The 53,802-nt window shown below is 49.4% G+C and carries 63 protein-coding genes, 1 tRNA gene and 1 pseudogene (2 of these 65 only partly in view); 33 read left to right on the top strand and 32 right to left on the bottom strand.

Annotated elements, in window-relative coordinates:
• The 4 genes in view from AF_RS06520 to AF_RS06505 are tightly spaced (at most 9 nt apart) and all read right to left on the bottom strand, a layout consistent with a single transcriptional unit that may run on beyond the window.
• Positions 1-431, bottom strand: partial view of an ATP:cob(I)alamin adenosyltransferase gene (locus tag AF_RS06520; protein WP_010878786.1) — the 5' portion only. It extends 58 nt beyond the left edge of the window; only the first 431 of its 489 coding nucleotides appear in the window; its start codon is at positions 429-431; its stop codon lies off the left edge, out of view.
• The gene (gene meaB, locus AF_RS06515; RefSeq protein WP_010878785.1) at positions 415-1,455 is read right to left on the bottom strand and encodes a methylmalonyl Co-A mutase-associated GTPase MeaB; all 1,041 of its coding nucleotides are present in this window, start codon (positions 1,453-1,455) and stop codon (positions 415-417) included. The genes AF_RS06520 and meaB overlap by 17 nt, the downstream gene beginning before the upstream one ends.
• Complete coding sequence (locus AF_RS06510) at positions 1,452-1,868, bottom strand: cobalamin B12-binding domain-containing protein (protein ID WP_010878784.1); 417 nt, start codon at positions 1,866-1,868, stop codon at positions 1,452-1,454. The genes meaB and AF_RS06510 overlap by 4 nt, the downstream gene beginning before the upstream one ends.
• Before the next feature lie 9 nt (positions 1,869-1,877).
• Entirely contained in the window at positions 1,878-3,557 is a 1,680-nt protein-coding gene (locus tag AF_RS06505; RefSeq protein ID WP_010878783.1) for a methylmalonyl-CoA mutase family protein, read from the bottom strand.
• Between the two features lie 117 nt (positions 3,558-3,674).
• Here AF_RS06505 and AF_RS06500 point away from each other — a divergent pair, with 117 nt between their 5' ends.
• From AF_RS06500 to AF_RS06490, 4 genes are read left to right on the top strand one after another with little or no spacing between them, the layout of a single operon-like run.
• Positions 3,675-5,435: an acyl-CoA synthetase gene (locus tag AF_RS06500; RefSeq protein WP_010878782.1), complete on the top strand. Its 1,761-nt coding sequence runs from the start codon at positions 3,675-3,677 to the stop codon at positions 5,433-5,435.
• 6 nt (positions 5,436-5,441) lie between these two features.
• Complete coding sequence (locus AF_RS13490; protein WP_244372730.1) at positions 5,442-5,714, top strand: hypothetical protein; 273 nt, start codon at positions 5,442-5,444, stop codon at positions 5,712-5,714.
• The gene (locus tag AF_RS06495) at positions 5,693-6,262 is read left to right on the top strand and encodes an acetoin utilization protein (RefSeq protein WP_010878781.1); all 570 of its coding nucleotides are present in this window, start codon (positions 5,693-5,695) and stop codon (positions 6,260-6,262) included. The genes AF_RS13490 and AF_RS06495 overlap by 22 nt, the downstream gene beginning before the upstream one ends.
• Before the next feature lie 42 nt (positions 6,263-6,304).
• Positions 6,305-7,363: an AAA family ATPase gene (locus tag AF_RS06490; protein ID WP_010878780.1), complete on the top strand. Its 1,059-nt coding sequence runs from the start codon at positions 6,305-6,307 to the stop codon at positions 7,361-7,363.
• Here AF_RS06490 and trxA read toward each other — a convergent pair.
• The 3 genes from trxA to AF_RS06475 form a co-directional block, all read right to left on the bottom strand.
• A complete protein-coding gene (gene trxA, locus AF_RS06485; RefSeq protein ID WP_010878779.1) occupies positions 7,360-7,764 on the bottom strand; it encodes a thioredoxin in 405 nt (134 codons plus the stop codon). The genes AF_RS06490 and trxA overlap by 4 nt on opposite strands.
• Positions 7,765-7,825: 61 nt before the next feature.
• The gene (locus AF_RS06480; protein ID WP_010878778.1) at positions 7,826-8,128 is read right to left on the bottom strand and encodes a hypothetical protein; all 303 of its coding nucleotides are present in this window, start codon (positions 8,126-8,128) and stop codon (positions 7,826-7,828) included.
• Positions 8,129-8,130: 2 nt separating this feature from the next.
• Complete coding sequence (locus AF_RS06475; RefSeq protein ID WP_048064361.1) at positions 8,131-8,721, bottom strand: hypothetical protein; 591 nt, start codon at positions 8,719-8,721, stop codon at positions 8,131-8,133.
• A gap of 46 nt (positions 8,722-8,767) precedes the next feature.
• Here AF_RS06475 and AF_RS06470 point away from each other — a divergent pair, with 46 nt between their 5' ends.
• From AF_RS06470 to AF_RS06450, 5 genes are all read left to right on the top strand, one after another.
• Positions 8,768-9,274, top strand: coding sequence for a type 1 glutamine amidotransferase domain-containing protein (locus AF_RS06470; RefSeq protein ID WP_010878776.1), 507 nt, complete (start codon positions 8,768-8,770; stop codon positions 9,272-9,274).
• A 29-nt stretch (positions 9,275-9,303) separates the two neighbouring features.
• Positions 9,304-9,378: transfer RNA gene (locus tag AF_RS06465), tRNA-Arg, on the top strand.
• A 168-nt stretch (positions 9,379-9,546) separates the two neighbouring features.
• A complete protein-coding gene (argB, locus tag AF_RS06460; protein ID WP_010878775.1) occupies positions 9,547-10,419 on the top strand; it encodes an acetylglutamate kinase in 873 nt (290 codons plus the stop codon).
• On the top strand, positions 10,416-11,186 hold the full coding sequence (locus tag AF_RS06455) for a sugar phosphate isomerase/epimerase family protein (protein WP_231487448.1): 771 nt from the start codon (positions 10,416-10,418) through the stop codon (positions 11,184-11,186). Before argB ends, AF_RS06455 begins: the two co-directional genes overlap by 4 nt.
• Complete coding sequence (locus AF_RS06450) at positions 11,183-12,406, top strand: TIGR00300 family protein (RefSeq protein WP_010878773.1); 1,224 nt, start codon at positions 11,183-11,185, stop codon at positions 12,404-12,406. Before AF_RS06455 ends, AF_RS06450 begins: the two co-directional genes overlap by 4 nt.
• Here the strand turns inward: AF_RS06450 and AF_RS06445 are convergent.
• On the bottom strand, positions 12,396-13,037 hold the full coding sequence (locus tag AF_RS06445) for a type 1 glutamine amidotransferase (RefSeq protein ID WP_010878772.1): 642 nt from the start codon (positions 13,035-13,037) through the stop codon (positions 12,396-12,398). The two genes, AF_RS06450 and AF_RS06445, sit on opposite strands and share 11 nt — an antisense overlap.
• A 61-nt stretch (positions 13,038-13,098) precedes the next feature.
• Between AF_RS06445 and AF_RS06440 the strand changes: the two genes are divergently transcribed.
• Positions 13,099-13,383, top strand: coding sequence for a hypothetical protein (locus AF_RS06440; RefSeq protein ID WP_010878771.1), 285 nt, complete (start codon positions 13,099-13,101; stop codon positions 13,381-13,383).
• Here AF_RS06440 and larB read toward each other — a convergent pair.
• The 10 genes from larB to AF_RS06395 all read right to left on the bottom strand — a co-directional run bounded on the left by larB (position 13,348) and on the right by AF_RS06395 (position 22,756).
• Entirely contained in the window at positions 13,348-14,037 is a 690-nt protein-coding gene (larB, locus tag AF_RS06435; protein WP_010878770.1) for a nickel pincer cofactor biosynthesis protein LarB, read from the bottom strand. The two genes, AF_RS06440 and larB, sit on opposite strands and share 36 nt — an antisense overlap.
• The gene (gene carB, locus AF_RS06430; RefSeq protein WP_010878769.1) at positions 14,024-17,254 is read right to left on the bottom strand and encodes a carbamoyl-phosphate synthase large subunit; all 3,231 of its coding nucleotides are present in this window, start codon (positions 17,252-17,254) and stop codon (positions 14,024-14,026) included. The genes larB and carB overlap by 14 nt, the downstream gene beginning before the upstream one ends.
• Positions 17,255-17,260: 6 nt before the next feature.
• A complete protein-coding gene (gene carA, locus AF_RS06425) occupies positions 17,261-18,337 on the bottom strand; it encodes a glutamine-hydrolyzing carbamoyl-phosphate synthase small subunit (protein ID WP_010878768.1) in 1,077 nt (358 codons plus the stop codon).
• Positions 18,334-19,329 carry a phosphoribosylaminoimidazolesuccinocarboxamide synthase gene (gene purC / locus AF_RS06420; protein WP_010878767.1) on the bottom strand — a complete coding sequence of 332 codons (996 nt, stop codon included), beginning with the start codon at positions 19,327-19,329 and terminating at the stop codon, positions 18,334-18,336. Before purC ends, carA begins: the two co-directional genes overlap by 4 nt.
• A gap of 4 nt (positions 19,330-19,333) precedes the next feature.
• Positions 19,334-19,798 carry a 5-(carboxyamino)imidazole ribonucleotide mutase gene (gene purE / locus AF_RS06415; RefSeq protein ID WP_048064360.1) on the bottom strand — a complete coding sequence of 155 codons (465 nt, stop codon included), beginning with the start codon at positions 19,796-19,798 and terminating at the stop codon, positions 19,334-19,336.
• A 4-nt stretch (positions 19,799-19,802) separates the two neighbouring features.
• Positions 19,803-20,081 carry a helix-turn-helix domain-containing protein gene (locus AF_RS06410; RefSeq protein ID WP_010878765.1) on the bottom strand — a complete coding sequence of 93 codons (279 nt, stop codon included), beginning with the start codon at positions 20,079-20,081 and terminating at the stop codon, positions 19,803-19,805.
• 417 nt (positions 20,082-20,498) lie between these two features.
• Complete coding sequence (locus AF_RS13100; protein WP_156029524.1) at positions 20,499-20,651, bottom strand: hypothetical protein; 153 nt, start codon at positions 20,649-20,651, stop codon at positions 20,499-20,501.
• A 93-nt stretch (positions 20,652-20,744) separates the two neighbouring features.
• Entirely contained in the window at positions 20,745-21,407 is a 663-nt protein-coding gene (locus AF_RS06400) for a hypothetical protein (RefSeq protein ID WP_143274413.1), read from the bottom strand.
• Between the two features lie 236 nt (positions 21,408-21,643).
• A complete protein-coding gene (locus AF_RS13720; RefSeq protein ID WP_280097405.1) occupies positions 21,644-21,778 on the bottom strand; it encodes a hypothetical protein in 135 nt (44 codons plus the stop codon).
• Positions 21,779-22,246: 468 nt separating this feature from the next.
• The gene (locus AF_RS06395; RefSeq protein ID WP_010878761.1) at positions 22,247-22,756 is read right to left on the bottom strand and encodes a hypothetical protein; all 510 of its coding nucleotides are present in this window, start codon (positions 22,754-22,756) and stop codon (positions 22,247-22,249) included.
• A 102-nt stretch (positions 22,757-22,858) separates the two neighbouring features.
• Here AF_RS06395 and AF_RS06390 point away from each other — a divergent pair, with 102 nt between their 5' ends.
• A complete protein-coding gene (locus tag AF_RS06390) occupies positions 22,859-23,554 on the top strand; it encodes a metal-dependent hydrolase (RefSeq protein ID WP_010878760.1) in 696 nt (231 codons plus the stop codon).
• 10 nt (positions 23,555-23,564) lie between these two features.
• On the opposite strand, the gene AF_RS06385 is transcribed toward AF_RS06390, so the two are convergent.
• A complete protein-coding gene (locus tag AF_RS06385) occupies positions 23,565-24,320 on the bottom strand; it encodes a winged helix-turn-helix domain-containing protein (protein WP_143274412.1) in 756 nt (251 codons plus the stop codon).
• Positions 24,321-24,409: 89 nt separating this feature from the next.
• On the opposite strand from AF_RS06385, the gene AF_RS06380 reads away from it, so the two are divergent.
• From AF_RS06380 to argF, 9 genes and pseudogenes are all read left to right on the top strand, one after another.
• Positions 24,410-25,519: a 4Fe-4S binding protein gene (locus tag AF_RS06380; protein ID WP_010878758.1), complete on the top strand. Its 1,110-nt coding sequence runs from the start codon at positions 24,410-24,412 to the stop codon at positions 25,517-25,519.
• 9 nt (positions 25,520-25,528) lie between these two features.
• Complete coding sequence (locus tag AF_RS06375) at positions 25,529-27,427, top strand: FAD-dependent oxidoreductase (RefSeq protein ID WP_010878757.1); 1,899 nt, start codon at positions 25,529-25,531, stop codon at positions 27,425-27,427.
• Between the two features lie 331 nt (positions 27,428-27,758).
• Positions 27,759-28,262, top strand: a pseudogene (locus AF_RS06370) (medium-chain acyl-CoA ligase); the annotation flags it as partial.
• Positions 28,263-28,469: 207 nt separating this feature from the next.
• Positions 28,470-29,285, top strand: a complete 816-nt coding sequence (purQ, locus tag AF_RS06365; RefSeq protein ID WP_010878755.1) for a phosphoribosylformylglycinamidine synthase subunit PurQ — start codon at positions 28,470-28,472, stop codon at positions 29,283-29,285.
• A 36-nt stretch (positions 29,286-29,321) separates the two neighbouring features.
• The gene (locus AF_RS06360; RefSeq protein ID WP_010878754.1) at positions 29,322-30,101 is read left to right on the top strand and encodes a CBS domain-containing ParB/RepB/Spo0J family partition protein; all 780 of its coding nucleotides are present in this window, start codon (positions 29,322-29,324) and stop codon (positions 30,099-30,101) included.
• A gap of 4 nt (positions 30,102-30,105) precedes the next feature.
• Positions 30,106-30,420 (top strand): signal recognition particle SRP19, encoded by a 315-nt coding sequence (srp19, locus tag AF_RS06355; RefSeq protein ID WP_010878753.1) that lies wholly within the window; start codon positions 30,106-30,108, stop codon positions 30,418-30,420.
• A complete protein-coding gene (locus AF_RS06350; protein ID WP_010878752.1) occupies positions 30,417-31,379 on the top strand; it encodes a TIGR01177 family methyltransferase in 963 nt (320 codons plus the stop codon). Before srp19 ends, AF_RS06350 begins: the two co-directional genes overlap by 4 nt.
• Before the next feature lie 38 nt (positions 31,380-31,417).
• Positions 31,418-31,783, top strand: coding sequence for a response regulator (locus AF_RS06345; protein WP_143274411.1), 366 nt, complete (start codon positions 31,418-31,420; stop codon positions 31,781-31,783).
• A 27-nt stretch (positions 31,784-31,810) separates the two neighbouring features.
• The gene (argF, locus tag AF_RS06340; protein WP_010878750.1) at positions 31,811-32,734 is read left to right on the top strand and encodes an ornithine carbamoyltransferase; all 924 of its coding nucleotides are present in this window, start codon (positions 31,811-31,813) and stop codon (positions 32,732-32,734) included.
• Positions 32,735-32,811: 77 nt separating this feature from the next.
• Here argF and AF_RS06335 read toward each other — a convergent pair whose 3' ends face one another.
• Together AF_RS06335 and AF_RS06330 are read right to left on the bottom strand one after the other, a co-directional pair.
• Positions 32,812-33,351 carry a GNAT family N-acetyltransferase gene (locus AF_RS06335; RefSeq protein WP_010878749.1) on the bottom strand — a complete coding sequence of 180 codons (540 nt, stop codon included), beginning with the start codon at positions 33,349-33,351 and terminating at the stop codon, positions 32,812-32,814.
• Between the two features lie 82 nt (positions 33,352-33,433).
• A complete protein-coding gene (locus AF_RS06330; protein WP_010878748.1) occupies positions 33,434-33,628 on the bottom strand; it encodes a hypothetical protein in 195 nt (64 codons plus the stop codon).
• A 128-nt stretch (positions 33,629-33,756) separates the two neighbouring features.
• Here AF_RS06330 and AF_RS06325 point away from each other — a divergent pair, with 128 nt between their 5' ends.
• Genes AF_RS06325 through AF_RS06305 form a run of 5 tightly spaced genes read left to right on the top strand, consistent with a single transcriptional unit; the run spans position 33,757 to position 37,515 of the window.
• Positions 33,757-35,199 (top strand): pyruvate carboxylase subunit B, encoded by a 1,443-nt coding sequence (locus AF_RS06325; protein WP_010878747.1) that lies wholly within the window; start codon positions 33,757-33,759, stop codon positions 35,197-35,199.
• Positions 35,200-35,224: 25 nt separating this feature from the next.
• A complete protein-coding gene (locus AF_RS06320; RefSeq protein ID WP_010878746.1) occupies positions 35,225-35,944 on the top strand; it encodes a proteasome assembly chaperone family protein in 720 nt (239 codons plus the stop codon).
• A gap of 4 nt (positions 35,945-35,948) precedes the next feature.
• Entirely contained in the window at positions 35,949-36,338 is a 390-nt protein-coding gene (locus AF_RS06315; RefSeq protein WP_010878745.1) for a DUF473 domain-containing protein, read from the top strand.
• Between the two features lie 45 nt (positions 36,339-36,383).
• Entirely contained in the window at positions 36,384-36,791 is a 408-nt protein-coding gene (locus tag AF_RS06310; RefSeq protein ID WP_048064357.1) for a hypothetical protein, read from the top strand.
• A gap of 37 nt (positions 36,792-36,828) precedes the next feature.
• On the top strand, positions 36,829-37,515 hold the full coding sequence (locus AF_RS06305) for a DUF554 domain-containing protein (protein ID WP_010878743.1): 687 nt from the start codon (positions 36,829-36,831) through the stop codon (positions 37,513-37,515).
• On the opposite strand, the gene AF_RS06300 is transcribed toward AF_RS06305, so the two are convergent.
• Positions 37,481-38,755, bottom strand: coding sequence for a tRNA (N(6)-L-threonylcarbamoyladenosine(37)-C(2))-methylthiotransferase (locus AF_RS06300; protein WP_048064356.1), 1,275 nt, complete (start codon positions 38,753-38,755; stop codon positions 37,481-37,483). The two genes, AF_RS06305 and AF_RS06300, sit on opposite strands and share 35 nt — an antisense overlap.
• 50 nt (positions 38,756-38,805) lie before the next feature.
• On the opposite strand from AF_RS06300, the gene AF_RS06295 reads away from it, so the two are divergent.
• Positions 38,806-39,120 (top strand): ion channel, encoded by a 315-nt coding sequence (locus AF_RS06295; RefSeq protein WP_010878741.1) that lies wholly within the window; start codon positions 38,806-38,808, stop codon positions 39,118-39,120.
• Here the strand turns inward: AF_RS06295 and AF_RS06290 are convergent.
• From AF_RS06290 to hemL, 5 genes are read right to left on the bottom strand one after another with little or no spacing between them, the layout of a single operon-like run.
• A complete protein-coding gene (locus tag AF_RS06290) occupies positions 39,110-40,126 on the bottom strand; it encodes a cation:proton antiporter (RefSeq protein WP_010878740.1) in 1,017 nt (338 codons plus the stop codon). The genes AF_RS06295 and AF_RS06290 overlap by 11 nt on opposite strands.
• Before the next feature lies 1 nt (position 40,127).
• Positions 40,128-40,598, bottom strand: coding sequence for a cation:proton antiporter regulatory subunit (locus AF_RS06285; protein WP_048064355.1), 471 nt, complete (start codon positions 40,596-40,598; stop codon positions 40,128-40,130).
• Positions 40,599-40,628: 30 nt separating this feature from the next.
• Entirely contained in the window at positions 40,629-41,363 is a 735-nt protein-coding gene (cobA, locus tag AF_RS06280) for a uroporphyrinogen-III C-methyltransferase (protein WP_010878738.1), read from the bottom strand.
• Positions 41,353-42,222, bottom strand: a complete 870-nt coding sequence (gene hemC, locus AF_RS06275; protein ID WP_010878737.1) for a hydroxymethylbilane synthase — start codon at positions 42,220-42,222, stop codon at positions 41,353-41,355. The genes cobA and hemC overlap by 11 nt, the downstream gene beginning before the upstream one ends.
• The gene (gene hemL, locus AF_RS06270; protein WP_010878736.1) at positions 42,219-43,475 is read right to left on the bottom strand and encodes a glutamate-1-semialdehyde 2,1-aminomutase; all 1,257 of its coding nucleotides are present in this window, start codon (positions 43,473-43,475) and stop codon (positions 42,219-42,221) included. Before hemL ends, hemC begins: the two co-directional genes overlap by 4 nt.
• Before the next feature lie 96 nt (positions 43,476-43,571).
• Here hemL and AF_RS06265 point away from each other — a divergent pair, with 96 nt between their 5' ends.
• The gene (locus tag AF_RS06265) at positions 43,572-44,864 is read left to right on the top strand and encodes a TrpB-like pyridoxal phosphate-dependent enzyme (RefSeq protein WP_048064354.1); all 1,293 of its coding nucleotides are present in this window, start codon (positions 43,572-43,574) and stop codon (positions 44,862-44,864) included.
• A gap of 65 nt (positions 44,865-44,929) precedes the next feature.
• Entirely contained in the window at positions 44,930-45,154 is a 225-nt protein-coding gene (locus AF_RS06260) for a 4Fe-4S dicluster domain-containing protein (RefSeq protein ID WP_010878734.1), read from the top strand.
• 37 nt (positions 45,155-45,191) lie between these two features.
• Here the strand turns inward: AF_RS06260 and hdrA2 are convergent, their stop codons facing one another.
• The gene (hdrA2, locus tag AF_RS06255) at positions 45,192-47,501 is read right to left on the bottom strand and encodes a CoB-CoM heterodisulfide reductase HdrA2 (protein WP_010878733.1); all 2,310 of its coding nucleotides are present in this window, start codon (positions 47,499-47,501) and stop codon (positions 45,192-45,194) included.
• Positions 47,502-47,692: 191 nt separating this feature from the next.
• On the opposite strand from hdrA2, the gene AF_RS13095 reads away from it, so the two are divergent.
• Both AF_RS13095 and AF_RS06245 read left to right on the top strand, forming a co-directional pair.
• A complete protein-coding gene (locus AF_RS13095; protein ID WP_010878732.1) occupies positions 47,693-48,586 on the top strand; it encodes a hypothetical protein in 894 nt (297 codons plus the stop codon).
• Positions 48,558-49,325, top strand: coding sequence for a hypothetical protein (locus AF_RS06245; protein WP_048064353.1), 768 nt, complete (start codon positions 48,558-48,560; stop codon positions 49,323-49,325). The genes AF_RS13095 and AF_RS06245 overlap by 29 nt, the downstream gene beginning before the upstream one ends.
• 99 nt (positions 49,326-49,424) lie before the next feature.
• On the opposite strand, the gene AF_RS06240 is transcribed toward AF_RS06245, so the two are convergent.
• The 4 genes from AF_RS06240 to AF_RS06225 are packed head-to-tail and all read right to left on the bottom strand — an operon-like array spanning position 49,425 to position 51,447.
• Positions 49,425-49,706 (bottom strand): transcription factor S, encoded by a 282-nt coding sequence (locus AF_RS06240; protein WP_048064352.1) that lies wholly within the window; start codon positions 49,704-49,706, stop codon positions 49,425-49,427.
• A gap of 7 nt (positions 49,707-49,713) precedes the next feature.
• Positions 49,714-50,127: an NUDIX domain-containing protein gene (locus AF_RS06235; RefSeq protein ID WP_010878729.1), complete on the bottom strand. Its 414-nt coding sequence runs from the start codon at positions 50,125-50,127 to the stop codon at positions 49,714-49,716.
• Complete coding sequence (locus AF_RS06230; RefSeq protein WP_010878728.1) at positions 50,124-50,759, bottom strand: PHP domain-containing protein; 636 nt, start codon at positions 50,757-50,759, stop codon at positions 50,124-50,126. Before AF_RS06230 ends, AF_RS06235 begins: the two co-directional genes overlap by 4 nt.
• Positions 50,752-51,447 (bottom strand): TrmB family transcriptional regulator, encoded by a 696-nt coding sequence (locus AF_RS06225; protein WP_010878727.1) that lies wholly within the window; start codon positions 51,445-51,447, stop codon positions 50,752-50,754. The genes AF_RS06230 and AF_RS06225 overlap by 8 nt, the downstream gene beginning before the upstream one ends.
• A gap of 63 nt (positions 51,448-51,510) precedes the next feature.
• Here AF_RS06225 and AF_RS06220 point away from each other — a divergent pair, with 63 nt between their 5' ends.
• The 3 genes in view from AF_RS06220 to AF_RS06215 are tightly spaced (at most 16 nt apart) and all read left to right on the top strand, a layout consistent with a single transcriptional unit that may run on beyond the window.
• Positions 51,511-52,920 (top strand): COG1361 S-layer family protein, encoded by a 1,410-nt coding sequence (locus tag AF_RS06220; protein ID WP_010878726.1) that lies wholly within the window; start codon positions 51,511-51,513, stop codon positions 52,918-52,920.
• Positions 52,913-53,374, top strand: coding sequence for a COG1361 S-layer family protein (locus AF_RS13485; protein WP_010878725.1), 462 nt, complete (start codon positions 52,913-52,915; stop codon positions 53,372-53,374). The genes AF_RS06220 and AF_RS13485 overlap by 8 nt, the downstream gene beginning before the upstream one ends.
• Positions 53,375-53,390: 16 nt before the next feature.
• Positions 53,391-53,802, top strand: the 5' portion of a protein-coding gene (locus tag AF_RS06215) for a hydrophobe/amphiphile efflux-3 (HAE3) family transporter (protein WP_010878724.1). The gene runs 1,841 nt beyond the window's last position; 412 of the gene's 2,253 nt are visible here — the first part of the coding sequence; the start codon lies at positions 53,391-53,393; its stop codon lies off the right edge, out of view.

Below are 53,802 nucleotides of genomic sequence, written 5' to 3'. Positions count from 1 at the left end.
CTGAGCTTGTTCAGCCACTCAACCACCAGAAGCCTTGCTTTTCCCTCTCTGTAGAGCCTCACCGCCTGCCTTTCAGCCCTCCTCACCACTGCTCTTGCAACACTGAGAAAGGCGGTGCTCTCATCCTTCTCAAGAATAATGAAGCAGTGGGGCTTTTTCACAGACCTTTCAAACTCCTCAACTCTCTCAAGCATCCACTCCAAATCCTTCTCGCTCAGCTTTTGAAGGGAGGGCTCAGCTCCCACAAGGAAAAGCATTTTCTGAATCTCCAGAAGCGTCTCCCTCACCTTCTCGTCCTTTGAGAAAACTCTCGCAAGGCCGATGAAGGCGTTTGCCTCATCAATTGTCCCGACATACCATGTGAAGCTGGAGTCCTTGTCTACTATCTCCCCTTTCCCTGTTCTCGTGAGGGAGCTATCCTTTGCCAGCATTGTGAATTACCTCCTCGACAATTTGTTCTGCAGCGGTGTAGGGGTCGGTCTCACCTTTCAGCAGCTTCACCAACAAATCCCTGTAGTTTGTTTTCTCCTTGACGAGCTTGATTACGTCGTTCATCACGATTTCAAAGAGCTCCCTCTTCACCCTCTCCCTTCTCCTCTTCTCTATCAGCCCTGTCTTCTTCATGTAGTCAAAATGCTCCTCAATGGCATCCGCAAGCTCCTTTATCCCCTCTCCTCTGTCGGCGACGGTCTTAATGACGGGTGGATTCCATCCCTTTCTACGCTCAAAGAACTCTCCACTCTGCACTCTCGCCTCATCAGCGTGGGTCATCTGAGAAAGCATCTGCACGCTCTCCTCATCGAGGGAGAGCATGTATCTCAGCCAGCGCTCCACCTTCTCCGCCCCTCCCAAGTCAGCCTTGTTTACAACGTAAATATCTCCAATCTCAAGGATTCCGGCCTTGTTCACCTGAATCTCATCCCCCGTTTCAGGCATCATCACGACAACCGAGGTGTCTGCAACCTCAATGATGTCCACCTCGCTCTGCCCTGCCCCAACAGTTTCGACGAGAATGACGTCGAAGCCGAAGGCATCCAGCAGCCTTACAACATCTCCTGTTTTGGCTGCCAAACCTCCAGCCCTGCCGCGAGAGCTCATGCTTCTGAAGAAAATGCCCGGATCTGTCCAAAGCTGTTTTCTTGAGTCCATCCCGTCCAGCCTCAGTCTGTCTCCCAGCAGCGCTCCTCCCGTGAATGGCGAGCCGGGGTCGATGGCGATGATACCAACCTTCTTTCCCCTTCTCCTGAACTCCTCCGTCAGCTTGCTCACCAGAGTGCTTTTTCCCACGCCGGGAAAGCCTGTCAAACCGACAACGTGAGCCCTGCCCGTTTTGGCAAAAATTTGTCTCATTATCTCCTTCGACTCTGGATACTCGTTCTCAACGTAGGTTATTGCTCTGGCCAAAGCCCTTCTGTTGCCCGAAAGCAATCCCTCAACAATTTCCTCAGGTTTCATTCTTTCTTCCTCTTTTCTGGCAGCTTGGTTTTGATAAACTCAACAATTTCCGAAATGGGGGTGCCGGGAATAAACACTTCATCAACCCCCATCTTTTTCAGCTCGACAATATCGTCTGTCGGAATAACTCCACCAACGAGGATCAGCATCTCATCTGGATTGCCCCCGTATTCCCTTATGTAGTTTATGACCTTCGGCACTAAAGCAAGATGAGCACCGCTGTGAAGACTTATGCCCACAACATCCACGTCTTCATCCACTGCAGCCATCGCCACCTCCTGCGGTGTGCGGTGAAGGCCAGTGTAGATGACCTCAAAGCCAGCATCTCTCAGAAATCTCGCCAGAACCTTCGCCCCCCTGTCGTGCCCATCAAGCCCTACCTTCGCAACGAGCACTCTGATTTTTTTCTCCATTTCACCACCTCAGATGATTATCGGCTTCTTGTAGGTGCCGTAAACCTCCTTAAGCACACCCATTATTTCTCCAATCGTCGCATAGGCCTTAACAGCCTCCATTATCGGAGGCATGACATTTTCATCGTTTTCGGCAGCGTTTCTCAACCACTCCAAAGCCTCCTTCACCGCCTCATTGTCCCTCTCGGCCTTGACCTTCCTCAGCCTTTCAATCTGCCTTCTCTGAACTTCTGGGTCAACCTTCAGAATGGGAATCTTAAGCTCCTCCTCAATGGTGAACTTGTTCACGCCAACAACTATCCTTTTGCCCTCCTCAATCTCCCTCTGGTATCTCGCAGCTGCATCTGAAATCTCTCTCACAAAGAACCCGTTCTCTATGCCCTTAAGCACACCTCTGAGCATGCTGCCCTCACCCATCTTCCTTATGTCCTCGATGTACTTCCATGCGAGCTTCTCCATCTTGTCAGTAAGCCACTCAACGTAGTAGCTTCCTGCAAGCGGATCGACAACGTTGGGAATTCCGCTCTCGTAAGCGATAATCTGTTGCGTTCTCAGTGCAACTCTCACGGCCTCCTCGCTCGGCAAAGCCCAAGCCTCATCAAAGCTGTTGGTGTGCAATGATTGAGTCCCGCCAAGCACCGCAGCCATAGCCTGAATCGTTGTCCTCACGATGTTGTTCAGGGGCTGTTGAGCCGTCAAAGAGCAGCCTGCTGTCTGGGTGTGGAACTTCAGCCACCATGAGCGGGGATTCTTGGCTCCATATTCATCCCTCATAATCTTGGCCCACATCCTCCTTGCAGCCCTGAACTTCGCAATCTCCTCAAAGAAGTCGTTGTGGGAGTTGAAGAAGAAGCTGAGCTGTGGGGCAAGGCGGTCAATGTCTATCCCTCTCTCCATCGCAGCCTCAACGTAGGCCATTCCGTCAGCAATTGTGAAAGCAAGCTCCTGAACTGCTGTTGAGCCAGCCTCTCTGATGTGATAGCCAGAGATGCTGATTAAGTTGAATTTAGGCACGTTTTCAATTCCCCACTCGAAGATGTCAACAATTATCTTGAGAGATGGCTCGGGAGGCAAAACGAGAGTGTTCTGGGCGTGGAATTCCTTCAGCATGTCGTTCTGAATTGTCCCTCTGATTTTCTCCTTTGGAACTCCCTGCTTTTCTGCGATGGCAACGTACATTGCCAGTATGATACCCGCAGGAGGGTTGATGGTGAAAGACGTCGAGACCTTATCAAGCGGGATGCCGTCGAAGAGAATCTCAAAGTCCTTAAGCGTGTCAACGGCAACTCCTACTTTGCCCACCTCTCCGTCTGCAAGCGGGTCATCGCTGTCCACGCCCATCAGAGTTGGAAAGTCGAAGGCTGTGCTCAAGCCCGTCTCACCCTCTTCGAGCAGCATCTTCCATCTTCTGTTGGTGTCCTCTGCGGTGCCAAAGCCCGAGAACTGCCTCATAGTCCACAGCCTTCCGCGGTACATGTTCGGATAAACTCCCCTCGTGAAGGGAAACTCTCCCGGATAGCCGATGTCTCTCACAAAGTCTATGTGTTCAATGTCCGTTGGATCATAAACTGTATTAACTTCAATGCCGGATAGTGTCTCGAACTTTTCTTCTCTCTGCCCAGCTTTTTGCAACCACGGTTTGAGACATTTCTCTTCCCATTCTTTCCTTTTCTCATTTATATTCGTCATTGTTCATATGTCATTGTTCTGAAAACTTAAAACTTTTCATTTAATTCAATTCGAATCAAAATTCTTAAATACTATGTAAAAGATGTGTGATTAAAAATGTAGGTAAGGGAGGTTGTTATGAAGATGGAGGAGATATATAGGGAATTTATCGAATTGACGAAGTTGCCAGACAATGAGACGAAGGAAAAGGCCATGGAAGAGTTTTTCAGAAAGCTGAACACGATGCAGCTGCCTGAGTACTTCAACTGGGCGGAAGAAATCTTTGAGGGAGTTCACGTGAAGGATAGGGGGAATCAGAAGGCCCTGATATGGTCGAACATTGAGACGGGAGAAAAGAAGGAATACACCTACGAGCAGTTTGCTGCTGAAGGAAACAGGATTGTTAACTTCCTGAGGGGACACGGCGTGGAGAAGGGGGACAGCTTCTACATGATGATTCCCCTCCTGCCCCCAATATGGTTCGCAACCTTTGCAACTGTCAAGGGAGGGTTCATAGGAGTTCCCACCGCTACAACGATGACGGTCAGAGACCTTGAATACAGGTTCAAAGTTTACCCGCCGGTTGCAATTATGGCCGACGAAGCTTCAGCCAAAACAATTGATGAGGCTTTAAGCAACGTTGGTGCGGAGCCAAAAGTCAAAATTGTTATCGGAGACAGGAGCGGATGGGAGAGCTACGATTCCCTTAGCAAGGAGTCGTCGGAAGCTGAGGCTGCAAAGACGAAGTGGGACGACATAATCTTCAGCTTCTTCACCTCGGGAACGACGGGATTGCCGAAGAGAGTTGCCCACACCGCTACATCCTACCCAGTGGGCCACCTCATGACAGCATGCATAATCAATGTGCAACCGGGAGATATTCACCACAACCTGAGCGCTCCGGGATGGGCGAAGTACGCGTGGAGCTCCTTCTTTGCCCCTCTTAACGTCGGAGCCACTGCGACCGGTTTCTACTACACGAGGCTGAACGGTGACCTTTACCTTCAGGCTGTGTCCGAGTTCAAGGTCAACACCTTTTGCGCCCCGCCAACAGCATGGAGGCTGTTCATGTTCGCAGACATAGGAAAGTACGACTACTCGGCATTGAGGGATGTCGTTAGCGCTGGAGAACCACTCAACCCCGAACTCTACGAGCAGTGGAAGAAGTACACCGACACGGAAATCAGGGACTTCTACGGCCAGACGGAGAGCACCGCAATGATAGGCAACCCGCCGTGGTTCAAGGGAGGCAAAATCATTCCCGGCTCTTTCGGCAGGCCCACCTTCATGTACGACGTTACTCTCGTTGATGATGAGGGCAATGAAATAACGAAGCCCAATGAGGTTGGCCACATCGTCGTCAGGCTTGATCGCTGGAGGCCGATTGGGCTGTTCAAGGAGTACATGGGCGACCCTGAGAAAACGGCCAAAGTTTTCGTTGGAAAGTACTACTACACGGGAGATAAGGCGTTCTTCGACGAGAAGGGGTACTGGTGGTTTGTTGGCAGGGCTGATGATGTCATAAAAACTTCTGATTACCGTGTCGGACCATTTGAGGTTGAGAGCGCCCTTATTGAGCACCCTGCAGTTGCTGAGGCTGCTGTTGTTGGAAGCCCGCATCCCATAAGGTATCAGCTCGTCAAGGCCTTCGTCATACTTGCTCCGGGCTACGAGCCATCAAGGGAGCTTGCTCTTGAGCTGTTCATGCACTGCAAGAATATTCTTGCGAGGTACAAGATACCCAGGATAATCGAGTTTGTTCCCGAGCTGCCCAAGACCATCAGCGGTAAAATAAGGAGAGTTGAGCTGAGGCAGATTGAGGAGGAGAAGAGGAAGAAGGGAGAGAAGGGGGAGCACGAGTACTTCTACGACGACTTCCCTGAACTCAAGTCTTCCTAAATTTTTATGTTTACTGGTGTTTTTTATCACCCTTCTTTCAGCAGAAGAAGCTATCTCACACTGGGAACAAGGCTGAGAGACTTTCCCGAAGCTTTTGCAGAAATTGAGAGCCCAAAATTGAAGATTATCGAATCGCCAGCAGTCGATGAGGAGCTGATTTTGAAAATACACACCAAAGAGCACCTTGAAGGGGTGAAAAAGGACCCTCTCTGCTCGACAGCCTGGCACTCCGCAGGGGAGTTGTTAGGGCAGCGGAGATGGTTTACTGCGAAGAGCTGAAAAACGCCTTCTGCTACATCGGAGCTGGGGGGCATCATGCAGGCAGAGATTACTTTTGGGGATACTGCTGCTTCAACGACGTGGTTCTGGCGATTCAAAACCTCTACGACAAGTTTGGTGAGCTCAGGGTTGCCATCATAGACACCGACGCGCATCATGGCGATGGAACGAGAGAGCTTATTGAGCTCAATGATTTCAAAGCGCTGCACTTCTGCATTTGCGACAGAGATTACGTATCGGAAGACGGGCTAAAAATCGACGTCAGCTACTTTACCCACTCTTACAGAGATGCTGTTGAAATGTTCTGCGATCAGGCTAAGAACTTCAATCCGGACATCCTTTTCTGGTACTTCGGCCATGACACGCACGTCGGGGATTACGGAGATATCGGTCTGAAAGTTAGGGACTACAGGGAGATAGCAGTAAAGATTAAACAGCTGGCAGAAGAGATTTGCAACGGAAAGCTTGTTGTGGTTCTCGGGGGTGGAAGCATTCCGGAGATAGCCAGAAGTTCAACGCTGACGGTTATACGCGTCTTGCTGGAGTGACGATAAAAAGACATATTAAGCAGAGGAGCAAATATTGTGTGAATGGCAAAGAGGGAAACGGCTGAGTTGAGATACCTGATAGTTCGTCCTTTGGGCTACCCCCTCAAGGCGAGCTATCACGAATATCCCCAGGTGGATAATCCGAAGGTCTTTGATGTTTACGCTAAAGACCAGTGGAAGGGGGAGTTTGTGCACAAGAACAAGCTAATTTTCGATATGAGGATGTTTCCCGACTTTGCCTTTGAGGTAATCGACTGCGACCCGCCATCGGGGTACATTTCGGACTCCACGATAATCCTCGTGGAAAGCGACCCCAGAGTTATCGAGACCGAAATTGTCAGAGACATCACGCTGGACGATGTGGTTGGGCAGGAAGAGGCAAAGAGGAAGGCAAAGGTCATTCTTGAGTATCTCAGGAATCCAGAAAAGTTCGGCAAGTGGGCTCCGAAGAACGTGCTCTTCTACGGCCCACCCGGCACAGGTAAGACGATGATGGCCAAAGCCCTGTCCAACGAGGCAAAAACACCCTTTTTGTCGGTGAAGTCAACGAAGCTTATCGGAGAGCATGTTGGTGACGGAGCGAGAAGAGTTCACGAGCTCTACGAGAGGGCAAGGCAGCTTGCTCCCTGTATAGTCTTTCTGGACGAGTTCGATGCAATAGCCCTTGACCGAGGCTATCAGGAAATCAGGGGCGATGTTTCGGAAATTGTGAATGCCCTGCTGACAGAGCTTGACGGGACGAACAGCAACGAGGGGATATGCACGATTGCTGCAACAAACAGAGTTGAGCTGCTTGACGCATCGATAAGGAGCAGATTCGAGGAGGAGATAGAGTTCAGGCTGCCCAGCTATGAGGAGAGACTTGAAATCCTAAGGAGAAACCTTGAAGAATTCCCAGTTCCTGTTAAGGCCAGGCTTGAGCTTGTTGCTGCTGCATCGGAGGGATTCAGCGGCAGAGACCTGGTTGAGAAGGTGATAAAAGCCTCTCTGCACAAGGCGATTGCGGAGGGAAAAGATAAAATAGAAACCGAAGATTTGCTCACGGCTGCCGAGAAGGTCAAGATGCCCTCAAGACAGCCGCCCAAGCAAATGTTCGTTTAGAGATTCCTCTGAACCCATCTCTTCAGCTCGCTTTTCGGCATTGCTCCCACAAGCTGGTCCACCGGCTTTCCTTTTTTGAAAAATATCAGCGTTGGAATGGCTGAAATTCCGTACCTTGCCGCGATGGTTGGATTCTCGTCTGTGTTCAGCTTTCCGAACACCACCTTTCCCGCGTACTCCTTTGCCAGCTCCTCAATAACCGGAGCAATCATTTTGCACGGCATGCACCACTCCGCCCAGAAGTCCACTACCACGTTCTCGTTGTTTTTCAGCGTCTCGTCGAAATTCGATGAGTTCAGCTTTACCGGAGAATCCAAAACCTTTCTAGCCTTCTCCTCACCACTCATTTTCTGCATCATCTCCTTGAGTTTTTTCTGTCTGATTAGCTCTAACTCGTCCATGATTTAGGCTTTTTGATTTCTTGTTAAATCACTTTCGCAGTTTTGACCAAACCGGTCAAACTCATGTTCCGAACACTGCTGCCCTCAGCATCTCCAGAATGTTCACACCGTTGGCCTGTAGGACCAAATTCAGCACTGCTCCAATCACAGCACCCACAATAAGGGCGGAAAGCACTCTGACTTTAATTATCAGAATCAGCGCGATAACCAGCATTACAAGCGTTGAAGCAACGCCAAGCTGAGAAAGCTGAGCCTGCGCGTCGCTGACGACGTCACTCATCAGGCTTAGGAGAGTTGCTATACCGCTGAGACCGAAAAGGAGCCCTACAATTAAGCCAATTAGTGTTACGCTCGTCTCGCCCATAATCAGAGTTGCTTCGGAGAATTAATATTTTTCTTCATTTTCTCCTCAAGCCTCCTCCTCATTGCTGCATTGTCCACCTGCTTCACCGCTTCAGCAATCTCATCTTTCAAGTCGATTCTCTCCTTCTCACCAAGCTCCATGAGAGCCAAAGCCCTGTAGTAGGGGTCTGGAATCATTCTCGCAACCCTTAGACTCTCAGGGTAATGCCTCTTCATGGCAACCCTTTTCAGTGAAGCTGAGAGAAGTCTGACGTCCGAAATCTTCGTGGTTAAATTAAGATCACCAGTTTTTTCGAGAAGCACACAGTACGCCAGATTTTTGCGGTAGCTGCTTTCAATCATCTCGGCAATTTCAGGCAAAGCCTCTTCGGAGCGCTCCACTATCATGAGATAGTCTTCGTCAGTTTCAGCCATCTCAACGGCATCTTTGAGGTATTCGGGGTTTCTCGTTAGTTTGAAGAGGGTTAAGAAGCCGAAAATCTTTGCTTCCCTGTCTTCAAAGCTTCTGACAACCTTTTCAGCGAGATTAACGTCTTTTTCCGCTATTTTTTCTACCTTCTCGGCAAGCTGAAGGTTTCTAAGTTTTCTCTCCACAAGTAAGATTGGGAAAAGGTAAATATTAGGTTTTTGAGCTGTTATCATGAGGGTGCTGATTCTGGCTGAGAATGAATTTGAGGACCTCGAGCTTTTCTACCCGCTCTACAGGCTCCGGGAAGAGGGGTTAGAGGTGAAGGTCGCCTCATCGTCTCTCGAAGTCAGGGTGGGGAAGAAAGGCTATCAGGTGAGGCCGGATTTAACCTACGAGGATGTGAAGGTTGAGGATTACGCCGGGCTGGTCATCCCTGGCGGAAAGTCCCCTGAAAGGGTCAGAATAAACGAGAGGGCTGTTGAGATAGTCAAGGACTTTTTGGAGCTTGGAAAGCCAGTTGCAGCCATCTGCCACGGACCTCAGCTTTTGATATCGGCGATGGCCGTTAAGGGAAGAAGAATGACGTCCTGGATTGGAATAAGAGACGATTTGATTGCAGCGGGAGCCCTTTACGAAGACAGGCCGGTTGTTGTTGACGGGAACGTAATAACCTCCCGTATGCCCGACGACTTGCCGTACTTCTGCGGGGAGCTTATCAAAATCCTTAAGCGATACTGATATAAACACCAATGCCCCCCTACCCTTAAGGGCCCGTGGCTCAGCATGGATAGAGCGACGGCCTTCTAAGCCGTAGATCGCGGGTTCAAATCCCGCCGGGTCCGCTCCAATCTAAAGATTTTTCAAGGCTACTACCATTCAGCAGCTTTACAATTGCTCAGCAGATTGCCTGAGCCATCCACGCCGATTTTGGGAATCCAGGCAGTTTTTAACACTTGCCTCCAGCAATGCGGTCTGATAATCCTTAAGTATCCCAACCTGAATCTGGACACATGGAAAACGTGGAACTGCTGATCGAGGCTCTTCCATATATAAAGGATTTTCACTCCACCACGATGGTTATCAAGATTGGCGGTCATGCGATGGTCAACGACAGGATTCTTGAGGACACCATCAAGGATATAGTGCTTCTTTACTTCGTCGGTATAAAGCCGGTGGTGGTGCACGGCGGTGGGCCCGAGATTTCCGAAAAAATGGAGAAATTCGGACTGAAGCCCAAATTTGTTGAAGGACTGAGGGTGACTGATAAAGAGACAATGGAAGTTGTGGAGATGGTTCTGGACGGAAAGGTCAACTCTAAGATTGTTACGACCTTTATAAGAAACGGCGGCAAGGCCGTTGGCCTTAGCGGGAAGGACGGTTTGCTGATTGTGGCCAGAAAAAAGGAAATGAGGATGAAGAAGGGTGAAGAGGAGGTAATAATCGACCTCGGCTTTGTTGGGGAGACCGAATTTGTAAATCCCGAAATTATCAGAATTCTGCTTGATAACGGGTTCATTCCAGTCGTGTCCCCCGTGGCAACCGACCTTGCGGGAAACACCTACAACCTGAATGCCGATGTTGTTGCGGGAGACATTGCTGCAGCTTTGAAGGCGAAGAAGCTCATCATGCTAACCGACGTTCCGGGAATACTCGAGAATCCGGATGACAAATCAACGCTGATTTCCAGAATCCGGCTGTCAGAGCTCGAGAACATGAGAAGCAAGGGAGTCATAAGGGGAGGCATGATACCCAAGGTCGATGCCGTCATTAAGGCTCTGAAAAGCGGAGTTGAGAGGGCCCACATAATCGACGGCTCACGTCCCCATTCCATACTGATAGAGCTTTTCACTAAAGAGGGAATCGGGACGATGGTGGAACCGTGATATCGGCGAAGCTCGGAATGCAGCCCGATGTGAGGCACTCTCCGAAAGAGGCCTTTGAGTTCGCCGCAAACAACGGTTTCACCCATGTCGAGATTCTGATGGACCACCCCCTCTACTCTCTTGAAAATCTGAGCTTTGCTGAGGTAATTGAGTTGAAGTGGAGCTATGATCTGGACTTGCTCATCCACGCCCCGGCAACGAGCACGAACTTCATTTCGATAAGCAATGAGATGAGAAAGGCCAGCTACAAGGAGATGAGCAAGGTCTGCTACTTTGCCGAGAAGTGCGGGGCGGAGGTGGTGACGTTCCACATAGGCTGGAATCCGGCCTTCATAAACAACGGCAATTTCTACTTCAACAAATCCCTTTTCGACAGGCACAACGAGAGCGTTCTGTTGAATGAGTTCCTGCCCTTCGTAAAAACCTGCCCAGTTCAGCTCGCTCTCGAAAACACTATCATGATAGAAGACGGTCTGGAGAGGGCTTTGAATGAGATAATGGGCAAAACCACACTCGGGCTCACGATAGACGTAGGGCACTACAACATACGGGAAAACCCCTTCTTCCTCAAAAACTTCGACAGAGTTGTTAACATGCACCTGCACGACAACGACGGCACCGCAGACCAGCATTTAGCTCTCGGCCGCGGAACTGTTGATTTGAGTAAATTCAACCTGAACAGATACACAGGTTTTTTAACCATTGAGACAAGAGAGGAAAAATCCATAATTGAAAGCAGGGATTACCTGATGAGGGTGATTGTATGAAGGCAAGAGAGGTTGAGTTTGAGGGGCATCTGATTGACTCCATGATTTTTACGAAGGCACTGGACATTATACTCGACCTTGATGGCGAGTTCGAGATTCTGGAGTTCAGAGTAGGTAAAAAGAAAGATGACCCGAGCTATGCAAGGATGATAGTCTTTGGGAGGGATGACGCTCACCTTGAGCAGATTCTGAAGGAGCTTCACAAAATAGGGGCGAGGATTCCCGATATAGAGGAGGTTGAGCTAGCCGAAGCTCCTGCTGACAAGGTTCTCCCCGACGGCTTTTATGTGACTACAAACCACCCCACATTCGTTAGATACGGCGGAGAGTGGCTGCCAGTTGAGGACATCAGCATGGACAGAGTGATAGTTATCAGGGATGGGAGGGCTTACTGCATACCAATCGATGAGGTCGTCAGGGGCGACAGGGTTGTGGTGGGCGAGAAGGGTGTGAGGGTCGTCCCTCCAGAGAGGCCGAGAAAATCGACCGTTTTTGAGTTCATGGGGGGCAGAGTTTCCTCGGAAAGGCCGACCGAGAGGATGATTGAGGCAATTGCAAGGGAGATTTACGAGCTGAAGCTCAAGGGCGGGAAGATTGCGGTCGTCGCTGGTCCGGCAGTTGACCACACCTCAGCCAGAAATGCCTTGGCCGCCCTGATAAGGGACGGTTACGTTGATTTGCTCCTTTCAGGGAATGCTTTAGCCGTGCACGACATCGAAATCTCAATCTTCGGCACCTCCCTTGGAATGGACATCTGCAAGGGCAGGCCAGTGCCAGGAGGAAACAGACACCACCTCTACACCATAAGCAAGGTTATCGCTGCTGGGGGCATAAAGAAGGCCATAGAGAAGGGGATAATCAAGGACGGCATAATGTACGAGTGCGTTAAGAACAATGTTCCCTTCATCCTTGCAGGCTCAATAAGAGATGACGGCCCGCTTCCTGAGGTCATCACAGACGTCATGGTGGCGAAGAAGAAGATGAAGGAGGCTCTGAGGGGAATAAACATGGTTATAATGCTCGCAACGATGCTTCACAGCATCGCCGTTGGCAACCTTCTGCCATCATATGTCAAAACAATCTGCGTTGACATGAACCCTTCAACGGTGACGAAGCTCATGGACAGGGGAACGCATCAGGCCATAGGGGTCGTTACAGATGTGGGCCTCTTCCTCCCACTGCTCTACCTGAAAATAAAAGAGATTGAAGCTAAAGAGTGAGGAAGAACTCCACAAATTTTTCGCACAGCTCGTTGTGGGCTTTTATTTTCTCCCTGCTCTCCTCCACAATTCTCTTTTTCTCCTCCTCACTCAGTGTTTTATCCTTTGAAACCCACTTCTCAATAAGCTCAAGTGTCATCTCGACGTGGAACTGAAGGCCCAGGGCTTTTTCCGCAATAAAGCACTGATTTTTCACCTCCTCCCCCTCGTAAATTAGCTCTGCGTTCCGCGGCAGGTCGAAGGTGTCTCCGTGCCACTGGAAAACCTCTATTTCGTCCGGCAGAGGAACATCCGCCACCCTTCTGACCCTTCTCCACCCTATTTCCATGATGTAAGGATAAACCCTTCCGCCGAGAGATGCTGCAATAAGCTGAGCCCCGAGGCAGATTCCCATCACCGGCTTCTCCCTGTACGTTTTTCTTATCAGATCCATTTCCCACTTCAAAAAGGGGTACTTCTCAGCCTCATAAACTCCCATCGGCCCTCCAAGAATAACGATAGCGTCAAAATCTGCCATTTTTGTTTCAGAATAGGCCTCTACGTAGTAGTAATCCACGCCCTCTCTGCTGAGCACCTCTTCGAGGTATCCCAGACCCTCCGCGGGATGGTTTTTTATGGCAGCAAAAATCATGTTGGTGTAAATGCACAGCTGAAAGTAAAGTTTTTGTTTGGTGCTGTCGACTCAAGCTTGCATGCGTGCAGCAATTGCAGTGCTGTTCATTGCGTTAGTAGGCCTCGCAACCTATCACCTCGTGATGAGCCAGGCAAATCCCGAACTGAGGACAGTGGATATCGAGGGAAAAAAGCTAATCCTGAGAGGATTTGAAAATCCAGCTGTGAAGGTTAAAGGGTGCGGCGAAGAAGCTCTACTGCACGGCAGCATTGTTGAGATTCCGCTAAACTGCAGCAAAGTGAAGGTGGAGGTCTACTCCGAGGGCAGGTTAGTCTTCTCCAGCAGCCTTTCTCTTAACCCTTGAGATTAAAGCTGCGAAGACTGCTGCGCCAAAGCCGTTGTCTATGTTCACCACCGCCACACCTGAGGAGCAGCTCTGTAGCATTGCAAAGAGCGTGGTTATCCCGCCGAGGTTCACGCCGTAGCCCACCGAGGTTGGGACTGCTATAACAGGAACGTCAACAAGCCCTGCTATAACTGATGGCAGAGCCCCCTCCATTCCCGCCACAACAATTGCACTATCAACGTTCTCCTCCCTGATTCTCTTCACCGGCTCAACAATGCGGTGAAGCCCTGCAACACCCACATCGTAGAATCTGAGCACCTCAAGACCGAGAAATTCTGCCGTTACTGCAGCCTCCTCAGCAACAGGAATGTCCGAGGTTCCGGCAGTGAGAATGGCAACCTTTCCTGCTTTAGCTGAAACAGGTTTCCCCACTATAGCTATTCTGCCCCTCTCGTTAATCTTTACCTCCTCAAAGCTTTTAAGAGCTTCAATCTGCTCCCTGCTGAGTCTGGTAACGAGAGTGGATTTCCCCTCCTCGATGAAGCGCTTTACTATTTTAACAAGATCCTCAACGCTCTTACCCTCTGCAAAAACTGCCTCCGGCTTTCCTGCCCTTTCAAACCTCTCAAAGTCCAGATTCGCCAGATTTTTCAATTCATCAGCTCTCCTCATGGTACTCCTGAATGGACTTAACAACCATCTTTCTCGACTTCACTGCTTCTATAGCCCTCACCGCCGCCATCGCTCCAGCAAGAGTTGTGATGTGGGCAACTCCATAATCCACTGCAGCCCTCCTTATCATGTAGCCCTCAGTCCTTCCCCTCTTGCCCGAGGGCGTGTTGATGATTAAGTCAACCTGCCCGTTCACAATGGCATCGAGAATGTTGGGCCTTCCCTGACTTATCTTGAGGATTAAATCCGCCTCTATACCATTCTGCACAAGAAAGTCCCTCGTCCCGTCAGTGGCAATAATCCTGAATCCCAGCTCCTTGAACTTTCTTGCAAGGTAAAGCAGCCTGTCGTTCTTGTCCTTCCTCCTTACGCTGATGAAAACTGTCCCCTTCAGGGGAAGCTTCATTCCCGCAGCCAGCTCAGCCTTGTAGTAGGCAAGGCCGAAGTCGTAGTCTATGCCCATAACCTCTCCCGTTGACTTCATCTCAGGCCCGAGGACGGGGTCAACACCGGGAAGCTTTATGAAGGGGAACACAGCTTCCTTCACAGCAACGTGCTTCAGCTTCAGCTTCTCCTTAACTCCAAGCTCTCTCAGCTTCTTGCCCATCATAAGCTTTGCGGCAATTTTTGCCAATGGAATTCCAGTAGCCTTGCTCACGAAGGGAACCGTTCTGCTCGCTCTCGGATTCGCTTCAAGGACGTAAACCTTACCGTCCTTAACAGCATACTGTATGTTTATAAGCCCCACAACGTTGAGGGCGAGGGCCAGCTTCCTCGTGTAGTCGACAATGGTGTTAATGGTGACTTCATCCAAGGAAACTGGTGGTAAAACACACGCAGAGTCACCGCTGTGCACTCCAGCCTCCTCGATGTGCTCCATTATTCCCCCAATCACCACCTCTTCCCCATCGCAGAGGGCATCAACCTCAACCTCAATGGCATCCTCAAGGAACTTGTCGATCAGAATGGGTTTCTCAGGGCTGACTTCCAAGGCTTCAGTTATGTATCTCTCAAGCGTCTCCTCGTCGTAAACAATCTCCATCGCCCTCCCGCCAAGAACGTAGCTCGGTCTTACAAGCACAGGAAATCCTATCTTCCTCGCAATCTCCTTGGCCTCCTCAAGGCTGTGGGCGATGCCGTTCTCTGGCTGCGGGATGTTCAGCCTTTCCAGCAGCTCAGCAAACCTCTCTCTGTCTTCAGCAATGTCTATGGAGTCAACTGATGTGCCCAGAATTCTCGCCCCGCTATCCTCAAGCTCCCTCGCTATGTTGAGCGGCGTTTGCCCGCCAAACTGGACTATAACTCCCTCAGGCTGCTCGTTTTCGTAGATGTTCATGACATCTTCATGGGTTATCGGCTCGAAGTAGAGCCTGTCGGAGGTGTCGTAGTCGGTCGAGACTGTTTCAGGGTTGCAGTTGACCATAATCGTCTCGTATCCCTCATCCTTCAGGCTGAAAACAGCATGGACGCAGCAGTAGTCGAACTCAATGCCCTGCCCTATTCTGTTCGGGCCAGCTCCGAGAATCATGACCTTCTTTCTCTCACTCCTCAAAGCCTCGTTCTCATCTTCGTAGGTGGAGTAGTAGTAGGGCGTTTTGGCCTCGAATTCCGCAGCGCAGGTATCAACCATCTTGTAAACAACTCTGAGCCCTTTGCCCTTCCTTACTCTCCTTACCTCCCTTTCGGTGGTGTTGAAGATCACTGCAAGCTGCCTGTCTGAATAGCCGAGCTCCTTGGCCTTCTTCAGAATCTCCTTCGGAACTTCCTCAATGCTCATCCTCTCCGCAATCTGCTTCAGCTGCTCCTCGAACTCGACAAGGTTCTTTATTTTGTCTATAAACCACGGGTCAATCTTAGTTAGCTCGTAAATCTCATTAACGCTCATCCCCTTCTGCAGTGCATAGCGGATGTAGAACACTCTGCTTGCATTTGGATACCTCAGCCTCTCTCTTATCTCCTCCATCGTCACCTCCTTGTCCTTTCCATCGCACCCCAATCCGTATCTGCCTATTTCGAGGCTCCTTATTGCCTTCTGCAGAGCTTCTTCAAAGGTTCTGCCGACAGCCATAACCTCTCCAACGCTCTTCATCTGGCTGCCCAGCACTTGGTTAGCAGTGGGGAACTTGTCGAAGGCGAATCGGGGGATTTTGACCACAACGTAGTCAATGGTCGGCTCGAAGCTGGCCGGGGTCTCCTTGGTTATGTCGTTGGGTATCTCATCGAGGGTGTAGCCGACGGCAAGCTTTGCAGCGATCTTGGCTATCGGGAAGCCAGTTGCTTTTGAGGCTAAGGCTGAAGACCTGCTAACTCTCGGGTTCATCTCTATGGCAACAACTCTGCCGTTTTCAGGATGGACTGCAAACTGGATGTTGCTACCTCCAGTTTCAACGCCAATCTCCCTGATGATTTTGATTGCAGCATCCCTCAGATACTGGTACTCAACATCAGTCAGCGTTTGGGCTGGAGCAACGGTGATGCTATCACCTGTGTGAACTCCCATGGGGTCGAAGTTCTCGATGGAGCAGATTATGACGACATTATCAGCCAAGTCCCTCATAACCTCAAGCTCGAACTCCTTCCAGCCCAGCACTCCCTCCTCAATGAGCACCTGATTGATCATAGACATTTTTATTCCCCTTTCAGCAATCTCTCTAAGCTCCTCCCTGTTGTAGGCTATTCCACCTCCCGTCCCTCCGAGGGTGAAAGCTGGCCTGACAACTACTGGATAGCCGATTTCGTCGGCAATGGCCAAGGCCTCGCTGACATCATGGGCAACATCGCTTTTTGGCACGTCAAGGCCTATTTTTCTCATAGCCTCCTTGAAAAGCTCCCTATCCTCAGCCTTCTTTATTGCCTCAAACTTCGCTCCAATGAGCTCAACCCCATATTTGTCCAGAACTCCCATTTCAGTGAGCTGCACAGCAAGGTTCAGGGCGGTCTGCCCTCCGAGAGTTGGGAGAAGGGCGTCAGGAGTTTCCCTCTCTATGATTTTCGCCACAATTTCGGCATCCAGCGGTTCGATGTAAACTCTGTCCGCCATCTCTGGATCAGTCATAATGGTTGCTGGATTTGAGTTGACCAGCACAACTTCATAGCCTTCTTCTCTCAGAGCCTTGCACGCCTGACTTCCTGAGTAGTCAAACTCCGCAGCCTGCCCTATGACAATCGGCCCGCTCCCTATGACCATGATTTTCCTTATATCCTCTCTCTTCGGCATTAACCATCACCTGTATTCTCTCAGCATATCCACATACCTGTCGAAGAAGAAGTAGGTGTCATGGGGGCCCGGCCCCGCTTCGGGGTGATACTGAACAGTTATGAGCGGGAAATCCTTGTGAACCATCCCCTCAACCGTGTGGTCGTTCAGGTTGATTTGTGTGACCTCAAACTCCTTGGGGAGGGTTTTTGTGTCAACGGCAAAGTTGTGGTTCTGGCTGGAGATGAAAACTCTCCCCGTCTCAAAATCCTTTACTGGCTGGTTACTGCCGTGGTGGCCAAACTTGAGCTTGAAGGTCTTTGCCCCAAGAGCAAGGGCTGTAAGTTGATGGCCAAGGCATATGCCCGCCATCGGAATCTGCCCGGCGAGCTTCCTTATCGTCTCGATTGTGGGCTTAACCCTTGCCGGATCCCCAGGACCGTTGGAGATGAAAACTCCGTCTGGATTCATCTCCTTAATCTTTTCTGCAGGAAAATCGTAAGGGACAACTGTGAGATTCACGCCCCTCTTCAGCAGCTGCCTGACTATGCTCATCTTAACCCCGCAATCTACAAGCACAACCTCCAAATCGCCATCTGACTCAAACCTCTTTGCCTCCTTCACGCAGACCTTATCCACAAGGTCAATGTCGCTTATAAAGGGCTGCTCAACCGCCTTTCTGACAAGCTTCTCCCTGTCAACGTCCCCTATGCCAATTGCAGCCTTCATGGAGCCGTAAATTCTTATCTTTCTGGTAAGCATTCTTGTGTCAACTCCCTCTATCCCCGGAACGTCGTACTGCTTCAGCAGCTCATCAACGCTCATCTCGCTTCTCCAGTTGCTCGGATTCTTGCAGAGCTCCTTAACCACAAATCCCTCAACCTTGACCCCATCGCTCTCAAAATCTTCCCTGTTCACTCCGTAGTTGCCTATGAGCGGGTAGGTCATCATCAGAATCTGCCCCTTGTAGCTTGGGTCAGTTAGAGCTTCAACGTAGCCCGTCATGGAGGTGCAGAAGACTATCTCGCCCAGCCCACCCCTCTCCGCCCCGAAGGCCTTACCTTCGAGATACGTCCCATCCTCCAAAGCCAAAGCGGCCTTCATTCCAGCACCTCTTTAAGCTGAGAAACAACCTCCTTAAGCTTTGGCGCATCGAAAAACTTCCTGCCAGTAACCTCATTGCAGAAGGCCCTGTAGAGGTTGGAAACTCCCTCTCTGACTTCATCAGGAAGTGGGGGCGGTAAGCCCACAGCCTCCCTCCATCCCTCCTGCCCCTTAAGCTGCCTGACTTTATCATACCACTCCGTTTTGCGGTAGTACTCCCTCAAAAGCTCCTTGCTCACCTCAAAGCCGTCAAAGCTGAACCTGCACTCGTCAGGAGTGCCTACGGCATCGACAACCATGAGGTTTCTTTCATCGTCAAGGGCAACCTCAATCTTTCCGTCCTCGTTTATCAGTCCCGCTTTCGAAACTTCCCTCGTTATAATCTCATCAACCTTAACAACGAGCTCCTTGAGAGCTTCAAACTCCTCATCGCTCAGTCCAGAAATTTCCTTTGCTTCGGAATGGCTCAGATAGCGGTCAACATCTTCAAGCTTGGTGCTGAAGTCCACAATTGGCCTTTCAAGCCTCATTCCCGCCTCAATTTTCGTTAGGCCAAAATCCTCTGGTTTGGCTTCTCCTCTCTCTATTCTCCTCAGGAGAGAGGAGCCTTCGGGAATGCTGTTGCGGTATATTATCTCAAGCGGGACGAGGAAGTTTCCCTTTAAGGTTTTGAAGATGCTGTAATCCCCGTTTTTCGGTTTAATAACCCTAACAAGCTTAACTTCCATCTCATTTACTGCATTCTCAACCTCATCGAACCTCCTCACCTTCCCTCCTTCAACCAAACCGAGGTAGTGCGTTGCTATGCCGGCCTCCTCAAGCTTTTCGAAGAAGTAGGCTGTGACCATGCAGAGAGCCCTTCCCTTATCCTCTATTTTATCTGGCATCTCCCCGTAGTCGAAAACCGAATAGCGGTTTGAGAAGATGAACCTTCCAAGTCCGGGCTTCTCAGCGGGTTCTTTGAGAACTACCAAATCCTTAACACTCCCCATCCAATCACCTCAGTTCCTCATCCGCTTTATAAATTTCTCTCCTCTTGTTCTCCTGGAACTGGACAACTTTCTCCCTGACCCCCTCATCCTTAAGAGCGAAAATCTTTGCAACCGCTAAGGCAGCGTTCTCAGCCTCAAGAACGAGCATTGGCGCAACGCCTGAAGGCATCCTTATGCTTGAGAAGATGTCTGCCCCTCCAAACTTGTCGCTGTAGGGGGGAGACGCTATTACCGGCTTTGAGGTGTTTGCGTCAACAAAACCGCTCAGAGCGTTGCTCCTTCCCGCTACGGTGACGAAGACCACATCCTCCTTCTCGTACTCCTTTATGATTTCCAGAACCTTCTCGGGAGTTTTGTGGGCTGAAGCGATTCTCATTACAGCATCAATGCCAAAATCTGCGAGCTTTGAAGCTATCTTCTTCGAGTAATCCAGGTCAGATTTCGAACCCATAATTATTACCGCCTTCATCCCTTCACCTCTTCGAAATTGCCTCAACAACCTTATCGTAAGCCTCAAGCAGTTCCTTAAGCTCAGGAATTGAGACATAATATAACTTTCTCGGTGGGTCCTCTCTGGCGTTAACCAGACCCAAATCGTAGAGCAGCTTCAAATGCTTTGATGCGCTGTACTTCCCGATTCCCAGCCTTTCCGAAATCTCCGTAACGCTCAGCTCCCCTGAATCTATTATTGTCTTCAAAATTCTCCTTCTAATCCTCGCCCTCAGGGCTCTCGCAAGCTTCTCGTCTGGCATTGTTTGGTTGCGCAACGGTGCAACTTATAACGGTTACGATTCAATTAGAGGGAACTCGGAAAAGTCAATTCTTTTTTCAACGAAATCCCACGAACTCTCGTCTCTGTCTGCAATGACCACCACACCGTACTCGCTGATCACAGAAAAGAACCCTTTAACAGGAAATTTTCTACTGTCTATCCCAACCAGAGGATCGTCAAGGAGATTTATACTTTGCGCTGCAAAATATAGGCGACGGAGAGCTGCACCATTCTTCTCTGTCCCTGTGAGAGGTGAGAGAGCTTGCAATCTGTAATGCTGCCCAATCCAAAAAGCTCAAGGGCTTCCATCATCCTAACTAAGGTTCTTTGTTTATTCAGACCGTACAGAGCACCATAAACTAGCACATAGTCTTTTGTGGTTATCTGCTCGGGCACGTCAATCTTCTCCGTAAGGTAAAAAATCTCCTTTTTCTTTCTCGAATTTCCACCAGAAATCAAACCAGTAAAAAATTGGTAAGAACGCTATCTGCAGCATCCAGAATATCCTACTTCTCAAGATACTGCTACCCAATCTTAGATAGGCATTCATTCCAACACCTCTTTACTTTGATATCAGCATCGTAAAAGGCAACAAGTATTATGGGCAGGATTGCATCAAGTACTGGTGGAAAACTGAAAACGATTAGGAAATATACACCCAAAGATAAAAAACTACAAGGGATGTCTTGCTGGAGTCAGAAGGCACAAGTAAATTTGCAAAGACGGAGGATGCGATAAGGTGGACGAAGAACAGATAGTCTACATGCAAAATACCGGAGAAATTCAGCAGAACAATTTCAGGTAGTGCAATTCCTGCAATCACAAAGGCAAAAAGTGATGAAAGAATCCTGCGTCTTAATGGTGTTCCCAAGATTAATCTAACGTCTTGAATTTTCAAATCAACACCTCTGGAGTAGATGAGGGTTATAAAAGGTTGCAGCAGCATTATCTGGAACAGCATTGTATCGATGACCAGAAGCGCATCTGAGAAGTCAGGATTCTCCATACCGATTCCGTCTAATGTTATGTAAACACCCTTTGACTTCAGGATTAAAGGTATGCCTGTGATGAAAACCACAATCATTGGCAGAAACAGATGGAAAGGATAGAACGCAATTCCACTCACCATAATTGCACGGGCATCGATTCTTCTAAACAAAAAAACAAGAAAAGGTATCAAAACGTACAAAACCGTTGAAATCGCTGAGACCACTACTATGAGCAGCAACTCTGGAGGTTTTACTGCGATAATTAAAGGTAAAATCAGAGGAAGGGCCGATAGCAAATCCAATAGCAGGAGTTTCAAACTGCTCGGGGTGAAGCGCAGCTTTAGCGATTTAGCAGCATTGAATGAGTTCAGGCAAATTGGGCTAAAACCGTTAATGTTAGTGTGATGGTATATGAATAAAGTGGTTCCGGTAAATTCCTAATCTGAAATGCAATATAGCTCAAAAGAGGCGATAGTCCGAGCGGCAGCAGGTAGGCTGGATCCTGAAGTAAAACCTTAAAATAAATGAAAGTCTTGTCACTTGCATACACAGTTTATTTTTTTACTTCAAAAAGGTTCTTCCAGATTATCCCGCACTCCCTAACGTTCCAGTTACATGCTAGCACCGCACAGGCTCCGCAGGTTCCACCGTACATCGCGAGGGCTGCAACAGCCACAACAATTATCACAGCGAAATGGGTTAAAGCCGTAATAGGGTTCTGGTTGCCCTACATTGTCGATGAAGTATTGAAAGCATTTATATTATAGCTTCACAAGAGGTCTTTCGCAGAATAAGCAGAGAAACTTGCCAGAGAAGGGTCGGGCTCTGCAAATCGAGGCTCGTTTGTATAACCACCGACACCTTACTCTGCTTGGCTTTACCCGACAAAAAAGGAGTTTACGATATGAACTGTGTCCTTTTAAGTGTCTGGTGGTGCTGTGAAGTGGGGATTGAGCCTTTTTGATGCCTTTGCCCGAAAAAGTCTTGAAGCCTGAATTGGAGTACTTGAAGCATTACCTCAAGTTATTGGATTAAAATTCTCTGAATGCCTCATTTTTTTCCACAGGGGCGCCTTCAATAATTATTTCAGCGTCTACGTGGCTATCTATCTGCCAAAATTGTATCTTCCCAAGTTACTTATGGACAAAAATATAGCTTAAACGAATTGCCTCTCCTTCCTCTGCAGCATCCTAACAGCACCCATCTTCACGAGTTCTACCGCGTTTGCGATTTCGTAGAGGTCTTCTTTGCTTTTGCTCCTAATTCTAAGCTTTCTCCCAAAGTTCGTATGCATGTCGAGCAGGTACGACCTCGTAACGAACCACCAGTAGAGGAGGAGCAGGGAAACGAACAGGAACGCAGTTGGAAGGACGAATAGCATTAAAGCTGAGGTGAAACTGCCGACGCCGAATTCCAGCCCGAGAAGATACATTATCGCCGAGCTGACGAGAAAGATTAAACCTCCCGCAAAAAATCCCCACCTGTTCTCCTTCTTGATTTCAACCATCTGTATTCCCGAAATGTAGAGGAGCTTTGCGTTTCCGTTGCTTCTGAACATTATTCTGCTTTCCGTTATCTTAACATTCCCTCTCTTAACCTTGAGGTCATCGTCGATCTCGTAAACCTCAGTCTCAAACAGAACTCTTTCAGGTGTGGTCAACTCCATGTATCGAAAATCAGTTGATAGCTAAAATAATTTTTCTCACAAAATTGAAATTACTTTTCAAGCTCCAAAAAACGTTAAATTTACTTCTGAAGATTAATACCTATGAAAATAACATGGTTGGGACACGCGGCCTTTTTGCTTGAGGGAAGCATGAAGGTGCTGATTGACCCCTTCCTCACGGGAAATCCCAACGCTCCCGTAAAGCCTGAAGAAGTCAAGGCGGATTACATCCTCGTAACCCACGGCCACGGAGACCATCTTGGAGATGCGGTTGAGATTGCCAAGAGAAACAACGCCCCCATAATCTGCATTCACGAGCTTTCGAGAATTCTTTCGAGGTATGATGTCGAAACTATGGGAATGAACATGGGTGGGACTGCGAGAACGGGAAGCATTGCAGTTACAATGGTTCCAGCCTGGCATTCAGCAGATTTGGAAGACGAGCAGGGGAACATAATAAGCGCTGGCCTTCCAGCGGGCTTTATCGTCTCAATGGATGGCGTGAGAGTTTACCACACTGGCGACACGGATGTCTTTCTGGACATGCAGCTAATCGGAGAGCTCCACAGGCCAGATGTGATGCTTCTGCCCATCGGAGACTACTACACCATGGGTATTGCCGGAGCCGTTAAGGCTTTGGAGCTTGTTAAGCCCAAAGTAGCGATACCGATGCACTACAACACCTTCCCGCTGGTCGAGAAGGACCCAGAGGACTTCAGAAAGGCTGTGAAGGCGAAGGGGCTGGATGTCGAAGTTGTGATTCTAAAGCCGGGAGAGAGCTACGAGTTCAACAAGTAATTTCCTTTTTTTATCTTCTGGAAGCCACCACGATCCCCATAGCGTCCCTTAACTCAACCAGACAGTTTAAAACCTTCAAACCGCTGTGGGTGATTATATATCTTCTCCTCAGAGTTTCCTGAGTTATGTAGCCAGCCTCCATCAGATTCCGCAGATGGAACTGCAGATGCCCTCCCTTAATTCCAACAGCCCTTTCAAGCTCCGCGTAGCTCTTCCCACCCTTTGCGAGGGCCTTCAGTATTCTGATTCTTATCGGATTGGATAGCGGGGATAGCAGCTTTGCAACAGCCTCCTCATCTATTTCCTCAATGCTATTCCAGCGCCTCAGAATTGTCCTCCTCTGCTCTGAAATTTCCAAGGAGTGCTTTATGAGGTTTTCAAGCGTTTCGAAGGTGTCCACCATGCTCTGCATGCAGTTCTTGTCGGGGCATAGTGAAGATTCCAAATGCTTCTCTACCGCTTCTTTGTGCTTTTTCACCTCTTCAAGTGCCTCCTCAGCCCCCTTTTCAGAGTAAACCCTTATAACCTTCGATGTGGCTTTATTGACTCTTGAGAGGCAGAAGTCCCTGAGCTTGCAGCTTTCAGGGCTCAAGTGCTCTATTCTGCTTTTTTCGCTCTTTACAGCAGCTTTAAGCTCAGCAAGAAACTCCCTCTCACCTTCTCTCTCTGCAAGCATTTCAACTGCCGTTGCAAGGCTCATCATGCTGTCCTGCAAAACATCAATTTTCCTGCTCATCTCTTCCAGCCTTCTCAGCAGCTCCTCCATCAGACTGTAGTTCACCCCATACTATATAAATCTATAGCATTTGCGATATTGTTATATAATTTGTGGAGAAAAGGCTATGAGGTGAAAGCATGCACCACTCACACCATCTTGAAATATACGAGAAGCTGAGGGAGAAGCTCGATAAGGCCCCAGTCGGTTTACCAAAGACTGTAAGCGGAGTTGAAAAGGAGATTCTGAGCGTCCTCTTTGACGAGGAGGAGGCGAAGATTGCAGTTCACATGCCCTTCATCAGGTTTACAGCAGAGCAGCTTGCCGAGAGGACGGGGAAAAGCTTGGAATATGTGGAGAAGATTCTGAATGAGATGGCGAAAAAGGGGACAGTATGGAAGGGAGAGAAGGATGGAAAGACCTACTACAGGCTTTTTCCTGTCATAGTGGGATTTGCTGAGATGCCCTTTTTGGCTGGGCCGGGCAGGGATGCAAGACAGGAGAAACTCGCCCCCCTGTGGGCTAAGTATCGCAAGGAGGGATTTCTGGACGAGCTTGGTGATAGAGAGCATGCTATTCTGAGGGCTTTGCCAGAGAAGAGCACAATTTCAAAGCAGTCCGTCATTCTGCCCTACGAAGATGCTGAAAAACTGGTGAGGGATAGAGATTACCATGCTGTTGGCTACTGCCCCTGCAGAATTATGGCGAGGCTCATTGGGGAGGGTTGCAGGCACAGCCTTGAGGTCTGCCTCCATTTCGGATCTCTCGGCAAGTACATGGTCGAGCACGGCTACGCAAGGAGGATAACGGCTGATGAGGCGGTTGAGATTCTGAGGAAGTCCAACAGGGAGGGGCTTGTGCATGTGACGGAGAGAAGTAAAGGCCCGATAAGCACCATCTGCAACTGCTGCAGCGACTGCTGTGCCTTCTTCAGGGCAATACATGAGGCGGGACATCCAAAAACAATAGCCCACTCAAGCTACGTTGCGAGCGTTGATTCATCGAAGTGCATTGCCTGCGGTATATGCATGCTCCGCTGCCCCATGAAGGCTGTGAAGGCGAAGATAAACAGGGAGCCGGCAAATGTTGAAGCTGAAAAGTGTTTGGGTTGCGGGGTTTGCGTGCCAACATGCCCTGTGGAGGCCATAGAGCTTGTTGAGAGGGAGGAGTTGCAGGAGTGGCCCGACCACCTGACCTACTATCAGGAGTTGCTGGCAGACAGGGGGAAGGACCCAGCAGGTTTGTTCTGAGGTGATGGGATGAAATTATTTGAGCCAATCGAGTTTGGAGGAATGAAGGTAAAGAACAGAATAGTTCTCCCAGCAGTGGGACTGAACTACACAACGCCAGATGGAAGGGTTACAGATAAGCTGCTCAGGTTCTACGAAGAGAGGGCGAAGGGAGGGATAGGTTTTGCGGTTGTAGGGATTGCCAAAATCGAACCCCACTTCTTTGGTGGAATAGCAGCACACTCCGACGAATTTATTCCAGACCTCAAGAAGATAGCCGACGTCTTCCACAAGTACGACGTGAAATGCGCTTTACAGCTATGGCACCCAGGCAGATACGAAATCTCCTTCGACCCCAACCGCCAACCAGTCGCCCCATCCCCCATACCACCACCAATCTTCACCAAGCGCACTCCCAAAGAGCTCACCAAAGAAGAAATCCTTCAAATCGAGGAGGAGTTTGCTGATGCAGCTGTGAGGGCGAAGAAAGCTGGCTTCGATGCTGTCGAGCTTATTGGTTCAGCAGGCTACCTCATTTCCCAGTTCTTCAGCCCCGCAACGAACAAAAGAACGGACGAGTATGGGGGCAGCTTGGAAAACCGCACGAGGTTTGCGGTTGAGATAATTCAAAAAATCAAGGAAAAGTGCGGAGAGAGCTATCCAGTAATGATACGAATCCCCGGAGACGAGTTCATCGAGGGAGGGAACACAGTCAGAGAAATGAAGCAGATTGCCAAAATATTGGAGGATGCAGGAGTTGTAGCAATCAACGTAATGGCGGGCTGGCACGAGTCCAGAAAGCCTTTGACAACAATGCTCGTTCCCAGAGGAGGTTTTGCTTACCTTGCAGCAGAGATAAAGAGCGCTGTAAGCGTTTCCGTTATCGCATCTCACCGCATCAATGATCCGATTGTGGCTGAAAAGATACTGCAGGAGGGCAAGGCAGATATGGTTGCAATGCTGAGAGCTTTGATTGCCGACCCTGAACTGCCGAAGAAGGCCAAGGAGGGAAGGTTTGATGAGATAAGGTATTGCGTGGCCTGCAACCAGGGCTGCATGGACATGGTTATGCAGGCTCAGCCAGTTACATGCCTCGTTAACCCCATAGTTGGAAGGGAGGCTGAGTTTGAAAATCTGAAAGCAGAAAAACCAAAGAAGGTTGTTATTGTCGGAGGTGGACCGGGAGGATGCATGGCTGCAGAGATGCTTGCAAGAAAGGGGCATAAGGTAGTTTTATTCGAGAAAACTGACAAATTGGGAGGGCAGCTCAACTTGGCTGCGAAGTCACCTTTGGGCTATGAATTTGCAGAAGTGGGCAAGTACTTCATGAACGTCCTGCCAAAGCTTGGGGTAGAGGTGAGATACAACACGGAGGCTGATGCGGGCAAAGTTTTAGCAGAGAACCCTGATGTTGCGGTAATAGCCGTTGGAGCTTCTCCTTTGATCCCACCAATTCCGGGAGTTGAGAATGCTGTAACAGCCTTCGATGTCCTCGCAGGAAGGGCAGAGGTTGGAAACAGTGTGGTGGTTATAGGCGGAGGAGGAGTTGGATGCGATGTTGCAGCAGAGCTTGCAAATGAGGGGAAGAAGGTTACAATTGTGGAGATGTTGCCGAAGATTGGCCAGGATATAGGCATCTCGACAAGATGGACCGTATTGATGTACCTGAAAGAGAAGGGAGTGGAGATGCTCACCAACACGAAGGCTGTTGAAATCAAGCCCAATGCAGTGGTTGTGGAGCAGAATGGTGAGAGGAAAGAGTTGCAGTGTGACACTGCTGTTATAGCTGTCGGTACAAAGCCGAACAATGGGCTGTATGACGAGCTTCAGGGCAAGGTTAGCGAGCTCTACAAGATTGGAGACTGCGTTAAGCCCAGAAAGGCTCTCGATGCTACAAGGGAGGGAGCTGAGCTGGCTTTGAAGGTTTAATACATCGTAAGTTCATTTTCCAACTTTTTTGTTTTTCAGCAGATTATAACTGAAAATAAACTTTCAGGATTCTTAAGTAAATTAATTCGAAAAATTATTATGTCGATTAAACTTGATTGATTGGTGAAAAACTATGCTGAAAGGAATACCTTCCACCATGAATGATGACTACCAGCTAAATGTAACAAGGATAATACAGCATGCTGCCAGAATCCACCCCAAAAGGGAGATTGCGTCCAGAACCTTTGCAGGGATGTTCAGATACAACTACGCCAAAGCCTACGAGCGAATTTGTGCTATAGCAAATGCTCTTGAGGAGCTTTGGATTAATGAGCTGCCGTGGGATGGAAAGTCCGTTGGAGAGCTTTGGATCAGGGGTTTGTGGGTTGCGAAGGAGTACCACAATGACGAGAGAACGATGAACAGCTTCGTTGACGGATGGTGGAAGAGCGGAGATGTGGCAGTAATAACCCCTGAAGGTTATGTAAAGGTGGTTGACAGGGTTAAGGATGTGATAAAGAGCGGGGGAGAGTGGATAAGCAGCGTTGATTTGGAGAACTATCTGATGGGACATCCAGCAGTTTTGGAAGCATGTGTTGTCGCTGCTGAGCATCCGAAGTGGCAGGAGAGGCCGATAGCGATTGTCGTTCCCAAGCCCGGCAGCGAAGTTACCAAGGATGAGCTGAGAGAGTTTCTGGCGAAAAGATTTGCGAAGTGGCAGCTTCCAGACGACATAATCTTCGTTAACGAAATCCCAAAGACGAGCGTTGGAAAGTTCGACAAGAAGAGGCTCAGGGAGCAGTATCGCAGATACCTTATAGAAAAAATGGAGTAAAATTAAAGATCTGCCAGCTTTGAAAGTTTAGGTTTTTCTTTTTTTACTTTTCCCTAGACAGGACGATCTTAGAGAAAGGAATCAGACCAGCCCCACCAGCTAAAAGAATTCTTTTCAAATTGATGCCGTTACTAGCACTAAAGAGTGCAGAACATCAACGCTGCCGACACGGAAAAAGCTTAAAAGATTGCGGTTGATTGCTTACCGATGGACAGGGAGGAAATCAAGGTTGCAGTTCTGAGGATGGAGGGTACAAACTGCGAGGATGAGACGGTTAAAGCCTTCAGAAGTCTCGGGGTTGAGGCAGAGGCCGTTCACATCAAGCAGTTTTACAGCGACATGATAAGGTTCGAGGAGCAAAGAAGCGTATTCGACTACCAGTGCTTGGTCTTTCCCGGCGGGTTTTCGGCAGGGGATTACATCAGAGCCGGGGCAATCTTCTCGGCGAGGGTAAAGAGCGTTCTGAGAAAGGACATTGAGGAGTTCATAAAAATGGGCTATCCAATCCTCGGTATCTGCAACGGCTTTCAGGTTCTCGTCGAGCTTGGTGCTCTTCCGGGCTTTGATGAAGATAAGCCGCTTGCCGAAAAACCTGAGATGGCATTGGCGATGAACGACTCAAGCAGGTTCGAGTGCAGGCCGACTCTGCTGAAAAAGGAGAGCGAGAAGTGCATCTTCGTGAAAAATCTAAAGAAAGACGTGGTGATGTTCCCTGTGGCGCATGCAGAGGGGAAGGTGGTTTTTCCCTCGGGAAAGGAGGATGAGTATCTGGAAAGGCTCACCTCCAACGACCAGATTGTTTTCAGATACGTTGATGAAAAGGGAGATTATGCAGGATACCCCTGGAATCCCAACGGAAGCTTCTACAACATCGCGGGCATTTGCAACGCAACACATACGGTCTTCGGCTTAATGCCCCACCCTGAAAGGGCATTCTTCGGCTACCAGGTTGGGAGGAGAGAAGGTTACGGGGACGGCTACTGCATTTTCAGGAGCGTTGTTGATTATCTGGAAAAGCTTTAGCAAAAGTTTTTAGCTTGCCGTCATTTTTCTTCTGTAATGAGCATTAAGGTTAAGGACTACATGACGAAGAACGTTTACACGCTGAAGCCGGATAACACCGTCAAGGATGCAATCGAGCTTGTGCGCAAAACGGGACACGACAGCTTTCCCGTTGTGGACGACAACATGAGAGTTGTGGGCTACATTTCAGCAGTTGACCTTCTCGACAAATCTCCGGAAACGAAGATCAGGGATATCATGTCGAGAGAGCTTTATGTGGCGAGAGACTTCATGGATTTGAGAGACGCTGCAAGAGTCATGTTCAGAACCGGACATTCAAAGCTTCCTGTTGTCGATGAGGATAACAGGCTTGTTGGTATAATCTCCAACGCCGACGTTATAAGAAGCCAGATTGAGAAGGTTGATCCGGACAAGGTGGAGAAGCTGAAGAACACAATTGAGAAAGTTCACGGAGTCAGGACTGTGGTGAGAAGAGGAAAGGTTGAAACCGCCAGGCTGATCCCGACACAGTCGAGAATTTATGCAGATGAGCTGAAGGGGAGGATTCACGAGCTGAAAAGGGGGCTCGCGGAGCCGATAGTTGTGATAAAAAAGGACTCACGCTACTACCTGGTTGATGGGCACCACAGAGTCGTTGCAGCAGCGAAGCTGGGAGTCAAGGAACTTGACGCATACATCATCGAGGTGCCGGAAGACATCGAACTTGGAATTGAGAAGCTCGTAAGAAAGAAAGGGCTAAAATCCGTGAGGGACATCGAGATAATCGAGGACGTTCCGCATCCGCTGGTTGAAATAACCTTCAGAAACATGGGGTGAGGACGTGAAGGAGTGCGTTGTCTGGACTGTCAATTTGGACAGCAAGAAAAGCAGGGCTGAGGGGCGGAGGATTCCCAGGAGGTTTGCCGTACCGAACGTAAAACTGCATGAGCTTGTTGAAGCCTGCAAGGAGCTTGGCCTGAAATTCAGGGCTGAGGAGAAGAAGTACCCCAAATCATGGTGGGAAGAGGGCGGGAGAGTCGTTGTGGAGAAGAGGGGCACCAAGACGAAGCTCATGATCGAGCTTGCGAGAAAAATTGCTGAGATAAGGGAGCAAAAGAGGGAGCAGAAGAAGGACAAGAAAAAGAAGAAGAAATGAAGTTCCTCTTCTACCTCTCTGCGGATAACCTCGAAATCGCGAGAAAGGAGGTTCTTGTTCTTGCCGAACGCTACGGATGGGTTGAGGACTACCAGTTCGAGGAAAGACTTCTGCTGCTGGACTACGCAGGAGAGAAGTTTTTTGAGAGACTTGCCTACACAAACGAAGTAACCAAGATATACGACATCTGCTCAGTTAGCGAGCTTGAGCAGGTTTTTTCGGAGATTCCTGTTTACGACAGACTGTGCTGTGTCAGGGTTAAAGGAGGTAAGGGAAAAACGGCACTCGAAAGGAAGCTTGGAGCGTTGTTGTGGAAGAGGGGAGCAAAAGTCAGCGTTTCGAATCCAGAAATCGTTTACAAAGTTTACATACAGGACGATAAATGCTACGTCGGTTTGCTTGAGTTCGAAAGAGATACCAGACAGTTCTTCCTCAGGAGACCGGACAGAAGGCCCTTTTTAATGCCCTCCGCCATTAAGCCAAAGCTTGCCAGGGCGCTGGTGAACCTTACGGGAGTTCTGGAAGGAGAAACTCTTCTCGACCCGATGTGCGGAACGGGCAGCTTTCTTATTGAGGCTGGCCTCATGGGAATCAATCCAATCGGAATCGACTTCATCGAGAAAATAGTCAGGGGCTGCAGAGTAAACCTTGAGTACTACGGCATTGAAGGGAGCGTCCTGCTCGGTGACGCGAAAAACCTCCCCTTGAGGGACGAGTCTGTCCGCGGGATAGCAACGGACTATCCGTACCTCAGGTCAACCAAGGCTGCGGGAACTCTTGATGAGCTCTACTCGAAAACCAGCGAGGAATTTGAGAGGGTGCTAAAGAAGGGTGGAAGGGCCGCCATTGTCACCAACATTGATGTTGAGAGCTTTTTTTCGAATTTCGAAATAGAGATGAAAACTGAAGAGAGAGTCCACGGAAGCCTGACGAGGAGAATATACCTGCTCAGAAGGTAACATTTATATTATTCAAAATGAAGGGAAAAGGGGGTAGCATGAAGCCAAGAGTAATGATTGTTGAGGACGACCTCGCAGTTCTTGAGGCCCTTAAGTTAATGCTTGAGGACTATTATGAGGTTATAGTGGCCCTGAACGGCAGAGAGGCAATTGCCCTCTACGAAAAATTCAGGCCGGACATAGTTTTAATGGACATCTCCATGCCGGAAGTAGACGGTGTGGAAGCGACAAAGGCTATTTTGCAAAAGGATCCAAAGGCCGTAATACTCTGTGTGACCGCCTTTGCGGCCCACAGAGGGCAGGAAATTCTCGACGCCGGAGCAAGGGAAATCATCGAGAAACCATTCACTAGAAAGTACCTCTTGGACAGGATAGAGCACTACCTCCAAAAACAGAAAGTTTAATTAATTAACCGGAAATTTTTAACCGGTATGAAGCATCTTCTTTCGATGGCTGACCTCGAAAAGGATGAGCTTTTCGAGATACTCAAGCTTGCCGAGAAGCTAAAGGAGGAAAGGTACAAGGGCGTTGTTACCGATTACCTGAAAAACAAAAGCCTCGCAATGATCTTCGAACTTCCTTCAACGAGAACAAGAGTATCTTTTGAGGTTGCTATGACCGACTTGGGCGGCCACGCGCTCTACCTCGGGTGGGACGAACTTCAGCTCGGCAGAGGGGAGCCGATAAAGGACACAGCGAGAGTTCTCAGCAGATACGTTCATGCGGTAATGATGAGGGTTAGGGAGCACAGCACCATCGAGGAGTTTGCCAGATACTCAACAGTTCCAGTTATCAACGGTCTGAGCAACCTTGAGCATCCGTGCCAGGTTATTGCGGATTTGCTGACGATTTACGAGTACAGAGGGGACTTCAAGGACGTCACTCTCGCATGGGTTGGGGATGGAAACAACGTCTGCAACTCCATGATTCTCGCCGCTGCGCTAACCGGAATGAAGATGGTCATCTCAACACCTGAAAACTACGACCCAAATCCCGAGATTGTTAAGAAAGCCGAGGAAATGGGTGCAAAGCTGCGGTTCGTGAGAGACCCGAAGGAGGCTGTTAAGGAGGCGGATGTGATTTACACCGACGTCTGGACGTCGATGGGTCAGGAGGCCGAGAAGGAGGCTAGGCTAAAGGCGTTTCAGCCGTATCAGGTTTCAGATGAGCTGCTCAAGTTCTCAAAGGATGATGTCGTCGTTATGCACTGCTTACCAGCACACAGAGGGGAGGAGATTACGGATGAGGTGATGGAAGGTAAGCACTCCATCGTGTTTGATCAGGCTGAAAACAGATTGCACGCCCAGAAGGCAATACTGCTTAAGCTGCTCGGGAAGGAGAGCGAGGTTTACTGAGTTAATTGAAAGTGTGGTTCTACACAAAAAATGGAATTTCTTCTATTTTCTTTAAAGTGAGATTAAAAACCAATTATTCACTCGTTCTGCTGCTCCGTCAAATCGAGATACATGTCGCACTCGTAGTATGGAGCGACAATCTTGAAACCCATCTTCTTGTAAACGTGAATGGCTCTCGCGTTGCTTCTCTCAGTCACGAGCATGATTCCCTTAAATCCAGCCTTTTTGCAGTAATCGATTATCAGCTTCATCATCTCCTGCCCGAGCCCTCTGTTCTGGTAGTCTTGATGGATAAATATCGTCAGGTCAACCTTCATATCCTCGGTTGGAACTATGACGAGGTGTCCAACGATTCTTCCGTCCTTCTCTGCGACTATTGCAAAGCCGTTTTCCGCGAGGTAGTCAATCCAGTTCTCGATGGCCTTCCTGCTTATTGGGGGCAAACCTAGACAGCGATAGTCGGGGTCGTAGGTTTCGTACATCTCTATAAGCTTCTCCCTGTCCTGCTCGTGTATGTACTGCCTGATGAGAATCTCCTCGCCCTTCCTGTCCTTAACAACGACAGGTTTGAACTCCGGGAAGTTGAAGCGCACAGACTTCTCGCTGGCCATGACCATTTCAGACACCTAATGAATATTGGGCAGCGGAAGTATTTATTATTTTCTCAAGAATATTAATCGTTTATATAATGATAAATTCCTACTCGACCTCGATCTTCTTTATTTCCTTCTTAGCCTTAGTTATCTCCTCAACAGCTTCAATCTTGTCAAGACCTGAATCTATCAAAGTCCGCATTGCCAGCAGTATTTCCTTTGTCGCCTTCAGCATGTGCTCCAAAAACTCCTCTGGAACCACATCTTCCAGCTCCGGCAGAACTATCTTTATTTCCCTCATACCATCACCTTGATTTGATACTGCCATCAACCTAAATAAACTTTCCTGAAGAACGTAAATCTTGATCTTTTGAGGTGCAAGCAATATTAAAAACAAAAAATTTTTGTATTTCCCATCAGGCTTGAGACATGGCAAAAGTAAAAATTGTTGACTTAACTCTTAGAGACGGACACCAGTCCCTGCTTGCCACAAGAATGAGAACGAGAGACATGCTCCCAATTCTCGAAACTCTCGACGAGTCGGGAATTTACTCGCTTGAAGTTTGGGGCGGTGCAACCTTTGACGCCTGCCACCGCTTTCTAAACGAGAACCCGTGGGAGAGGCTGAGAGAAATCAGAAAGAGAGTTAAGAACGCAAAGCTTCAGATGCTGCTTCGAGGGCAAAATCTCGTGGGATACCGCCACTATCCTGACGATATTGTTGAGAAGTTTGTCCAGAAAACGATAGAAAACGGACTCGACGTTTTCAGAATTTTCGACGCTCTTAACGACGTAAGGAATTTGATTTCGTCCATTAAGGCTGCTAAAAAGTACAATGCGGACCACATACAGGGGACGATATGCTACACCATCTCTCCCGTCCACACCGTGGAGAAGTACGTAGAAATTGCAAACGAGCTTGCGGCGCTTGAGGTCGATTCCATCTGCCTGAAGGATATGGCGGGGATGCTTTCTCCGAAAATGGCATACGAGCTTGTAAAAGCGCTGAAGAAGGAGGTTGGACTGCCAATAAACGTCCACTCACACTACACGAGCGGGATGGCTTCGATGGCGTTGCTGAAGGGCGTTGAGGCGGGAGCGGAAATGATTGATACCTGCATGTCTCCGCTGAGCAGCGGGACCTCCCACCCTCCGACGGAGAGCATGGTCTATGCTCTGAACGAGCTTGGTTACGACACAGGCGTGAAGCTGGATATTCTGCTTGAGGCGAGAGAGTACTTCATGAAGATAAGGGAGAAGTACTCAGGCTACCTTAACCCTCTCTCGACAATTCCTGACACGAGAGTCTTGGTTTACCAGATTCCGGGAGGGATGTTCAGCAACCTTATTGCCCAGCTTCAGGAGCAGAACGCCCTCGACAGGCTTCAGGAGGTTCTAGAGGAGGTGCCAAGAGTGAGGGAAGACCTGGGCTATCCGCCGCTCGTCACTCCAACGAGCCAGATTGTAGGCGTGCAGGCGGTGATTAATGTCCTGGTGGGGGAGAGGTACAAGGTCGTGACGAGGGAAACCAAGGACTTGGTGAAGGGGATGTACGGGAGAACTCCCGCTCCGATCAAGCCCGAGATTGTAAAGAAGATTCTTGGCGATGAAAAGCCGATCGACTGCAGACCTGCCGACCTGCTTGAGCCTGAGTTCGAGAAGAGGAAGCAGGAACTCATTGAGGCAGGAATAGAGAATCCCAGCGATGAGGACGTTTTGCTCTACGCACTCTTCCCGCAAACCGGCCTGAAATTCCTGAAAGGGGAAATGGTCGAGGAGCCGTTCCCAGTTGCGGGAGGAAAGATTGAGGGGAGCTTCGAGGTTGAGATAGACGGGCAGAAGTACGTGGTTAAAGTCGCGCCAGAAAAGTGATATACCTCTTTTTCCAATTTTTAGCATGGAGCTTGAAACGGAAATTATTGTCGACAAGGTGGATGTTGAAAACCCGATTCTGATAACGAGCTTTCCGGGAATAGGGCTTGTGGGCACAATAGCCACCGCACACTACATAATGGAGCTGAAACTGGAGTCCATAGGCATCGTTGATTCGAGGCTCCTCCCTCCAGTTGCATCTCTGTATGAGGGCGTAATTCTGCCGCCTGTGAGAGTTTACCAGAGCGCAGACTTGGGATTCGTTCTCATTCACTCGGATGTACCCATAATACCTCAGGCCGCCATCGATATGAGCAAGAAAATCGTTCAGTTCGCCGCTGAGATTAACGCGAGGAGGGTTTACTCCTTTGCCGGAGTTGCAACCTTTGAGGACAAGAAGAGAGTGTTCGCTGCTGCTACGAGCAAGGAGCTTCTTGAGGAGGTTAAAGACCACGCGGAGATATTCAAAACGGGGACGATTTCAGGAATTGCAGGAAGCATAATGAACGAGTGCGTTGCTGCAAAGATGCCCGGAATTGTGCTTCTCGGGGAAACACTCGGCTTCAATCCTGATCCCAGGGCTGCTGCTAGCCTGATTGAGGCTGTAAACAAAATAATGAACTGGAACGTCAGTGTGGAAAAGTTGCTCAAGGAGGCGGAGATGATAGAGGCGCAGATGCAGAAATTGGCTGAGCAGGCAAGGATGCAGGAAGAGAGGAAAGAGGAGTTCCCCATGTACGGGTGATAGCATGAAGTGTTTGGTACTGACGGGCATATCGAGAAACGTGATTGAAGAGCTAATGAGAAGGAACATTAGGACCATAGAACTGCGCAGCGCACACAATGTTGCAACTGCACTAAAGGCCGAACCGGGAGACTGCGTTTTCCTCACTCCTGCAAGGATAAATGATTTGGGAAGAGGTGTAAGCGGACTTGTAGCAGAGGTGAGGGGAAAGGAAGTGATGAGCCAGTCCCTTTTCTACCAGTCGCCAAGCTACATAGAGGAGAGCGAGCTTACAGTTGTGAGGCTTATGCTGAAGCCGAAAAGCCTGGGAAGGCTTGTACAGGTCAAGAGGGGAGCCTTCCTCGAAACGATTGAGGGTGACGTGGTTGAGATGTCATACTTCGATGCGAGGTAGCCTTACTTTTAGAAAATTTTAAATTTTTGTGTGTTAACAAGGTGTATGGGCAGGGCTTTCAGATTATCTACGTTTTTTGCTCTAACAACAGCCGTAACTCTGGGAATTTTCGTGATTTCCAGCGTTTATCTGGCCCACAATGGAATAAAGCTCCCGTGGACTTCGGCAAAAATTGAGGAGGGAGTAGCTCACTACTCAGTTGATGCCATCACTGCACTGGCCATCACCATCATCGCTGCTATCCCACTTACAGCCGTAACAGAAAGATTCGCCAAAAATGGGGAGCTTAGGGCTTACTACATAAGCTTCTCATTAATCTTGCTGTTTTTTGCAGCGGTGATGATTCTTCTCTTTGTCAATACCTGCAGCCTTTGCAGCTCATCCTGCAGTGTCAGAGAGTGCGGTGTTGAGATTGCACTCTTCAACGCGGAAATAAGCTGCGTATGTCAGTAGAAGGAAAGAATTAAATCGCAGGTGATGATTTAGGGCAATGATAACGGGAACGCTAATCAACGCTTTAACAGTTGTTTTTGCATCACTCCTCGGCCTCGCCATCGGTTCCCGCCTGAGCGAGAGCATTAGGGGGGCTATTATAAACGTTCTCGGTCTGGCGGTGCTTTTAATTGGAATTAGCATGGCCTTGGAGACGAAAAACGTCCTGATTCCCACGCTCAGCGTTGTTGCTGGAACGGCTGTCGGGGAGGTTATGGGAATAGAGAAAGCTTTGCAGAGCTTTGGGGATAGAGTTGAGCGCAGATTGGGGAAGGGAAGGTTCTCCGAGGGGTTTGTTGCGGCAACTCTGCTTTACTGCGTAGGGCCGATGGCCATTCTCGGCCCCATTCAGGAGGGCCTGACTGGAGACATGTCGGTTCTGATGGCAAAGTCTCTGCTCGACGGTGTGGCATCAGTTGCCCTCGCATCAGCCTTAGGAATTGGCGTTGCTTTCTCAAGCATCAGCATCCTCGTATATCAGGGATTTTTCGCATTGCTTGCGGCACAGCTCAGCAGCGTCGTTACTGAGAGAATTATAGCCGAGTTCACCTCTACCGGAGGACTGCTGATAATGGGCATTGGGATAAACCTCCTTGAGCTCAGAAAGCTGAGAGTGGGGAACATGCTTCCAGCGCTGATTTTTGCACCTCTCATTGTGGCTGTTCTGCAGCTAACTGGCCTATGAGGTAGTTGAACCTGCAGTCCTTTATCTTTACCTCAACAAACTCCCCCACCGCTCCCTCGGTGACAACAGCCCTGTAGGAATTCATCCTCGCCAGATTTCTGCCGTTTTTGCCCTCCTTCGTGACCAGAACTCTGAGCTTTTTCCCAACAAATCGTTTATTGTTCTCCAGACCAATCTTTCTCATCAAATCCGTCAGCTTCCTCGACCTCTCCTTCTTTATCCACCCCGGAATGTCCCTCAGCCTTGCCGCAGGAGTGCCTTTCCTTGCTGAATAGCGGGTGATGTTCACTATGTCGGGTCTCGTTTCTTTTATAAGCTCGTAGCTTTTCCAGAAAGCCTCTTCAGTCTCAGTTGGAAAGCCTACTATTATGTCGGTGGAGATTAAAACATCATCGAATGAGTTTCTGAAGGCTTCAACAACCTCAACGTAGTCCTCAACAGTATGATTGCGCTTCATGTCCTCCAGAATTCTGTTGTCCCCGCTCTGAACGGGGATGTGGAGGAACTTGTAGATTTTTTCGCTGCTGTAAGCGTTTATCAGCTCATCGAGCATTCTGACGGCATGTTGGGGGTTCATCATCCCCACTCTAACTCTAAACTCCCCTTCAATCTCCGAAATTTTCCTCAGCAGCTCTGGGAGCATCGCCCTTCCCTTGTCCATGCCGTAAGCTCCCGTGTCCTGAGAAGTTAGCTGAATCTCCCTGTAACCTGCCCTTACAGCCCTTTCCGCCTCCCTCACGATTGCATCCATGGAGAAGCTTCTCAGCCTTCCCCTCGCAAACTTCGTGGCGCAGAAGCTGCACTTTCCAAGACAGCCCTCGGAGATTGAGACAATGGCGATAGCATTCTCCCTCAGCCTGCACTTTAAGTGAGAGAATTCAGCCTTATCAATGAACCTCCTTTCGGTGAAAAGCTTTCGCCCGTTTAAGGCGGAGTAAACGGCATCAACAACCATATCGAGGTTGTCGGGTGAGAGGGCTGAGTCAGCAACGCTTAGAGCTTCCTTGCTAATCCTCGTCAGGCAGCCTGCCAGAACGACCTTCTTACCTTCCCTCTTCAAATCCAGCATTCTGCGAATGATTTTTCTCTCGGTAAAATCAATAACTCCGCAAGAGTTGATGATGACGACCTCAGCGTCCTCGACTGAAGATAGCTCAAACTCCCCTGACAGAAAACCCCTCATTATGTCCGAATCCGCCTGGTTAGTTGTGCATCCATAGGTTTCAATCGCAACTCTCAACCTCTACACCTAACCAAAGCTGTTAAAAAGGATTTTTGCGTTGGTGCAATATGATTCAGATTATCCTCCTCAGAGCTGTTAAAAAGCTTATACGCTCACTCCGAAGGAGGGCGATTCTCATTTACGCGGGACTCTACACCGTGACCCTCTGGGCAGTCTCATCAATCATCTTTCACCTTTATGAGGGCGTGGATTTGTTTGACGCCCTTTACTGGGCTGTAACCACGACCACGACAGTTGGCTATGGAGACGTAACTCCCTTAACCGTCAGGGATGGTGAGGTTTTGACCAATCCTCCTGAGGACTTCGTGCTTGGAGATGATGACGAGGTTATTTACATAGCGGAAAAGAGGATTAAAGCTTAGCAATCAGAGAGCCCGCAATTGACGTGAAGAGAACCACAGCTGCAAGAGTTGTCGCAAATTCGGGAGCGAAGAGGGCGGGGAAGATTACGGTAAACTCGCCCCTTGCAAGCGTGTATTTGAACACCTCCACCGCATCGCTTTTGCTTGTGGTGAAGCGAGCGATGAAGTAGGCTCCCGCTAGCTTGCCGATTACTGCAACCGCTATGAGCAGCAGGGAGAGGTAGGAGAAATGTAGGTCAACCATCGTGCCGAAGAAGACGAAGAAGACTGCCAGAAACACCTCCTTAAACGGAACCAGCATTTTGTCTATCCTGAGCCTGTTCAGGGCAACTCCGAAAAGTATTGCCATCAAAGCCTCGGAAATTCTGAACTTCTCAGCCAGAAACAGGGATATGGAGGGAATTGAGAACGTCAGCAGATATGGAACCTCGTCCTCCCTGCTCATCAGCTTCTCGATCTGGGGGGATATTGCGTAGAGAGCCAGAGCGGTAAGGGCAATCAGAGCGAGGTAGAGGAGAGTCAAAGGCTCGGAGGCCGAGAAGAGGAACAGCAGTGCAACCAGAACTATGTCCTCGAAGACCATCAGCAGAACGACCACTTCTGCAAAGGTGAAAACAAGCTTCCTGTCGTCAACGAGCATTTTCAGGTTTATTGCGGAGCTGCTGATGTAAATCGCAGAGGCGAGAATGAAAGCATCCCTTAAATCAAATCCGATGAGGTAGAGGAGAACCAAAGGTGGTAGGAAGTTGAAAAGAAAATCTATCGTGCCGCTTTTGAGCGTTCTCTGCCATGTTTTTTTGATTGTTGAAGGGGGAATTTTAAGGCCAACGTAGAAAAGCAGAAACACGATTCCGAGCTTCCCCAAAAACTCTACTTCGGACAAATGCCATCCCGCTTTACCCAGCGCCATTCCAACGAGTATGTAGGCAGGTATAGGGGTTATCCTGAGCATTCTGCTGATTATCGCTGCAATCGCTGCTGCGAATACAATTACGGCAAGCTCCATCTCAATCCCTGAGGAACTTCTCGAAGTTCTCTATCTGGTGCTTCTCACCTATGACAACCACCTTATCCCCAGGCTCAAGAACGGTTTCTGGAGAGGGGCTGATTATTGTCTTCTCCTTCTTCAAAACCGCTATCACCGTTGCTCCTGTCTTGCTTCTTATTCCCAGCTCACCTATGCTCTTCCCTGACAGCCTCTTCGGAACTGTGTAGGTGTGGACGGCTATTCTAAGTTCTGCAAGTCCCGGAAGGGAGAGTTCCATACCCTCTTCTTCCCGCTCCAGAATTGAGCCCGAAAGAACGCTTGCAACTCTCCTTGCCTCTTCGGCCGTTAGAGTTACGCAGCACGGCTTGCCACAACTTTTTTCCAAAATGTAAAGCTGTATTTTACCCGTGTCAAGAAAAACGACCGCTACCTTGCCATCGGGAGTATCTATTTCATACTTCGTTCCCACGCCGGAGAGGTCTATTGCCATATTTAATATTTCCACCAGAACTTAAAAAGATTAACCCAGCCATCTGGACAAAACGCCGTAAAGCTCCACAACCTTGCCTATGACGATGATTGCTGGAGGCTTAACTCTTTCCTTCTCAGCCCTTTCGGCCATTTTCCCGAGAGTGGTTAAAATAACCCTCTCCCTGTCGGAAAAACCGCTCTCTATTATAGCCACCTCCGTTTCCGGATCTTTGCCATGCTCAAGAAGATTTTTTGCTATTTCAGGAATTCTCGAAACTCCCATTAGAATCACGATGGTGGCGTTAAGCTCAGCCAGTGCCTTCCAGTTCAGCCTCTCCCTGCTCTCCCTTCCAGTGATAAACACCAAGGCAGGGTCGTAGCGGCGGTGGGTGACGGGAATTCCGACAGCCTCTGGAACTGCAATGGCTGAAGTCACTCCCGGCACAAATTCAAAGGGGATGCCGTGCTTTGCCAGAAACTCTGCTTCCTCCCCACCCCTTCCAAAAACGCAGGGGTCTCCGCCTTTAAGCCTCACCACTGTTTTTCCCTGCCTTGCGTACTCAACCAGAAGTTTGTTTATCTCCTCCTGCCTCTTCTTGTGCCTTCCGCTCCTCTTTCCCACATCCACGATTTCAGCCCTGCTCTCCTTGAGTAGCTCAGCAACCTCCCCTATCAACTCGTCGTGCAGAATAACATCGGCCCTCTTTATGAGCTCGTAGGCTCTTAAGGTGAGCAAATCCTTCTTTCCGGGCCCCGCCCCAACGATGTAAACCTTACCCACCATAGATCTCCTTCCTGAGATCTTTGCCTATTTCAGCAGCCTCCTCAACTGCTGTATCCTTCGAAAGCTTCTCCTCAACTCTCAAATACTTTTTGTCAAGAATCTCGCAAATCAGCCTTACTCTGCTTTGAGCTTCAGCGTAAACACCTACCGGAACAGCGCAGCCAACACCAAGCTCCTTTATTACAGCTCTCTCAACCATCGCCTCCAGCCAAGTCTTCTCGTCATTGAGGAAAGCAACCAGATCCTCCTCACCCTTCCTCGTGGCTATCGCAATTATTCCCTGATTGGCAGGGGGGACAATCACCTCAGGCGGGAAGGGCTGATACTCAACCTCCCTGTCAAGCCCCAGCCTCTTCAAACCAGCCTCCGCAACCACTATAGCGTCGTAATTGCCCTCTCTCAGCTTCCTCAGCCTTGTGTCAAGGTTTCCCCTGAGATTCTCGAACCTCAGATCCCCCCTCAGCCTCGAAAGCTGTGCCCTCCTTCTAAGACTTGAGGTTCCAACCACAGCACCCTCATCAAGCTCCTCCAGAGTGCTTCCGTCCCTTGAAATGAGCACGTCACATGGAGAATCCCTCTCAATCACCGCGGCAACAACTGTCCCCTCCACCCTCTGGCTCGGCACGTCCTTGAAGCTGTGGACAGCCACGTCCACCTTCCCCTCGGCCAGAGCCGTGTCCAGAGCCCTGACAAAGGCCCCCATCCCCTTGAACTCGTAGAGGGGCTTGTCCTTCATTATGTCCCCTGCAGTCTTCACAATCCTGATTTCTACCTCGTACCTCTCCTTCAGCCTCTCAGCAACCTTGTTTGTCTGGGCTAAAGCGAGCTTGCTGCCCCTTGTCCCCACAATGAGCTTCATAACGATTCGCTCACCGCCTCCACAGTTTTTTCAACATCCTCCTCGGTGTGGGCGAAGCTTACAAAGCAGGTCTCGTACTGAGATGGTGGCAGAAAAACTCCATTCTCAAGCATTCTCCAGAAGAACTCCATGAACCTCTCCTTGTTGAGCTGCAAGGCTTCGGCGTAGTTTCTCGGAGTTGGGCCGAAGTATATGCAGAACATTGAAGCCAAACTCCCAACCTCACATTCAGCCTTTTTATCCTCCAGAACGTCAGCTATGCCCGAAACGAGTTTCTCGGTGAGGGAGTTGACTTTCTCAATCACTCCGTTCTCCTCCATGAACTTCACAGTTGCGTAACCGGCAGTGAGGCTCAGAGGGTTCCCGCTGAAGGTTCCGGCCTGATAAACGTCTCCCGAAGGAGCAACCCTCTCCATTATCTCCTTTCTTCCGCCAAAAATCCCTATGGGCAACCCACCTCCAGCAATCTTTCCAAGAGTTGTTAAGTCGGGCTTAACTCCGTAATACTCCTGCGCTCCGCCCATCGATACCCTGAAGCCAGTAATAACTTCATCGAAAATCAGCAGGACGTCGTTCTCGGCCGTAACTTTTCTTACCTCCTTCAGATAATCTTTCTCAGGCAGAATCAGGGACGAGTTGCCCATCACGGGCTCAAGGATTAATGCTGCTACCTCATTTTTCTCCAGAATTTCGGATAGAGCCTCAATGTCGTTGAAGGGCACCTGCAGAGTGTTTTTGACGAAGTCAGCGGGGACTCCCGCAGAATTGGGAATGCCGTGGGTTGTGGCACCGCTTCCAGCCTTAACAAGAACGGCATCATGCGCACCGTGAAAGCTCCCCTCGACCTTGACAATTTTGTCCCTCCCTGTAAAGCCTCTCGCAACCCTTAAGGCAGCCATCGTTGCCTCGCTGCCCGTGTTCACAAACCTGAGCATCTCCATTGAGGGGAAGTACTTCTGAATTAGCTTCGCATACTCAATTTCAAGCTCTATGGGGGTTCCATAGAGCCAGCCCCTTTCAAGCTGCTCCGCCAAGGCGTTCTTTACCACCTCATTTGCATGGCCAAGAACCAGCGGGCCATAGGCCATGCAGTAGTCTATGTAAGCGTTTCCATCAACGTCGTAAATTTTAGAGCCCTTTCCCCTTGCGGTGTAAAAGGGATGCGGCTTGAAAGCCCTAACGGGGCTGCTTACACCTCCGGGCATCAGATTCAAAGCTTCAGCGTAGAGCTTTCTCGACTTATCAAGCTTCATGCTTCGCTCTCTCCAATTCGTTTTAAATGTTTTCTTGCTGAGAATGTTCCCATTTAATGGGAAAAAACTTAAATAAAATGAATGCTCTCATGGTGCATGAAAAAGATAATGCTTGATGAGAGCGAGATGCCGAAGGAGTGGTACAACGTTCTGCCCGATCTGCCCGAACCTCTCCCTCCACCGCTCCATCCCGCAACGCAGGAGCCTGTAAAGCCAGAAGATTTGGAGCCGATTTTTCCGAAAGGGCTGATTCAGCAGGAGATGAGTGGCGAGAGGTGGATAAGGATTCCGGAGGATGTAAGGGAAATTTACAGAATCTGGCGTCCAACACCTCTGGTAAGGGCTGAGAGGCTTGAAAAGGCTCTGAAAACTCCAGCAAGGATTTATTTCAAGTACGAGGGGGCAAGCCCTCCGGGCAGCCACAAGCCCAACACCGCCGTTGCGCAGGCCTACTACAACGCGAAGGAGGGAGTTGAGAGACTCACCACTGAAACCGGAGCGGGACAGTGGGGTTCAGCTTTGTGCTTCGCAACGAAGCTCTTCGAGATGGCGTGCACGGTTTACATGGTTAAAGTAAGCTTCATGCAGAAGCCCTACAGGAGGGTGATGATGGAGACGTGGGGTGGAGAAGTCATTCCATCTCCCAGCGACAGAACGGAAGTGGGCAGGAAGATTCTTGCAGAGAATCCCGACACGCCGGGGAGTTTGGGTATAGCCATTAGCGAGGCCATTGAGGATGCTGCCAAAAACGAGAACACCAAGTACAGCCTTGGAAGCGTTCTGAACCACGTCCTGCTTCACCAGACTGTTATTGGCCTTGAAACCAAGGCGCAGCTTGAGAAGGTTGATGAGAAGCCTGACGTGCTGATTGGCTGTGTGGGTGGTGGTAGCAACTTTGCAGGCCTCACTTACCCCTTCGTTAACGACGCGAAGAATGGTGATCTGGAAATCATCGCTGTTGAGCCCGCTGCCTGCCCCACGTTGACGGCAGGAGAGTACAAGTACGATTTCGGTGATGTTGCAGGCCTGACACCCCTTCTGAAGATGTACACCCTCGGCCACGACTTCATCCCACCTCCAATCCACGCTGGTGGGCTTAGGTACCACGGTGACGCTCCAACACTCTGCATGCTTGTCAAGCACGGCGTAATTAAGGCAAGGGCGGTGAAGCAGCTTCCAACATTCGAGGCCGGGTTGCTCTTCGCCAGAACGGAGGGCATAATCCCCGCTCCGGAAACCAACCACGCAGTGAGGGCGGCGATTGATGAGGCCATTAAGGCGAGGGAGAACAACGAGGAGAAGGTAATCGTCTTCGGCTTCAGCGGTCACGGATTGCTTGACTTGCAGGCTTACGACGACTACCTTGCGGGAAGGCTTGCCGACACTTAGGCCAGTTTTTACAGTCTTTGTCAAAATCCCCTCCAATTTTTATTCAGCTTTTCCCGGGAGAGCTCATGAAGTTCAGAGTGGAGTTCGACCCAAGGAGATGCGGCGCTGCTGGAGAGTGCGTTGACGTCTGCAAGAACGGCGTGTGGACATGGAAGGAAGTTGAGTCAAGATTTCTCGGCATGAGAATCAGGAGAAGAATACCGTTCCCGGAAAACCAGGAGAAATGCACGGGCTGCAGGAAATGCGAGAGAATCTGCCCAACAAGATGTGTGAGGGTCGTGGAGGCTTAGTTTTTCTGCCTCTTTTACCTTCTTAAGACGAATTAAATCAGCTCTTCAACTTTTTCAGCTCCTCCACGAACTCGTTGAAATCGTTGGCAATGCCCTCCGCCTCTCCTGCAGAGTGCCAGATGCATCTAACTCTTTCAGGCTCGATCCCCACTTCCTTCAAAGCCTCCTTCAAGGCCTCAAACCTGTCCTTCGCCTTGTAGTTTCCATACTTGAAGTGGCACTCCCCAAGCCTGCATCCTGCAATGATTACACCATCAATGCCCCTGGCCAAGGCCCTCAAAACCCATTCTGGGTCAACTCTGCCAGAGCAGAGCACCCTGATAATGCGGACGTTAGGCTCGTACTGCACCTTCGTTGTTCCAGCCAAATCAGCAGCGCCGTAGCTGCAGTACCAGCAGGCAAAGGCTAGGGCGAGGGGGTCGGCGTTCTTCTCCTCACCCAGAGCGTCTATCATGGCCTTAATGCCTTCATCGCTGAAAAATCCCATGTCTATAGCATCAGCGGGACATGCAGCAACGCATATTCCACACATCGCACAGGCGTTGGGGTTGATTTTAGCCTTCCTGTCAACGGTAACGGCATTGAACTCGCAAACCTTCTCGCAGATTCTGCATCCAATGCACTTCTCCTCATCAACGTATGCGTTGTAGGGGTCGAATTCGGTCTCTCCTGTAAGCACAAGCTGTGCAGCCTTTGCTGCAGCCAAACCAGCTGAGGCAACGCTGTCCTGAATGTCCCTCGGCCCGCTGGCACAGCCCGCAAGGAAAATGCCCTTAACGTTGGTTTCAGCTGGCCTGAGCTTGGGATGAGCTACTTCAAAAAATCCGTCCTCACCTATTCCCAAACCAAGCTTTGTGGCTACATCCCTGTTCCCCTCTATGCCGATGGAGAGGACGACGAGATCAAACTCCTCCTCCCTCACCTCTCCCTCAAGCGTGCTCTCGTAGCTTACAATCAAATTCCCGTTTTCGTTCTCTATGATTTCCCCAACCTTGCCCCTGATAAACCTCACTCCAGCCTCCTGAACTCTCCTGTAAAACTCTTCATACATTCTGCCGAAGGCCCTGATGTCTATGTAGAAGATGGTAATCTCAGCATCGTGATACCTCTCCTTTATGGCATAGGCGTTCTTAAGGCTGACCATGCAGCAAACTCTGCTGCAGTACTTGTTCGTCTTCTCATCCCTGCTTCCCACACACTGGATGAAGGCTATTCTTTTTGGCACGGTGCTGTCAGAGGGTCTCAGCAATCTTCCCATTGTTGGACCGCTGGCAGAGAGCAACCTTTCCAGCTCAATAGTTGTAATTACGTTTTTAAACCTTCCATAGCCGTATTCTGTCTTCCTTCTCGCATCGAAGATTTTGTATCCAGTAGCGACAATTATCGCTCCAGCCTTGATTTCAAGCGTTTCGGGCTGCTGGCTGAAGTCCACAGCCTTTGGCTGGCAGGCCTTCTCACAGAGTCTGCAGCCTATGCAATGCTCCCAGTCTATTGCAGCGTAGAGAGGAGTTGACTGTGGGATTGGAATGTAGATGGCCTTTCTCACGCCAATGCCGTAATCAAACTCGTTTGGGATTTCTACAGGGCAGACACTGCTGCAGTCGTCTATGCAGCCCTTGCACTTGCTCTCGTCAACGTATCTTGGGTGCTTGATAACCTTAATTCTGAAATTACCGACGCTCCCGTTAATTTCATCGATCTCGGCATTGGTTATGACCTCAATGTTCTCGTGATTCCAGACGTCGCTCATTTTTGGGGCAAGAATGCAGATGGAGCAGTCATTTGTCGGAAAAACCTCGTTAAGCGTGGCCATGTGCCCCCCAATGGTGGGATTTTTCTCTATGAGGTAAACCTTAATTCCGGAATCGGCCAGTGTTAAAGCCGCCTCAATTCCCGCGACTCCACCACCGATGACGGCAACACTTCTCTCAATTTCGGCCTTTCTTCTCTCTAAGGGCCTGTTTGTCCTGGCCTTCGCAACGGCCATCCTGATTAAGTCCTTCGCCTTTGCCAGGGCAGCCTTTGGCTTTGCCTGATGAACCCAGGAGCACTGCTCCCTGATGTTCGCAATCTCAACCATGTATGGATTCAGCCCGGCCCTTATGGCAACTCTCCTGAAGGTTGGCTCGTGAAGTTTGGGGCTGCAGGCAGCAACAACAAAAGCATCAAGGTTCTTCTCCTTAATGGCGTTTAAAATCTCCTCCTGCCCAGAATCGGAGCAGGCATAATCGATATCCTCAGCGTGAACAACGCCGTCAATTGTCTTGGCATACTCAACAAGCTCCTTAACATCAACAACTCTTGCAATGTTCAGACCACAGTGGCATACAAAAACCCCAATCCTCATTCCCTTGCCCCTTTATTTTTCCGGTTTTAAATTTTGCTATCCTTTTAGTAACAGGCGGAAAGTTTTATCACTGTTAACTCCTGAGTTATCACTGTTAACAAAATGTGATGTGATTTTTTAAAGGTTTTGACAAATGCGATAAAAATCGTAGAAGTAACTTTTATAAATTGGAAATTTAATAGGTAAGGCTAATGAGAGCCATCAATAAGTTCCTCATCACTGTTTGCATCGCATTGCTTGCCAGCGTTGCTGTTGCTCTTGGAGATGGCGAAGAGACCGGGGAGGCAGAGGAGTTCAAGGTCATCGACCACTCAAAAGTCTGGGAGGAAAAGGGGATAACCAAGTATGAGGGCTCCAAAACCTGCATTCAGTGCCACGAGGATAAGGTAAGGCAGTTTTTCCACAGCTACCACTACCAGCTTTTCTCGGAGAATGAAGGAATCAACGGGAAAACCATGATTTTTGGAGGCAAAATGGCCTTCAACGACTACTGCATGGCCATGTTCGTCAACAACGGCACAAAGGTGGTGAACTGGATAGGGTACATAACGCTGAAAAAAGCCCCTGAAGGCTACGAAGACCTTGTAGGAAGCTTTACCGGACTGACAGGGTGCAGCATGTGCCACGGAGTTGGAATGGGTCTTCCGCCAAGCCCGCAGGAGAGTGAGGAGCAGCTTGGCAACATCGATTGCTTGGCCTGCCACGCAAAGCCCGATGTTTACGTTTCTGGCGTTCTCGGAATCAAGCTCGGACTCAAGAATGTGACTAAGGACGACCAGGGCAGGTGGAGATACGTAATAAACGTTCCGACGGAAGAGCTTGCGAAGAGCATCATAAACAGGCCGCAAAGCAAGAACTGTCTGGCCTGCCACGCCTTCAGCGGTGGAGGTCCGCACCTCAAGAGGCCCAACATCGCTCCCGACCTGCTGAACCCTGAGCTTGCTGCCGAATTCGATGTTCACTTCAAAGCCGGTTTGGGATGCACAGACTGCCACAGCGGTGAGAATCACGAGTTCGGTACAAATTCTGTTGACACATGGTCGAGAGAGGGAGAGGGTGCCGAAGTGCAGCAACTGCCACACTGAAGACCCGCACAATGGCTTTTTCGGGTACTTCCTGAACACCTTCCACGACAGAGTTGCATGCCAGACCTGCCACATTCCCACAATAGCCCATGGAGAGTACCCGACCGAGTACTACAGGGACTGGACAGTCGCAACTTTCCTACCCAAGGAGAAGAGGTGGAAGTTCGCGATTCCTGACCCTGAAAGTGGCGATTACAGCAAGTGGTACCTCTTCAACAACCTCCAGCCCAGCTACGCCTGGTACAACGGAGATAGGGAGGTTTACATCTTCCCTACACCTGTTGAGCCAGTTCCAGTAAGTGAGGTCATGGAGAAGGTCGGAGGAAAGTATGAGGCTTCTCAAATCAAGGCAGGAAGTGGAGAGGTTGTTGGAGCAATTTACTACGTGAAGCCCACAGCCTCGAAGGAGGATGGCGATGCAAAGATTTACCCGTTCAAAGTTCATGTTGCAGTAGTCCCCTACAGCGAGCAGGATAGGGTCCCCGTTCCAGTAAAGGCTGGAATTGCCTTTGCAACTGGAAACATAACCATGGCGATGGCAGCTGGGGCAAAGGACGCTGGAGTGACCTACGAACCGGGCAAGGCGGTTCTTTACGTGAGATACATGCAGGTCAACCACGGAGTCCAGCCCAAGGAAAAGGCACTGTTCTGCTTCGACTGCCACAACATAGCTGAAGGGAGAATGCACTGGGAGGACCTCGGATACGGCATTTATCCAAAGGTGGCTTCGGAGGAATAATTGCGGGGATATTGGCAGTTGTTCTCGGAGCCGTATGGCTGATAAGGAGGAGAGGCTCCTAAATTTCAAAATTTTTAAATATTTTTTTAATGATACTTTTTAATCGTACTCTCTCCACGTCTTCCCGCACTTTGTGCAGCGGAAGAACCTGACTTCACTCTCATCTGCGGCCCTGAGCTGCCTTAACCACCAGAAAGCTTCGTTGTGGCCGCATGCCGGACAGATGGCCTTTGTTGTTGGCAAAGTCTTGAGGTTCTCACCCTCTATAACGGGAACATCTTCCTTGTTCCTCTCCACCTTGATTACAAGCTCCTCGCTGTCATCAGCCTCCTTCTCATAGCCGCACTTCCTGCAAACGAGCTTGTCCCCCTGATATATCATCAGACTCTTACACTTCGGACAGAATTCCACGCAGAATCACCTCCGCATCCTTTATCATCTTCTCATGGTCAAAGGCGAGCTTTGGAAGCTCGTTAAGGCTGAAAAGCCCCACCTCCTTTGCATCGCTCCCCGCCTTAAGCTCTCCTCCTTTCGGCAGAACAACAAAGCAGACCGAGACGAAGTGCCCCCTTGGGTCTCTGTTCGGATCAGAGTAAACTCCAACCAAGGAGTGAATCTCTCCCTTCAGCCCCGTCTCCTCCTCAACTTCTCTCAGCACCGCGTCTTCAACCCTCTCGCCGTATTCCACTATCCCGCCCGGAAGAGCATAGTGACCCTTGAAGGGCTCATTCAGCCTCTTTATCAGCACGATTTTGCCCTGATAGGGGATTATCGCATCAACGGTTAGAGTGATGCACTTCATGGAGTGAAGAGTTTCGCTCCCGCCATATATCTTTTAGCCTTCTCAACACTCCATCCCACTTCACCAACACCTGAAAGGCTGTGCGCATCGCTCCCAATACTGTAGGCAATTTTCCTGTCTCTGCAGAGCTGCAAAAACTCATCCTGCGGTGATTTGTGGGAGGAGTTTAGCTCTACCGCCACCCCCCTCTCCTCAACAACATCCAGAAGCTTTTCGTCCATCTCAGCAAGCCTGCCATCAAAACCGAAGAGTGGAGAGAAGGGATGGCCGAGAACATCAACATCATGGCTTTCAAGGCACCTGATTACCCTCTCATAGTAAGCCTGTCCATATACAAACTCGTGAACTGAGGCGATGATGAAATCAAAGTCAAAGTCTGGGAGGACAATTTCTCCTGCTGCGTTTATGCTGCACTCAATTCCGCTGTAAATCTTTATGCCGTAAAGCGATGCTGCGTTCTCAATCTCTATTTCACGCATTCTCGCCTTCTTTTCCGTCAGGCCGAAGGGCAGCTCGATGGAGTGGTCAACTATTGCAATCGCCTTAAGCCCTCTCTCCTTCGCCCTTCTCGCAATCTCCTCAACGCTCCCCTGTCCATCGGAGTAGTTTGAGTGAATGTGCAGGTCAATCATTCTTTCTCCTCATGAACTCAATTACTGGTATCATAACCATTTTGGAAAACTCAATCACCGCCGGGCTCTCGCTCATGATTGCAATCTGTGTTCCATTGATGAAGATGCTGAAGGTCCTTTCATCGTCAAAAATGAAGATGCCGTGGCAGAAGTTTTTGAAGCTCCTTGCCACCTCCTCCTTCTTCTCAAACTCGTAGCTTTCAGCGTTCTCCACCGCTCTGGCATTGGATGATATTAAAATCAGCCTGCAGGTTGCCCTCCTAAGTATCTCCGCCACGCTTTCGGGAATATAAGACAGGACTCCAACAATCTCCCTCTTCGCGCTCTCTACAAGCTCTCTTAGCTTTTCAAGAACCATCTCTCCCCTGTAAACCCTGATGACGTCAATTTCCTCTGTCTCAAGCTTCGATAGCTCTCTCCTCAAAATCTCGATGTTCTCGTTTACTCTGCGGGAAAGAACGGATATGATATCGCTGACGTTGAGGGCCTTAAACCTTTTCGGCTTTCCGAAGGACTCAACGAGGCCTTTTGAAAGTAAGGAGTTCATCACGTCGTAAACGGAGGTTCTGGGGATACCGCTAATCTCGGATACCTCCTTTGCTGTAAGCGTTCCCTTCGAAACCAGCGCCACCAGCGCTTTAGCCTCATACTCGCTCAGACCAAAGCTTTTGAGCACTTCAACGAGCATCAGTGAACCTACAGCGAAAGGTATATATAATCTTTCGTATCTGGGACTACGACAGGTGAGACAATGAGATGGTTCGTGATGGTTATTGCGGCATTGCTGCTTATTACAGCCACAGCACAGGCTCTGGACTACGAGAAAAAACCGGAAATCGTTGCATACATTTACGGCTCAAGCTTTTTTGAGAGGGGAGACGAAAAGAATCTGGTTCTTGTAATTTTCAATGACGCTTGGAACGAGGAGATTAAATACGATGACCAGAAAGAGGCAGGATTTTTCAATGGCAGAGAAGAAATGCTGTTCACAGCCTACGACGTTCAAATTTCGCTTGAGGGGAACGAATACGTGAAGGTGAAAACTCCGGAGCAGCGCATTCCGGCTCTGCAACCAATGTATCCGGTCAACCTGAACTTTCTAATCAGCATTTCCGACAGTGCGAAGGCGGGAGAATACGAGCTTAGCCTTGAGGTTACTTACTACAGAATTAACGACCTCGAATCATTTGACTCTTTTTCCACAGTCTTACCATCTCAAGACATCATAGCAATCAAAAACGAGAGTATCACGGGCGTAGTGCATTACCCCATGTATAATCCCGATTACTACAACCTCACAGGCAACGGAACGAGGTATTACACTTACAAGTTGCTCAATCAGAAGTACGAGCTCGAATACGTAATGGAATCCCAGACAATCCCGATAAAAATCTACATCGAGGAGAAGCCGGTCAGGCTTGAAGTTTTAAAGGTGGAAGGTGAGAACCTCGTCGGTGGGGCAAAGGGCAGGATAACTGTCATGGTCAAAAACCTGGGCGATAAAACGGCAAGGAATGCCTATCTGGTTCTCGACACCCCATCGGGCTTTGAGGCTCAGGGATTAAGCGTTTCCACAGCATCAGCAATGCCTTCAGGAATGCCAGCAGGTATGCCCACGGGAATGACTACCAGCATCCCTGCAGGGATGCCGACAGGCATGTATCCGGCAATGCCCTCAGCAGGAATGGCTACAACAGTCTCATCAGCGAAGGCTGCCTACTATGTCGGCGACCTTAAACCAGGAGATGCGGCAAACGCCACCTTCTACCTGAAAATCAACGTGAAGGATGGCGGAACCTATCCTCTCCAGATTAAGGCCGTCTATCTGGACGAATTTGGTAAGCTAACAGAGAGCGACTCCACAACCTTCGGTGTAGAGGTGAGGGATGCCCCTGAAATCACTGTGAAGAGCACTGAAAGCAGAGTTTACGTGAACGCCAAGGGGGAGGTGGAGGTAACGCTTCTCAGCGACACCGACCTTAAGGATGCCAGCGTGAGAATCTCTGCCTCATCACCCCTCTCAGTTCTCAGCTCTGAGTACTACGTTGGCGAGATAAAGGCTGGTGAGGAGTTCAAGGCAGTTTTCAAGCTAAAGGCATCGAGCGAGGCGAACCGTCACCTATCCGGCGGACATAACCTTGGTTTACAGATCAATGGATGAGTACGTTGAGCTTGACCCAGTAAGGATTGGAGTGAAGGTAAACCCCAAGATGGAGTTTGAAGTTGTGGGGCAGCCAAGCATCGCTGCTGGTGAGGAGAAGGTCGTCACCTTCGTGATAAAGAACGTGGGCGAGTTTGAAGTCAGAGACGCTACTGCCAGAATAACAATCGTCGACCCCTTCTCCTCCACCGATGACTCAGCCTTCATCGGCGATTTGAAGCCCGGTGAGGCTGCAAACGCAACCTTCAAAATTTCAGTTGATGGCGATGCGACGCCCAAGCTCTACGCTCTCAATCTGGAGGTTAAATACAAGGATGCCGAGGGAGAGTGGGCCTACAGCGAGCCCGCAAAGGCCATAATAAACGTTACTCCCGCCAAGCCGCCTTACATGCTTTACGCAGTAATAGCGATAATAGTAATCGCAGCTATTGCAGTTTACCTGAAGAGAAGATAAGCGGTGGAGGTAAGGGATGTTCGCAGAGCTGCTGGACAGAGTTGCGAGGTTCATAGCCAGAAGGCCGGGATTCGTCATTTCCATCATCTCCATAATTTTAATTCTCTCCGCCTTCTCAGCACAGAATGTCGGCCTTACTTCAGGCACCGAATCGATGTTCAGCAAGGACAATGTCATCTACAGACAGTACAAGCTCTACCAGAAGGACTTTGGTGTTGGCGCAGACCAGCTCTTTGTTTTAATTAAGGGAGACGACGTGGTAAATTCGGAAGTTTACCAGTACCTCCTCGACCTTCAAAAAAGAATAGAGGAAATTGAGGGTGTCAGCAGCGTTGTATCGCCAGCTTCAATCGTCTCTTCTCTTTACGGTGGTCTGCCGTCAGATGAGTCCAAAATCTCCATCGCCACAAGCCTCTATGCTTCTGACC

The sequence above is a fragment of the Archaeoglobus fulgidus DSM 4304 genome (genome assembly GCF_000008665.1).
GTDB classification, from domain to species: domain Archaea; phylum Halobacteriota; class Archaeoglobi; order Archaeoglobales; family Archaeoglobaceae; genus Archaeoglobus; species Archaeoglobus fulgidus.
Note: the sequence above shows the minus strand (reverse complement) of the source record. Positions and strands in the feature narration are given on the sequence as shown.

What these genes read in the sequence shown, in the direction of transcription:
- AF_RS06225 (WP_010878727.1), bottom strand. Translation starts at nt 51,447, where the DNA reads ATGCTCGTTGAAGTGCTCAAAAGCTTTGGTCTGAGCGAGTATGAGGCT.
- AF_RS06325 (WP_010878747.1), top strand. Translation starts at nt 33,757, where the DNA reads ATGGCAAAAGTAAAAATTGTTGACTTAACTCTTAGAGACGGACACCAG.
- AF_RS06235 (WP_010878729.1), bottom strand. Translation starts at nt 50,127, where the DNA reads ATGAAGTGCATCACTCTAACCGTTGATGCGATAATCCCCTATCAGGGC.
- AF_RS06240 (WP_048064352.1), bottom strand. Translation starts at nt 49,706, where the DNA reads ATGATATATCAGGGGGACAAGCTCGTTTGCAGGAAGTGCGGCTATGAG.
- AF_RS13485 (WP_010878725.1), top strand. Translation starts at nt 52,913, where the DNA reads ATGGATGAGTACGTTGAGCTTGACCCAGTAAGGATTGGAGTGAAGGTA.
- AF_RS06320 (WP_010878746.1), top strand. Translation starts at nt 35,225, where the DNA reads ATGGAGCTTGAAACGGAAATTATTGTCGACAAGGTGGATGTTGAAAAC.
- AF_RS06450 (WP_010878773.1), top strand. Translation starts at nt 11,183, where the DNA reads ATGAAGGCAAGAGAGGTTGAGTTTGAGGGGCATCTGATTGACTCCATG.
- AF_RS06380 (WP_010878758.1), top strand. Translation starts at nt 24,410, where the DNA reads ATGCACCACTCACACCATCTTGAAATATACGAGAAGCTGAGGGAGAAG.
- cobA (WP_010878738.1), bottom strand. Translation starts at nt 41,363, where the DNA reads ATGGTGGGTAAGGTTTACATCGTTGGGGCGGGGCCCGGAAAGAAGGAT.
- AF_RS06290 (WP_010878740.1), bottom strand. Translation starts at nt 40,126, where the DNA reads ATGGAGCTTGCCGTAATTGTATTCGCAGCAGCGATTGCAGCGATAATC.
- AF_RS06445 (WP_010878772.1), bottom strand. Translation starts at nt 13,037, where the DNA reads ATGATTTTTGCTGCCATAAAAAACCATCCCGCGGAGGGTCTGGGATAC.
- purC (WP_010878767.1), bottom strand. Translation starts at nt 19,329, where the DNA reads ATGGGGAGTGTTAAGGATTTGGTAGTTCTCAAAGAACCCGCTGAGAAG.
- AF_RS06395 (WP_010878761.1), bottom strand. Translation starts at nt 22,756, where the DNA reads ATGGAGTTGACCACACCTGAAAGAGTTCTGTTTGAGACTGAGGTTTAC.
- AF_RS06495 (WP_010878781.1), top strand. Translation starts at nt 5,693, where the DNA reads ATGGTTTACTGCGAAGAGCTGAAAAACGCCTTCTGCTACATCGGAGCT.
- AF_RS06230 (WP_010878728.1), bottom strand. Translation starts at nt 50,759, where the DNA reads ATGATTGACCTGCACATTCACTCAAACTACTCCGATGGACAGGGGAGC.
- carB (WP_010878769.1), bottom strand. Translation starts at nt 17,254, where the DNA reads ATGCCGAAGAGAGAGGATATAAGGAAAATCATGGTCATAGGGAGCGGG.
- argF (WP_010878750.1), top strand. Translation starts at nt 31,811, where the DNA reads ATGAAGCATCTTCTTTCGATGGCTGACCTCGAAAAGGATGAGCTTTTC.
- hemC (WP_010878737.1), bottom strand. Translation starts at nt 42,222, where the DNA reads ATGAAGCTCATTGTGGGGACAAGGGGCAGCAAGCTCGCTTTAGCCCAG.
- trxA (WP_010878779.1), bottom strand. Translation starts at nt 7,764, where the DNA reads ATGGACGAGTTAGAGCTAATCAGACAGAAAAAACTCAAGGAGATGATG.
- larB (WP_010878770.1), bottom strand. Translation starts at nt 14,037, where the DNA reads ATGAGGAGAGCTGATGAATTGAAAAATCTGGCGAATCTGGACTTTGAG.
- AF_RS06490 (WP_010878780.1), top strand. Translation starts at nt 6,305, where the DNA reads ATGGCAAAGAGGGAAACGGCTGAGTTGAGATACCTGATAGTTCGTCCT.
- AF_RS06220 (WP_010878726.1), top strand. Translation starts at nt 51,511, where the DNA reads ATGAGATGGTTCGTGATGGTTATTGCGGCATTGCTGCTTATTACAGCC.
- AF_RS06295 (WP_010878741.1), top strand. Translation starts at nt 38,806, where the DNA reads ATGATTCAGATTATCCTCCTCAGAGCTGTTAAAAAGCTTATACGCTCA.
- AF_RS06510 (WP_010878784.1), bottom strand. Translation starts at nt 1,868, where the DNA reads ATGGAGAAAAAAATCAGAGTGCTCGTTGCGAAGGTAGGGCTTGATGGG.
- AF_RS13490 (WP_244372730.1), top strand. Translation starts at nt 5,442, where the DNA reads ATGTTTACTGGTGTTTTTTATCACCCTTCTTTCAGCAGAAGAAGCTAT.
- AF_RS06350 (WP_010878752.1), top strand. Translation starts at nt 30,417, where the DNA reads ATGAAGTTCCTCTTCTACCTCTCTGCGGATAACCTCGAAATCGCGAGA.
- AF_RS06505 (WP_010878783.1), bottom strand. Translation starts at nt 3,557, where the DNA reads ATGACGAATATAAATGAGAAAAGGAAAGAATGGGAAGAGAAATGTCTC.
- AF_RS06305 (WP_010878743.1), top strand. Translation starts at nt 36,829, where the DNA reads ATGATAACGGGAACGCTAATCAACGCTTTAACAGTTGTTTTTGCATCA.
- AF_RS06500 (WP_010878782.1), top strand. Translation starts at nt 3,675, where the DNA reads ATGAAGATGGAGGAGATATATAGGGAATTTATCGAATTGACGAAGTTG.
- AF_RS06335 (WP_010878749.1), bottom strand. Translation starts at nt 33,351, where the DNA reads ATGGTCATGGCCAGCGAGAAGTCTGTGCGCTTCAACTTCCCGGAGTTC.
- AF_RS06360 (WP_010878754.1), top strand. Translation starts at nt 29,322, where the DNA reads ATGAGCATTAAGGTTAAGGACTACATGACGAAGAACGTTTACACGCTG.
- AF_RS06390 (WP_010878760.1), top strand. Translation starts at nt 22,859, where the DNA reads ATGAAAATAACATGGTTGGGACACGCGGCCTTTTTGCTTGAGGGAAGC.
- AF_RS06440 (WP_010878771.1), top strand. Translation starts at nt 13,099, where the DNA reads ATGCGTGCAGCAATTGCAGTGCTGTTCATTGCGTTAGTAGGCCTCGCA.
- AF_RS06330 (WP_010878748.1), bottom strand. Translation starts at nt 33,628, where the DNA reads ATGAGGGAAATAAAGATAGTTCTGCCGGAGCTGGAAGATGTGGTTCCA.
- purQ (WP_010878755.1), top strand. Translation starts at nt 28,470, where the DNA reads ATGGACAGGGAGGAAATCAAGGTTGCAGTTCTGAGGATGGAGGGTACA.
- AF_RS06285 (WP_048064355.1), bottom strand. Translation starts at nt 40,598, where the DNA reads ATGGCAATAGACCTCTCCGGCGTGGGAACGAAGTATGAAATAGATACT.
- AF_RS06410 (WP_010878765.1), bottom strand. Translation starts at nt 20,081, where the DNA reads ATGCCAGACGAGAAGCTTGCGAGAGCCCTGAGGGCGAGGATTAGAAGG.
- AF_RS06345 (WP_143274411.1), top strand. Translation starts at nt 31,418, where the DNA reads ATGAAGCCAAGAGTAATGATTGTTGAGGACGACCTCGCAGTTCTTGAG.
- AF_RS06385 (WP_143274412.1), bottom strand. Translation starts at nt 24,320, where the DNA reads ATGGAGGAGCTGCTGAGAAGGCTGGAAGAGATGAGCAGGAAAATTGAT.
- AF_RS13095 (WP_010878732.1), top strand. Translation starts at nt 47,693, where the DNA reads ATGAGAGCCATCAATAAGTTCCTCATCACTGTTTGCATCGCATTGCTT.
- AF_RS06315 (WP_010878745.1), top strand. Translation starts at nt 35,949, where the DNA reads ATGAAGTGTTTGGTACTGACGGGCATATCGAGAAACGTGATTGAAGAG.
- carA (WP_010878768.1), bottom strand. Translation starts at nt 18,337, where the DNA reads ATGAAGGCCGCTTTGGCTTTGGAGGATGGGACGTATCTCGAAGGTAAG.
- hdrA2 (WP_010878733.1), bottom strand. Translation starts at nt 47,501, where the DNA reads ATGAGGATTGGGGTTTTTGTATGCCACTGTGGTCTGAACATTGCAAGA.
- AF_RS06265 (WP_048064354.1), top strand. Translation starts at nt 43,572, where the DNA reads ATGAAAAAGATAATGCTTGATGAGAGCGAGATGCCGAAGGAGTGGTAC.
- AF_RS13100 (WP_156029524.1), bottom strand. Translation starts at nt 20,651, where the DNA reads ATGAATGCCTATCTAAGATTGGGTAGCAGTATCTTGAGAAGTAGGATA.
- AF_RS06310 (WP_048064357.1), top strand. Translation starts at nt 36,384, where the DNA reads ATGGGCAGGGCTTTCAGATTATCTACGTTTTTTGCTCTAACAACAGCC.
- hemL (WP_010878736.1), bottom strand. Translation starts at nt 43,475, where the DNA reads ATGAAGCTTGATAAGTCGAGAAAGCTCTACGCTGAAGCTTTGAATCTG.
- AF_RS06480 (WP_010878778.1), bottom strand. Translation starts at nt 8,128, where the DNA reads ATGGGCGAGACGAGCGTAACACTAATTGGCTTAATTGTAGGGCTCCTT.
- AF_RS06375 (WP_010878757.1), top strand. Translation starts at nt 25,529, where the DNA reads ATGAAATTATTTGAGCCAATCGAGTTTGGAGGAATGAAGGTAAAGAAC.
- meaB (WP_010878785.1), bottom strand. Translation starts at nt 1,455, where the DNA reads ATGAAACCTGAGGAAATTGTTGAGGGATTGCTTTCGGGCAACAGAAGG.
- AF_RS06470 (WP_010878776.1), top strand. Translation starts at nt 8,768, where the DNA reads ATGAGGGTGCTGATTCTGGCTGAGAATGAATTTGAGGACCTCGAGCTT.
- purE (WP_048064360.1), bottom strand. Translation starts at nt 19,798, where the DNA reads ATGAAGGCGGTAATAATTATGGGTTCGAAATCTGACCTGGATTACTCG.
- AF_RS06260 (WP_010878734.1), top strand. Translation starts at nt 44,930, where the DNA reads ATGAAGTTCAGAGTGGAGTTCGACCCAAGGAGATGCGGCGCTGCTGGA.
- argB (WP_010878775.1), top strand. Translation starts at nt 9,547, where the DNA reads ATGGAAAACGTGGAACTGCTGATCGAGGCTCTTCCATATATAAAGGAT.